45 protein-coding genes and 2 other annotated features are annotated in these 45,010 nt (G+C 34.2%); of the genes, 36 read left to right on the plus strand and 9 right to left on the minus strand.

What is annotated here, in order from left to right; genetic code table 11:
• The first annotated feature begins 166 nt into the window (after positions 1-166).
• From Q3907_RS03295 to ileS, 3 genes are all read left to right on the plus strand, one after another.
• Entirely contained in the window at positions 167-598 is a 432-nt protein-coding gene (locus Q3907_RS03295) for a cell division protein SepF (protein WP_295562473.1), read from the plus strand.
• A gap of 54 nt (positions 599-652) precedes the next feature.
• On the plus strand, positions 653-1,351 hold the full coding sequence (locus Q3907_RS03300) for a YlmH/Sll1252 family protein (protein ID WP_301897228.1): 699 nt from the start codon (positions 653-655) through the stop codon (positions 1,349-1,351).
• Positions 1,345-1,557 (plus strand) — a binding site (T-box leader). Its footprint overlaps the gene before it by 7 nt.
• 37 nt (positions 1,558-1,594) lie before the next feature.
• Complete coding sequence (gene ileS, locus Q3907_RS03305; RefSeq protein ID WP_301897229.1) at positions 1,595-4,321, plus strand: isoleucine--tRNA ligase; 2,727 nt, start codon at positions 1,595-1,597, stop codon at positions 4,319-4,321.
• A gap of 22 nt (positions 4,322-4,343) precedes the next feature.
• On the opposite strand, the gene Q3907_RS03310 is transcribed toward ileS, so the two are convergent.
• On the minus strand, positions 4,344-5,429 hold the full coding sequence (locus tag Q3907_RS03310; protein WP_295644165.1) for an FAD:protein FMN transferase: 1,086 nt from the start codon (positions 5,427-5,429) through the stop codon (positions 4,344-4,346).
• A 136-nt stretch (positions 5,430-5,565) separates the two neighbouring features.
• Here Q3907_RS03310 and Q3907_RS03315 point away from each other — a divergent pair, with 136 nt between their 5' ends.
• Genes Q3907_RS03315 through Q3907_RS03345 form a run of 7 tightly spaced genes read left to right on the plus strand, consistent with a single transcriptional unit; the run spans position 5,566 to position 10,261 of the window.
• Positions 5,566-6,858, plus strand: a complete 1,293-nt coding sequence (locus tag Q3907_RS03315; RefSeq protein ID WP_295560954.1) for an RnfABCDGE type electron transport complex subunit C — start codon at positions 5,566-5,568, stop codon at positions 6,856-6,858.
• 11 nt (positions 6,859-6,869) lie between these two features.
• A complete protein-coding gene (locus tag Q3907_RS03320) occupies positions 6,870-8,012 on the plus strand; it encodes an RnfABCDGE type electron transport complex subunit D (RefSeq protein WP_301897232.1) in 1,143 nt (380 codons plus the stop codon).
• Positions 8,009-8,518 (plus strand): FMN-binding protein, encoded by a 510-nt coding sequence (locus Q3907_RS03325; RefSeq protein ID WP_270741931.1) that lies wholly within the window; start codon positions 8,009-8,011, stop codon positions 8,516-8,518. Before Q3907_RS03320 ends, Q3907_RS03325 begins: the two co-directional genes overlap by 4 nt.
• A gap of 13 nt (positions 8,519-8,531) precedes the next feature.
• Complete coding sequence (gene rsxE / locus Q3907_RS03330) at positions 8,532-9,191, plus strand: electron transport complex subunit RsxE (RefSeq protein WP_295644174.1); 660 nt, start codon at positions 8,532-8,534, stop codon at positions 9,189-9,191.
• A gap of 1 nt (position 9,192) precedes the next feature.
• A complete protein-coding gene (locus Q3907_RS03335; protein WP_295560961.1) occupies positions 9,193-9,768 on the plus strand; it encodes an electron transport complex protein RnfA in 576 nt (191 codons plus the stop codon).
• Positions 9,768-9,950 carry a hypothetical protein gene (locus tag Q3907_RS03340; protein ID WP_295560963.1) on the plus strand — a complete coding sequence of 61 codons (183 nt, stop codon included), beginning with the start codon at positions 9,768-9,770 and terminating at the stop codon, positions 9,948-9,950. Before Q3907_RS03335 ends, Q3907_RS03340 begins: the two co-directional genes overlap by 1 nt.
• A gap of 2 nt (positions 9,951-9,952) precedes the next feature.
• On the plus strand, positions 9,953-10,261 hold the full coding sequence (locus tag Q3907_RS03345; protein WP_117571600.1) for a (Fe-S)-binding protein: 309 nt from the start codon (positions 9,953-9,955) through the stop codon (positions 10,259-10,261).
• Positions 10,262-10,288: 27 nt separating this feature from the next.
• Here the strand turns inward: Q3907_RS03345 and Q3907_RS03350 are convergent, their stop codons facing one another.
• Positions 10,289-11,923, minus strand: coding sequence for an NFACT family protein (locus Q3907_RS03350; protein WP_295647012.1), 1,635 nt, complete (start codon positions 11,921-11,923; stop codon positions 10,289-10,291).
• Between the two features lie 105 nt (positions 11,924-12,028).
• On the opposite strand from Q3907_RS03350, the gene gmk reads away from it, so the two are divergent.
• From gmk to rbfA, 7 genes are all read left to right on the plus strand, one after another.
• Complete coding sequence (gmk, locus tag Q3907_RS03355) at positions 12,029-12,607, plus strand: guanylate kinase (RefSeq protein WP_295562219.1); 579 nt, start codon at positions 12,029-12,031, stop codon at positions 12,605-12,607.
• Between the two features lie 96 nt (positions 12,608-12,703).
• The gene (rimP, locus tag Q3907_RS03360) at positions 12,704-13,162 is read left to right on the plus strand and encodes a ribosome maturation factor RimP (RefSeq protein WP_301897235.1); all 459 of its coding nucleotides are present in this window, start codon (positions 12,704-12,706) and stop codon (positions 13,160-13,162) included.
• Positions 13,163-13,172: 10 nt separating this feature from the next.
• Positions 13,173-14,798, plus strand: coding sequence for a transcription termination factor NusA (gene nusA / locus Q3907_RS03365; protein WP_301897236.1), 1,626 nt, complete (start codon positions 13,173-13,175; stop codon positions 14,796-14,798).
• An 11-nt stretch (positions 14,799-14,809) separates the two neighbouring features.
• Positions 14,810-15,070 carry a YlxR family protein gene (locus tag Q3907_RS03370; protein ID WP_295562225.1) on the plus strand — a complete coding sequence of 87 codons (261 nt, stop codon included), beginning with the start codon at positions 14,810-14,812 and terminating at the stop codon, positions 15,068-15,070.
• Positions 15,063-15,353 carry a ribosomal L7Ae/L30e/S12e/Gadd45 family protein gene (locus tag Q3907_RS03375; RefSeq protein WP_118325714.1) on the plus strand — a complete coding sequence of 97 codons (291 nt, stop codon included), beginning with the start codon at positions 15,063-15,065 and terminating at the stop codon, positions 15,351-15,353. The genes Q3907_RS03370 and Q3907_RS03375 overlap by 8 nt, the downstream gene beginning before the upstream one ends.
• Positions 15,354-15,361: 8 nt before the next feature.
• The gene (gene infB, locus Q3907_RS03380) at positions 15,362-17,215 is read left to right on the plus strand and encodes a translation initiation factor IF-2 (protein WP_295647003.1); all 1,854 of its coding nucleotides are present in this window, start codon (positions 15,362-15,364) and stop codon (positions 17,213-17,215) included.
• A gap of 1 nt (position 17,216) precedes the next feature.
• Positions 17,217-17,555 carry a 30S ribosome-binding factor RbfA gene (gene rbfA, locus Q3907_RS03385; protein WP_256269253.1) on the plus strand — a complete coding sequence of 113 codons (339 nt, stop codon included), beginning with the start codon at positions 17,217-17,219 and terminating at the stop codon, positions 17,553-17,555.
• A gap of 285 nt (positions 17,556-17,840) precedes the next feature.
• On the opposite strand, the gene Q3907_RS03390 is transcribed toward rbfA, so the two are convergent.
• Positions 17,841-19,025 carry an acetyl-CoA C-acetyltransferase gene (locus Q3907_RS03390; protein ID WP_301897240.1) on the minus strand — a complete coding sequence of 395 codons (1,185 nt, stop codon included), beginning with the start codon at positions 19,023-19,025 and terminating at the stop codon, positions 17,841-17,843.
• A gap of 136 nt (positions 19,026-19,161) precedes the next feature.
• Positions 19,162-20,367 (minus strand): acetyl-CoA C-acetyltransferase, encoded by a 1,206-nt coding sequence (locus tag Q3907_RS03395; protein ID WP_003865001.1) that lies wholly within the window; start codon positions 20,365-20,367, stop codon positions 19,162-19,164.
• Positions 20,368-20,656: 289 nt separating this feature from the next.
• Between Q3907_RS03395 and Q3907_RS03400 the strand changes: the two genes are divergently transcribed.
• From Q3907_RS03400 to Q3907_RS03430, 7 genes are all read left to right on the plus strand, one after another.
• Complete coding sequence (locus Q3907_RS03400) at positions 20,657-21,796, plus strand: acyl-CoA dehydrogenase (RefSeq protein WP_295562232.1); 1,140 nt, start codon at positions 20,657-20,659, stop codon at positions 21,794-21,796.
• Between the two features lie 20 nt (positions 21,797-21,816).
• The gene (locus Q3907_RS03405; protein WP_003865003.1) at positions 21,817-22,611 is read left to right on the plus strand and encodes an electron transfer flavoprotein subunit beta/FixA family protein; all 795 of its coding nucleotides are present in this window, start codon (positions 21,817-21,819) and stop codon (positions 22,609-22,611) included.
• Positions 22,612-22,626: 15 nt separating this feature from the next.
• Positions 22,627-23,658 carry an electron transfer flavoprotein subunit alpha/FixB family protein gene (locus tag Q3907_RS03410; protein WP_301897242.1) on the plus strand — a complete coding sequence of 344 codons (1,032 nt, stop codon included), beginning with the start codon at positions 22,627-22,629 and terminating at the stop codon, positions 23,656-23,658.
• A gap of 20 nt (positions 23,659-23,678) precedes the next feature.
• Positions 23,679-24,515, plus strand: a complete 837-nt coding sequence (locus tag Q3907_RS03415; RefSeq protein ID WP_295561662.1) for a 3-hydroxyacyl-CoA dehydrogenase family protein — start codon at positions 23,679-23,681, stop codon at positions 24,513-24,515.
• A 64-nt stretch (positions 24,516-24,579) separates the two neighbouring features.
• Positions 24,580-25,359 carry an enoyl-CoA hydratase-related protein gene (locus tag Q3907_RS03420; protein ID WP_301897243.1) on the plus strand — a complete coding sequence of 260 codons (780 nt, stop codon included), beginning with the start codon at positions 24,580-24,582 and terminating at the stop codon, positions 25,357-25,359.
• 22 nt (positions 25,360-25,381) lie between these two features.
• Positions 25,382-26,932, plus strand: a complete 1,551-nt coding sequence (locus Q3907_RS03425) for an acyl CoA:acetate/3-ketoacid CoA transferase (RefSeq protein WP_295644956.1) — start codon at positions 25,382-25,384, stop codon at positions 26,930-26,932.
• A gap of 61 nt (positions 26,933-26,993) precedes the next feature.
• A complete protein-coding gene (locus tag Q3907_RS03430; RefSeq protein ID WP_301897244.1) occupies positions 26,994-28,043 on the plus strand; it encodes a low specificity L-threonine aldolase in 1,050 nt (349 codons plus the stop codon).
• Here the strand turns inward: Q3907_RS03430 and Q3907_RS03435 are convergent.
• The 5 genes from Q3907_RS03435 to Q3907_RS03455 are packed head-to-tail and all read right to left on the minus strand — an operon-like array spanning position 28,030 to position 32,322.
• Entirely contained in the window at positions 28,030-29,103 is a 1,074-nt protein-coding gene (locus tag Q3907_RS03435; protein ID WP_301897245.1) for a metallophosphoesterase, read from the minus strand. The genes Q3907_RS03430 and Q3907_RS03435 overlap by 14 nt on opposite strands.
• On the minus strand, positions 29,100-29,855 hold the full coding sequence (locus tag Q3907_RS03440; RefSeq protein WP_301897248.1) for an alpha/beta hydrolase: 756 nt from the start codon (positions 29,853-29,855) through the stop codon (positions 29,100-29,102). The genes Q3907_RS03435 and Q3907_RS03440 overlap by 4 nt, the downstream gene beginning before the upstream one ends.
• Positions 29,852-31,048, minus strand: a complete 1,197-nt coding sequence (locus Q3907_RS03445; protein ID WP_301897249.1) for an acetyl-CoA carboxylase biotin carboxylase subunit family protein — start codon at positions 31,046-31,048, stop codon at positions 29,852-29,854. The genes Q3907_RS03440 and Q3907_RS03445 overlap by 4 nt, the downstream gene beginning before the upstream one ends.
• A gap of 4 nt (positions 31,049-31,052) precedes the next feature.
• On the minus strand, positions 31,053-31,565 hold the full coding sequence (locus Q3907_RS03450; protein WP_295644969.1) for an NUDIX hydrolase: 513 nt from the start codon (positions 31,563-31,565) through the stop codon (positions 31,053-31,055).
• Positions 31,566-31,617: 52 nt separating this feature from the next.
• On the minus strand, positions 31,618-32,322 hold the full coding sequence (locus Q3907_RS03455; RefSeq protein WP_295644972.1) for an N-acetylmuramoyl-L-alanine amidase: 705 nt from the start codon (positions 32,320-32,322) through the stop codon (positions 31,618-31,620).
• 90 nt (positions 32,323-32,412) lie between these two features.
• Between Q3907_RS03455 and Q3907_RS03460 the strand changes: the two genes are divergently transcribed.
• The 12 genes from Q3907_RS03460 (at position 32,413) to Q3907_RS03515 (ending at position 44,909) form a co-directional block, all read left to right on the plus strand.
• Entirely contained in the window at positions 32,413-33,144 is a 732-nt protein-coding gene (locus tag Q3907_RS03460; protein WP_295644975.1) for a ScpA family protein, read from the plus strand.
• A gap of 2 nt (positions 33,145-33,146) precedes the next feature.
• Positions 33,147-33,689, plus strand: coding sequence for an SMC-Scp complex subunit ScpB (gene scpB, locus Q3907_RS03465; RefSeq protein WP_295644978.1), 543 nt, complete (start codon positions 33,147-33,149; stop codon positions 33,687-33,689).
• Between the two features lie 11 nt (positions 33,690-33,700).
• Positions 33,701-34,429: a pseudouridine synthase gene (locus Q3907_RS03470; RefSeq protein ID WP_295562814.1), complete on the plus strand. Its 729-nt coding sequence runs from the start codon at positions 33,701-33,703 to the stop codon at positions 34,427-34,429.
• Positions 34,429-35,148 carry a 16S rRNA (uracil(1498)-N(3))-methyltransferase gene (locus Q3907_RS03475; RefSeq protein ID WP_301897251.1) on the plus strand — a complete coding sequence of 240 codons (720 nt, stop codon included), beginning with the start codon at positions 34,429-34,431 and terminating at the stop codon, positions 35,146-35,148. Before Q3907_RS03470 ends, Q3907_RS03475 begins: the two co-directional genes overlap by 1 nt.
• 5 nt (positions 35,149-35,153) lie before the next feature.
• Entirely contained in the window at positions 35,154-36,431 is a 1,278-nt protein-coding gene (gene mtaB / locus Q3907_RS03480) for a tRNA (N(6)-L-threonylcarbamoyladenosine(37)-C(2))-methylthiotransferase MtaB (protein ID WP_301897252.1), read from the plus strand.
• A 2-nt stretch (positions 36,432-36,433) separates the two neighbouring features.
• The gene (locus Q3907_RS03485) at positions 36,434-37,876 is read left to right on the plus strand and encodes a UDP-N-acetylmuramoyl-L-alanyl-D-glutamate--2,6-diaminopimelate ligase (protein WP_301897253.1); all 1,443 of its coding nucleotides are present in this window, start codon (positions 36,434-36,436) and stop codon (positions 37,874-37,876) included.
• Positions 37,877-37,955: 79 nt separating this feature from the next.
• Positions 37,956-38,135 (plus strand): 30S ribosomal protein S21, encoded by a 180-nt coding sequence (gene rpsU, locus Q3907_RS03490; protein WP_003865021.1) that lies wholly within the window; start codon positions 37,956-37,958, stop codon positions 38,133-38,135.
• A 12-nt stretch (positions 38,136-38,147) separates the two neighbouring features.
• On the plus strand, positions 38,148-39,134 hold the full coding sequence (locus tag Q3907_RS03495) for a PhoH family protein (RefSeq protein ID WP_301897254.1): 987 nt from the start codon (positions 38,148-38,150) through the stop codon (positions 39,132-39,134).
• Positions 39,135-39,192: 58 nt separating this feature from the next.
• Entirely contained in the window at positions 39,193-39,927 is a 735-nt protein-coding gene (locus Q3907_RS03500) for a YebC/PmpR family DNA-binding transcriptional regulator (RefSeq protein WP_295647047.1), read from the plus strand.
• Positions 39,928-40,117: a binding site (T-box leader), on the plus strand.
• 38 nt (positions 40,118-40,155) lie between these two features.
• Complete coding sequence (hisS, locus tag Q3907_RS03505) at positions 40,156-41,466, plus strand: histidine--tRNA ligase (protein WP_295647050.1); 1,311 nt, start codon at positions 40,156-40,158, stop codon at positions 41,464-41,466.
• Positions 41,467-41,468: 2 nt separating this feature from the next.
• Complete coding sequence (gene aspS, locus Q3907_RS03510; RefSeq protein ID WP_301897256.1) at positions 41,469-43,205, plus strand: aspartate--tRNA ligase; 1,737 nt, start codon at positions 41,469-41,471, stop codon at positions 43,203-43,205.
• A gap of 60 nt (positions 43,206-43,265) precedes the next feature.
• A complete protein-coding gene (locus tag Q3907_RS03515; RefSeq protein WP_301897257.1) occupies positions 43,266-44,909 on the plus strand; it encodes an AAA family ATPase in 1,644 nt (547 codons plus the stop codon).
• Positions 44,910-45,010 lie beyond the last annotated feature (101 nt).

A 45,010-nucleotide genomic window follows, 5' to 3' on the forward strand; every position in this document is an offset into this window, starting at 1 on the left:
AAATCCCTATGACTTTTAAAGGTTGATTTATCCCTATCTAGTTTTATATATTCGTAAAAAGGCATGTCAAATTGGCATGTCTTTTAATTGGAAATAAAAAAAAGAATATAAGTTTGAATAAGTCATTCTTTGTGCTATAATTATGTTCGTTAAGGAGGTTTTTCCCATGGGATTTATGGATAAAGTAAAAGACTTCGTTGCTCCAATCGAAGAAGAAGACGATTATCAAGAAGCACCACAAGCTGAAAAGGTAGAAGAAGTAGAACCTCAAAGTCGTTATGAGAGACCAAAAGCTCGTACGAACACAACTTCTTTGAATTCAAATACAAAAATGGTATTGTTTGAACCAAGAAGCTTTGGAGAAGCTGAGGAAGTAGGACAACGTTTAAAAGAAGGTCGTGCTGTTGTAGTTAATTTACACAAGCTAGATCGTGACTATGCACAACGTACTATTGATTTTTTAACAGGTGTTGTATATGCACTTGATGGTAAAATTCAGAAAATTGGTCAGAACGTAATTTTATGTTCTCCAGCTGAAATAGGTGTACAAGGAACTATTTCATTAGGAAGTCCTGATGACTTCGAAGATGAAGACTAATATTTACTTTTAATGAGCTCATTTATGGTAGGTCATGAGGTGTTTATTTCGCAGATGAAAGATCAGATTCGTATCTTTCAAAAACAAAATAGGCTGATCATGACCTATTTTTTATCGATTTCTGAACAAGCTATTCTTCAGAATATGGTACCTAAAAATATTCATCTTGTATTTGATGGGGGCTATGATGAGGCAGAAAGAAAAATCGCATGCTTTATACCCGAAGGATATGAGGGTTTTAGTGATTGTGTTTGTCTTCATGCCACATACAATTCAAAATTCAAAACATTAACACACTCTGATTTACTAGGATGTTTAATGCATTCGGGTATTGAAAGAAGTGTCATTGGCGATTTAATTGTACAAGAAGATGACTTATATATTTTTTGCAAAGAAAAAATTTCAAAATATATTATCGATAATTGTACGCAGATTGGTAAGTGTAATGTATGTTTTGAAGAGTGTTTGGATTATGAAATCACAAAAAGTAATAAAAAAGAAATACGTATCATGTGCAGCAGTCTACGTTTAGATAGTATTATTGCTCAATTGTCACATTGTTCAAGAAGTGAAGCATTAAAAAAGATTCATGCTGGATTTGTGAAAGTTAATGATGTGGTACTTGAACAAAATTTACAATTGTGCAATAATGATTTCGTGTCAATCAGAAAGACAGGTCGATTCCAGTTTAAAGAGGTTATTTCAACCACAAAAAAGGGAAGACTTGTTTTGAACTTTGATCAATATATTTAGCTAAGATAAAGACACGCCTTTATTCGTTAGGATTTAAGAGAGCAATGAAATTTGGTGAAACATTGTATGAATAAGAATTTAGGTATCCCTTTTGAGCTGATCTTACGAAATTATAGTAGTTTGATCCGGATGATCCGTTATCTCATCAAAGTGCATAGTGTAAACTATGAATTAAGGTGGTACCGCGTGTTTATTACGTCCTTTTATTAGGACGTTTTTTTTATTTTGAAAAGGAGATAAAGTATGGACTACAAAGAAACTCTTCATATGCCTAAAACGGCATTTGAAATGCGTGGAAATTTGACTAAAAAAGAGCCTGGTTTCCAGAAACGCTGGCAAGATGAAAAATTGTATGAAAAGATGTTAGAAAGAAGAGAAGGAGCAGAATCATTTGTGTTACATGATGGTCCTCCTTATGCCAATGGGGATATCCACTTAGGGCATGCCTTAAATAAAGTGTTAAAAGATGTCATTATAAAATCTCACTTTATGGAAGGATATAACACACCATATATTCCTGGATGGGATACTCATGGTTTACCAATTGAAACTGCGGTTACTAAATTGGGTTATGACCGTAAAAAAATGGGGATTGCTGAATTTAGAAAAATCTGTTATGACTATGCTCTAAAACAAGTAGCTAATCAAAAAGCTGGATTCTTAAGTTTAGGATCTATTGGAGATTATGATCATCCTTATATCACTCTTCAAAAGGGTTTTGAAAAACACCAAATTGAAATCTTTGGAAAGATGGCTATGAAAGGTTTGATCTACAAAGGATTAAAACCAGTTTATTGGTCACCAAGTAGTGAATCAGCTTTAGCTGAGGCGGAAGTTGAATATAAAGATGTTAAGAGTCCAACAATTTATGTTAAATTTGCCGTTAAAGACGGAAAAGGCGTATTAGATACAGATTGCAACTTCGTCATTTGGACAACAACACCTTGGACAATTCCTGCAAACTTAGGAATCAGTGTGAACCCTGATTTTGATTATTCATTAGTGGATACAGAAAAGGGTAAATTGATTATGCTTTCAAGCATGGTTGAAGAATTGTGTGATAAGTTTGAAGTTGAAAAACGTGATGTTTTAAAAACTTTCAAAGGTAAAGAATTTGAATATATTACTTGTACTCACCCATTATATCCAGAAAGAGAAAGTTTATTGATGTGTGGAGATCACGTAACAGCCGATGCTGGTACTGGATGTGTTCATACAGCACCTGGATTTGGTGTGGATGACTTTAATATTGGTATGAAATATGGTTTGCCAGTATATTGTAACGTAGATGCACAAGGATGCATGATGGATGATGTTGGAGAATGGCTTGCAGGTCAATATGTAGAAGATGCCAACAAGACTGTCACTCAAAAATTAGATGAATTGGGTGTATTATTAAAACTTCAATTCATCACGCACTCATACCCACATGACTGGCGTACTAAAAAACCAATTATTTTCCGTGCTACAACACAATGGTTTGCGTCAATTGATCAAATTCGTGATGAATTATTAGAACAAATTCACTCTGTATCTTGGGTACCTGCCTGGGGTGAACAACGTATGCACAATATGATTGCCGATCGTAATGACTGGTGTATTTCTCGTCAACGTGCTTGGGGTGTTCCAATTCCAATTGTTTATGGTGAAGATGATACTCCAATCATGGATCAAGCAATCTTTGATCACGTAGCTGAATTAGTTGGTGAATATGGATCAAACGTTTGGTTTGAAAGAGATGTTAAAGATTTATTACCAGAAGGATATACGAATGAACATTCTCCAAATGGAATCTTCCGTAAAGAAACAGATACTATGGATGTTTGGTTTGACTCAGGATCAAGTCATACAGGAGCTATGATGGATCGTGGCTTAGGTTATCCTGCTGACTTATATTTTGAAGGTAGTGACCAATATCGTGGATGGTTCAACTCAAGTTTAATCGTAGGTACTGCTGTTCATGGTAAAGCTCCATACAAACAAGTATTATCACATGGTTTCGTTATGGATGAAAAAGGCGTTAAGATGTCTAAATCTCAATGGAATGCCGTTGCACCTAGTGAAATCACTAAGAAATATGGTGCAGATATCTTACGCTTATGGGCATGTAGTGTAGACTATCAAGCTGATGTTTCAATGGGTCAAAAGATCTTGAAACAAGTTAGTGAAAACTATCGTAAAGTACGTAATACATTACGTTTCTTAATGGCAAACTTAGATAATCAACAATTTACTGCAAAAGATTGTGTAAACTTCAATGAATTGAGTGAATTGGATCAATATATTTTAACTGAATTAAAAGATGCCGTAGATTACTGTAGAAAAGCTTATAATGAATATCGTTTCTCAGATGTTGTTACATATTTGACAAACTTAATGACAAACGAATTATCAGCTTACTACTTAGATTACACGAAGGATATTCTTTATATTGAAAAAGAAGATGCACCAGTTCGTCGTCAAGTTCAAACTGTACTTTATAATGCCGTTGAAGTGATGACTAAATTATGGGCTCCAATCTTGGCTCATACTTGTGAAGAAGTCAATGACTATATGCACTTTGATGAAGAAAGTATCCATTTAACTACATTCAAAGACTTAGAATTAGATTTTGATGTTGATAAAATCAAAGTGGATATGGAAGAATTATTCAAAGTTCGTAAGGATGTCTTCAAAGCACTTGAAAATGCTCGTGCTCAAGGTTTAATCGGTAAATCACTAGAAGCACATGTTGTATTACATGTAAGTGATGCACAAAAAGAAATCATGGATCGTGTATTGAGTAATGCAGCGCAATGGTTCATTGTATCTAAAGTATCATTCACAAATGATGAATTAGAACAATTCGAAGTTTGTCAGGTTAAAGTAGAAAAGGCTACAGGTCATGTATGTCCTCGTTGCTGGAACTATACAGAATCTGAAAATGAAGATGGATTGTGTGATCGTTGTAATCACGTATTACATGACTAATATGTAAATGAAAAGAGTAACTCTAATCGACAAGAGTTACTCTATTTTTAATTTTGTCTGTTGTGATTATTTTATAATCTTTCGTTTCAAGATCTGCTTTAATATCTGTATCTTTATCCACAATCCATATAGCTTGTACATCATAATCAAGGGTAGATAGATATTTCATTCCATCTTTGACACTCATACAAAATAAGGTTGTGCTTAAGGCATCGGCCTTGCCTGAGTCTTTTGTGATGACGGTAACACTACGAACATAGTTTGCAGGATAACCGGTTTGTGGATCAATAATATGGGAATACTTTTTATTTTTGTAGGTAAAATATCTTTGGTAATCTCCACTTGTGACTAAACATGTGGCTTTTTTTGTTTCATATTGAACAAGAGCATCATTTGAATCAGGAGATTGAATACCAATCTTCCAATTGGATCCATCTTCTTTTTCACCAAGTAAGACAACATTACCTCCGGCATTGATATAGCCGTTTTTTAATCCGGCTTTATTTAATGCTTCTTTGGCAAGCTGGGCTGTATAGCCTTTGGCAATCGCACCTAGATCAATGGATAATTCAGAATCCAAATAGGATACTTCATTTTTATTAATTTGAATATTATTTAGATCAATATGTTTTAAGGCTTCTTGAATTTTGTCATCACTTGGTGGAACTTGTGTGTTTTCTCTAGCATCATGCCATAAATTTAATAGGCTTCCTTGACTGATGTCAAATTGTGGGTTTTCACACTGCATCTTTATAGCTAGTTTTAAACAATCAATAAAGGTAGAATCCATTTGAACGGGATGTTCATATGCTTCATGATTTAAAGTATATAGGTTATTCATATTTTTATAGGCATGGTATTGGTCGAATCGTTTGTTGTTTTCTTTAAATGTCTTTCGTAAGATTTTTGTATATTTCGCAAAATCTGCTTGTGAACATGAGCAATTTAGAGTGATGGGCGTGTCAAAGCCAACATCTGTTAGTGTAACATTTAGGGCTTCTGTTGTTTTATTGTCTTTGTTTTGAACGAAGAATATGACAGAACTTATAAAGATTAGAAAACAAATCGATAGGATGAGCCACGATAATATAGACTTATTTTTTTGCATAGAAGTATTATATGATGAATTGACTTTAATGTAAATGTAAGTACTTACCTAAATTATGGGAAATTGTCAAAAAAATCTTGAACTTGTGAAAAAAAAGGCCTATGATTAACTAGTATAAATGGGAGGTAGGATTTATATGTCACTATTTTTAGGACCAATGAGACAGCATATCCCTGGTAAAAAAGAATTGACAGAAAAGTCTGAATTGTTACATCTTATGCCTAAAAAGGAAGTTTATATTCCTTTAGTTGCAGGACGTACTTTAGACTTTGATATTCTTGTTGAAGAGGGAGATACTGTATCAGTTGGAACAAAACTGGCTGAAACAAAGTCAGGTTTTTATGTGCCAATTTATTCAAGTGTTTCTGGAACTTACAAAGGAATTGTTAAGCGTATGCACAATTCTTTGCGTCCACAAAATCACATGGTGATTGAATGCGATTTTAAACAAACCAAAGTTCAATCTTTTGCGCCATTAGACTGGCAAAGTGCAACTCGCCAAGAGTGTGTTGATTTTGTAAAGAATGCAGGTATTGTTGGTTTAGGTGGAGCTGGTTTTCCAACCTATGTAAAATATATGAAACCAGATGGAGTTGATTATGTATTGATCAATGCCGTTGAATGTGAGCCTTATATCACAGCCGATTACCGCTCTGTCATGGATGATGCACAAGATTTAGTTACAGGTGCTAAAATCATGAAGAAGATGGCTGAAGCCAAAACAGTTTACATTTGTATCAAAGAATCTCACCCTGATTTAATTGAAAAAGTTAAATCTGCATTGACAGATGCAGCTGGTGTTGAGGTTTATCCAGTCCCTGATGTTTACCCAATGGGTTGGGAACGTGTTCTAGTTCGTGAAGTATTGCATAAAGAATATGGTGGATTACCAGCTGAAGCCGGCGCCATCATTGGTAATGCTTCAAGTGCCATCGCTATTGCGAAAGCCTTTGAAAAAGGGGAAGCCATCACACAAAAGAATTTAACAGTGAGTGGTGAATGCGTAAAAGATCCACACAATGTATGTGTACCTGTAGGTATGCCAGTAAGCGAAATCATTGAAGCTTGTGGAGGATATACACAAGATACAGTTCGCTTGATTTCAGGTGGACCTATGATGGGTAAAACAATTGTCAATGATATGTTTGTCGTTGATCGTGCTATGAATGCATTAACTGTACTTCCAGCTGCCAATGATGATGCGATCGCATGTTTACGTTGTGGTAAATGTAGTGATCATTGCCCAAGTGGTTTACAGCCAGTAAGAATTACAGCTGCATTGAAGGCAAATGACGTTGATGAAATGTCAAAACGTGGCGTTATGAGTTGTATCGAATGTGGAATGTGTACTTATATTTGTCCATCTCATATTGATGTAACTGAAAATGTTCGTAAGGCAAAACGTATTGTTATGCTTAAGAAAAAGTAGGGAGGATTCAAATGAAATTTACTTTTCATGTAAGTCCAAGCATTAAGAATAACTTGTCAACACAACGTATCATGAAAGAATTATCTTTAAGTTTACTTGTTGTGTTTGTAGCAGCTGTTATTTATTATGCATCTGCATGGGGTGCTAGCGCTGCTTTGCATTGTGTTCTTTTATTAGCTTGTTCTTTAATTACAACATTCGTTTGCGAATCCATCTTCGCAAAGATTATGAAGAAAGATATTAAAACTTTCTTAAAGAGCTCATTTGGATGGGTTACAGCTATCATTTTAACTTTGATGGTACCTGTTAATATGTCTTGTTATGCGGTTATTATTGCGACTATTTTCGCAATTGTATTAGCTAAATTATTATTTGGTGGTTTTGGACAAAATATCTTCAACCCAGCAGCTGTAGGTCGTGCTGTAATTTTACAAGCATTTACTGGTGTTAGTGTTGGATTGATTACACAAGCTACACCAACTACAGTAATTGCGAGTGCTTACCATTGGTTACCAGCAAATGCTTCTGTATTAGATTCATTCTTATCTCAGTATGGTGGATTTGCAGGTTTAGCTCTAGGAACTTATCCTGGATCTATTGGTGAAACATTCTCAATCTTGATTTTGATTATTGGTGTAGTATTAGCTGTTCGCCAAATCATCGACTGGAGAGTTCCAGCTGTATATTTAGGAACTATCTTTGTATTAACTGCTGTTGTAGCTTTAATTACTGGAATTGATTCATACAATGGTATTCCAGCGTTTATTTGGTATCCATTATTACACCTATTAACTGGTGGTGTTATTTTTGGTGCTGTATTTATGTTGACAGACCCAGTAACAAGTCCAACAAGTGCAAGTGGTCGTGTTGTATTCGCAATGGGTGCAGCTATTTTAACTACATTGATTCGTTTAAAAGCCAATCTTCCAGAAGGATGTTTATATTCAATTTTATTGATGAATATGTTTACTCCATGGATTGAATCTTGTTTTGATGGAAAACAATTGGAATTGGTTAAAAAATCAAGAATCGTATGTGCTTGTTTAGCATTGATTGGTTTAGCAATCAGTTTCTATGCAGCAAGCTCTATTCAAAAGGTAGATACTGTTCCTGAAACAGCTGCAGTTGTTGAAACTATGGAGGTAACTCTATGAACAAGATTGTACATTTAGGATTATTCTTGGCTATCGTTTCAGCTGTTGCGGGAGGTGCTTTAGCATTTGCGAACCAAATGACAGCTCCTGTTATTGCTGAAAATAACGAAAGACAAGAAAAAGAATCATTAATAGCTATGTATCCAGATGCAAATTCGGATGATTTTAAATTGGTTGATAAAACTTTGGATTCAAAAACTGTACAAAGGGTTTATGAATATAAAAATGTTTATATCTTTAATATGAGTGTTAGTGGATATAAAGAAGGAACTGTATTCTTGGTATCTATTGATAAAGATACAAAGAAGATTGATAAATACAATGCCATCAGCAATGGAGATACAAAAGGCTTAGGTTCAAAAGTAACTGAAGCTCCATTTAAGAAATCCCTAGAAGGCAAAGATGCGACAGGAGAATTGGATACGATTTCTGGTGCGACTGTTTCTTCTGGTCCTGTTGTTAGTGGTATTCATGAAGCGGCAAAACTTGTCGATAAATTAAAGTAAGGAGGTTATCTAGATGAATCGTTTTGAAAACTTTAAAGCGGGTTTAATTAAAGATAACCCAGTATTCTCATTATTCTTAGGAATTTGTTCAACACTAGCCATCACTACAACTGTAAATAATGCGATTGGTATGGGTGTCAGTGTTATTATCGTATTGATTATGTCAAACGTAATTATTTCATGTGTTCGTAAAATTACACCAGATGAAATTCGTATTCCAGTTTATATTGTAATTATTGCAACATTAGTTAAGATTATTCAAATGTTGATCCAAGCTTATGCGCCAAGCTTAAATACAAGTTTAGGTGTATTCATTCCGTTGATCGTAGTTAACTGTATTATCTTGGGTCGTGCAGAAGCTTTCGCTAGTAAAAATGGGGTTTTAGATTCAGCTTTAGATGGTTTAGGAATGGGTCTAGGATATACTCTAGCAGTACTTGCGATGTCATTTATTCGTGAATTGATTTCGACAGGTGGCATTAAAGTGGTAAACCCATTTAATGAAGCTCAAGTTTGGCTAAATCTACACATCATTCCAGAAAACTTCACTGTAAGTATTTTTGGATCTAGTGTTGGAGCCTTCATTACATTTGCGGTTTTAGCAGCCGCTGTTGGTGCTTATAAACAACATGTAACGGCTAAGGAAGAAGCTGCAACAAAGGAGGAAAAGTAAGATGGGTGAATTAATGGCACTTTTAGTAACGAGTGTATTAGTAAATAACGTTATCTTAACTCAATTCTTAGGTATGTGTCCATTCATGGGTGTTTCTAAAAAGAAAAGCTCAGCTATTGGTATGGGTGTTGCCGTTGTCTTCGTTATCGTTGTTGCTGCATTAGTTACATATGCACTTTATTATTTAGTACTTGTACCTTTACAACTTGAATTTATGGATTTGATTACATTTATCTTAGTAATCGCATCTTTAGTTCAGTTGACAGAAATGTTCATTAAAAAGACAAGTCCTGCTCTTTATAAATCTTTAGGTGTTTACTTACCTTTGATCACTACAAACTGTGTAGTATTAAATGTATGTTTAGTAAATATTTCTAATAGTTATAATTTTGCACAAATGTTAGTATACTCAATTGGTACTCCATTAGGATTTGCCCTTGTATTATTCATTTTCTCTACAATTCGTGAAAGATTAGAACAAAGTGAAGTTCCAAAAGCCTTCGTTGGTAATCCAATCGCCTTGATTGTTGCTGCCATCATGGCTATGGCATTCTCTTGCTTTACAGGAATTGTATAATGAGATATTTATTCGCAATATTGTTTTTTGGCGCACTAGTCGCTATCTATATTGTTTTGTATTTAATGAATAAAAAAACACCCAAACCAAAAGGGTGTGAAGATTTAAAAGCGGATTGTGATGGATGTAAAGATTTTGCGTGTACAAACAATCCGGCTCACAATCAAGTGAAGGGAGAATAAATATGGTAATCGTAGCCGTAATTATGATGCTTGTACTTGGTGCAGTACTTGGCTTAGGTCTAGGTGTTGCCGACAAATATTTAAAAGTAGAAGCGGATGTACGTGTTGAAAAAGTAACATCATTACTACCTGGTTATAACTGTGGTGGTTGTGGATTCCCTGGATGTAGTGGTATGGCTGAAGCTTTGGTTTCAAAAGATATGGATCATATCGCATGTAAACCTTGTAAAGCTGACAAGCGTCAAGAAATCATTGATTACTTGAAAAATACACCAGGACCTGATGGTTCAACTATTGAAGTAAAAGGATAAAAGAAAGAGATGGATATTCCATCTCTTTTACTTTACCTGATGATTTTTAATGACATCTAATAGATAAGTTTCATCTGGATCAATATAAATTGTTTTATTGGATTTCATGGTCACAAAGCCAATCTTCGATCCAGGTACCTTTTTGATTTGGGAAATCAAACAATAGTCAACAGGTACTGAACTTGAATCTTTACCTTTTGAGTAATAGGCAGCTAGTTGAGCACATAACCGGATTTGTTGTTCTGTAAAGTCATCACTTTTTAAAAGGACATGAGATCCGTGATAGTCTTTAACGTGAAACCATAAGTCATTTTTGCGTGAGATTTGATGTGTCACATAGTTATTTTGAATGTTGTTTTTACCAACATATATTTCACAATCATCGAATACAAGATGAAGAACATTTGGCTTATTGTTCTTCTTTTTTCTTTTGTTTTCTTTTTTAGGCATTAAAACATGCTGCTTGATCAATTCCTCACGAATTTCTCCGGCATCATATACGCTGCAATGTTGAAGCTGTTCTTCAAGTTGTGTATAGTATTCAATATCTTCTTTGCATTGTTTAATTTGTTCTTCTAAAATGACTAAACTTCGTTTCATTTTGTGATATTTCTGGTAGTACTTATTGGCATTTGTTTTTAGATCATAACGCATATCAATGGGGATTTTTACATCTTCATTTGTTTCAAAAGAAGGTAAGACGATGGTCTTTTCTTTTTTGATTTGATACATGTACGCAAAGATCAAGTCTCCATATTCTTGATATTTATGATAGTCTTTTCCATCTTCTAAGGCTTGTTCTAGCTTTGGAAGTTTTTTTATTTGTTTCGTCTTTTCTTTATCGACTGTACGAATGATGTCGCCATATTGTTCTTTGATACGTTTCTTTTGTTCATCTTCTTCATATAAATGATTTAAGCCTTCCATAATCGAATAGGTTTTTGATTGTTCGTTTAAATGTTTTAATTCAATACAATGAAAATCTTTTTTATAGATATATAAAGTGTTTGAATGGATAATTTCATTTAATATATCGATATATTTTTCGTTATTTTTTATACGATAAATAAATTCATTTGAAAGTAATGGAGAAAAGCCATAGATTTGTTTGACTAGACTTTGATCTAGATCAACATCCTGAATCTCAAATGGATTTTTCTTTTCCGGTTGAGCAGGTGCTACATATTTTGCGCCGGGATGAATGAATCGTTTGGCATTTTCATATACGGGAATGCGTTTTAGTGCATCTACAATAATGCCTTCTTTTACTAAAATAAGATTGGCATATTTTCCCATAAGTTCAATGTTAAGGTCGTATTTAACGAGGTCTTGAAATTCGTTGCGACAAGATAGGTGTAAACATAAAATGCGGTCGAAGCCTACTTGTTCAAAGGACTCGACAATAGCTTGTGAGCATAGTTTTCTTAAGACCATCACAAAGTTAGATGGTTCGGGTTGAATGCCGGGAATAAAGTTTGCGATATATACACGGTTTGTGTTGGAGTGTACATTTATCACCAGCTTTTGATTTCCTTCATTACGTGTATGTAGATGAATCAATATTTCTTCATCGCTAATATTTTGTATTTTACCAATTTTACATGGGGTATATGCGTTTAATTTTTGTTGAATATTATATAAAAATAATCCGTCAATTGCCATAATAATCCTCCTTAGTCTGTTAAGAATTATATCATAGTTAAATTAAATTTGACACACATGGTTTGGACTTGTAAAATGGATGAAAAGAGGGAGTGCAAGATTGACATGCAAAGAGGTTTATTAATTATTTTGAGTGGTCCTAGTGGTGTTGGAAAAGGAACAATTCGAAAATATTTTGAAACAGATGAACGTTTAAATTTGGCTTACTCTACGTCTATGACAACACGTAAACCACGTGCTGGGGAAGTTGACGGAAGAGATTATTTTTTCTCAAGTCGCGAAGATTTTGAGAAAGCCATTCAAGAAGGTGGTCTTTTGGAGTGGGCCGAATTTGTTGGAAACTATTATGGAACACCTTTAAAAGAAGTAAATCGTTTACGTGATGAAGGAAAAAATGTCTTATTGGAAATTGAAGTACAGGGAGCTATTCAGGTACAAGAAAAGTGTCCGGATGCGATTTCAATCTTTATTATTCCACCTTCAATGGAGGAATTGGAAAGGCGTATTCGTGGTCGCAGTACAGAGCCTGAAGAAATCATTCAACAAAGACTTGCTAAGGCGAGTAATGAGATGAAGATGGTATCTCAATACAAGTATATTGTATGTAATGATGATCCAAAGCTTGCTGCTGAATTAATCAAAACAATTATTCTTCGACATGTTGAGCTTGAAGAAAACAAATAGTTGCAAATAATGTTATTTTGTGCTATAAATTATGTGTATAGAAATTCAAGGAGTGGTTCGTACCACTCCTTCTGTTTTGCTACTAAGGAGAAATGTATGAACAATCTTAAAGAATGGATTGAAGAAGTTCTTAATGAAAACGGATGTCATTTGTACGATCTTGAATGGATCACAAATCAGGGCACACCATTATTAAGAGTTTCGGTTGAAAAAGAAGACGGTACAATGGATTTGGATACTTGTGCATCTTGCTCAGATGTAATTGGACAAATGCTTGATGAAAAAGACTGGTATGCTCATGAATACATGCTTGAAGTTTGTTCGCCAGGAGCTGAAAGAGAACTTAGAACAGATGAAGAAATTCAAAGAGCTGTTGGCAAATATGTATTTGTTAAGATGAAAGATCCAAAACAAGGTTTAGATCAAGTGGTTGGTGATCTTATTGAAGCTACAGAAAATGATGTGACAATTTCTTATCGTGATAAAACAAGAACAAAAAAGATCACAATCAAAAAGAGTAACATTCAGCTGATAATGACAGCTGTAAAAGTATAGGAGAATAAAAATGAAACCAAAAATTAAAGTTGAAGATTTAGCTAAAGCTCTACAGGGTATTGAAACAGATCGTCAATTAACTAAGGAAATCGTTGAAGATGCATTGAAAGAAGCTTTGACAAAAGCATACCGTAAACATATCGAAATTCCAGATGCTTATGTTCGTGTTGACATTGTTGATGGCGCAATCCACATTTACCACGAGCGTATGGTTGTGGAAGAAGTTGAAGATGACGAATTAGAAATCGAATTAGAGGAAGCTCAAAAAGAAAATCCAAACATCCAATTAGGTGATATGGTAGGAGAAGAAGTTGACTTCAAAGACTTTGATCGTGCTGCTGTTGTACTTGCTAAAAATGTTATGAAACAAAAGATTCGTGAGGCTGAAAAAGCATTGGTTTACGAAGAATATTGTGACAAAGTGGATGAAATGGTATTAGGTACTGTTGAAACTGTAGAAGAAAAATTTGTTATTGTAAATATTGGTAAAACATTTGCCGTAATGAAAAAATCAGCACAAATTCCAACTGAACATTATAAAGAAGGCGACAACATTTTAGTTGTGATTACAGAAGTAAATAAAGAAACTAAGGGTGCGCAAGTCTTAGTATCTCGTGCTACTCCAGTATTTGTTCGTCGTTTGTTCGAACGTGAAGTTCCTGAAATCTATAATGGAATCATTGAAATCAAAGCGATTGCTCGTGATGCTGGAGAAAGATGTAAAATTGCAGTTTGTTCACACAATGAAAACATTGATCCAATTGGAGCTTGTATTGGTCCTCGTGGAAGTCGTGTACAAACAATCATCAATGAATTAAATGGTGAAAAAATCGATATTTTTGAATGGTCTGATAATATTAGTGAATTAATTGCGAATGCATTAAGTCCTAGTACTGGTGTTGCGGTCATTCCAAATGAAGCAGTCAAAGATGGTTTGATCGTTGTTGTTCCTGATAATCAATTGTCATTGGCAATTGGTAAGCGTGGAAAAAATGCACGTTTAGCTGTTAAATTAACAAACCACAAAATCGATATCAAATCTGAAAGTGAAATGCAGGAATTAGGTATCGACTACATGGCTATCAGCGCTAAAATGCAAGAAGAGTATGAAGAAAAGAAAGCGAAAGAACGTGCTTATAAACAACAACAAAAGATTGATGAATTAAAATCAAATGAAGCAGAAATTGAAAATATTGATGTTGCTGATTTCACTTATGAAGATGAAGAAGTAGATGCAGTTGAAGAACATGCTGAAGATACTTTATTTGAAAAAGAAAATTCAGTTGAAGAAAACTCTGTTGTAGAAAAACAAGTTGATGAAATGGAAGAATTGGCTCGTATTGCAAAACAAAATCGCAAAGAAAAAACGGCTGCCGATGTAAAAGAATATACTTCTAAGTTCGAATCTATGGCAGATGCTTCAAATAAACAGGAAGAGGTTGCTTCTAAGCCTAAAAAAGAAAAGGTTGAAGAAGAAAAGAAACCGGTTGAAGTTAAGAAATTTAACTATGAAGATATGAAACCTATTTATTCAGATGAAGAGTTAGCAGAAATCGAAGAACAGGAATATGAAGATGAAAATAACTGGGATGATGATGTTGACTATGAAGAATATGATGAATATTATGATGACTAGGAGTTGGCTTCATGCGTAAGATTCCAATGCGAAAATGTGTCGTAACACAAGAACGTTTCCCTAAAAAGGATTTGATTCGAGTTGTACGTACACCTGAGAAAACAGTTGAGATCGATTTGACAGGTAAAAAGAATGGACATGGAGCTTATATTTCTAAAAGCTTAGAAACATTGGCTCTTGCCAAAAAGAATAAAGCTTTACAAAGAGCTTTAGAAATTGAAATTCCGGATGAGGTTTATCAGGAATTAGAAACTATTATTACCAATGAATAAAGTTACGAATTTGATACAATTAGCTTATCGAGCTGGAAAAGTGGCAAAGGGTGATTCTTTACTTGTTAGTATTCAAAAATCTCAAGCAAAACTTGTACTTGTATCTTCTTTATGCGGGCAAAACCGTATGAAGAAGATTCAGGATAAATGCACATATTATAATGTGCCATATAGAGTAGTAGAACCATCTATATTAGATGATGTTTCTTATAAAAAGATGAGTGCTATTGCGATTGTAGATAGTGGCTTTGCCAAAGCGATTATCGAAAAGATGAAAGGTTAGGTGATTCGATGGCTTATAACAACAACAATAAAAACAAAAAGAAACCAAATCGAAAAGGGCATAAGAGTTCGCATCAGTCTAATGCACCTAAGAAAGAAGAAGCAGTAAAGGAAATCACATATAGTGATGCGATTACTGTTGGTCAGTTAGCACAGTTGCTTCACAAAAATAGTTCTGAAATCATTAAATTCTTATTTATGATGGGGAATATGTCAACAATTAATACAGTGTTATCCGATGAGGATATTGAATTGATCTGTATGAATTTCAATGTAGAAGTACATAAGGAAATTGTTGTTGACGAAGATGATATTGAAGAACAACTTCAAAATGTAGAAGAAGATGAATCTAAATTAGTACCTCGTCCTCCTGTTGTCACAATCATGGGTCACGTTGACCATGGTAAAACAACATTATTGGATACAATTCGTAAAGCGAATGTAACTGAAAATGAATTTGGTGGTATCACACAGCACATTGGTGCATATCAGGTATCATTAAAAGGTAGAAAAGTTACATTCTTAGATACACCAGGTCACGAAGCATTTACTGCTATGCGTGCTCGTGGAGCTGAAGTTACAGATATCGTTATTATCGTAGTGGCTGCTGATGATGGTGTGATGCCTCAGACAAAAGAAGCAGTTGACCATGCTAAAGCTGCAGGTGTTCCAATTGTAGTTGCGGTAAATAAAATTGATAAGCCAGGTGCAAATCCAGATCGTATCATGTCTGAAATGAGCGAACTAGGAATTATGCCTGAAGAATGGGGTGGAGATACAATCTTTACTCAAGTATCTGCTAAAAAGGGAACGGGTGTTCCAGAATTATTGGAAACAATGTTGTTAGTGGCAGATATGCAAGAATTAAAAGCTAATCCAGATACAAATGCTTCTGGTACAGTAATTGAAGCCAAGTTGGATAAAGGTCGTGGACCTGTTGCCACATTGTTAGTTCAACGTGGTACATTACATACTGGAGATAGTGTTGTAGTTGGTACTTCTTATGGTCGTGTTCGTAAGATGACAAACGATCGTGGTATGGAAATCAAACATGCTGAACCAAGTTGTCCAGTAGAAATCATTGGTTTAAATGAAGTTCCTAGAGCTGGTGATGTATTCATGTCTTATGATAGCTATAAGAAGGCTGCTGAAATTGCGGGTCATCGTTTAGATAAACAAATTGAAAAAGAACGTAATTCAACAAGCGCTATGTCTTTGGAAGATTTGGCAAAGAAAATTGATGAAGGTGATGTTCAAGAAATCAATGTCTTGATCAAAGCCGATGTTCAAGGTTCTGCCGAAGCTTTAAAGGCAAGTATGGAAAAGCTAGAAGTTGATGGAAATGTTCGTATCAATGTCATCCGTTCAACTGTAGGTACTATTACAGAATCAGATATATTATTGGCAAGTGCTTCAAATGCGATTATTTATGGATTCAATATTCGTCCAAGTGCTGCTATTCGTAAAAAAGCGGAAGAAGAAGGTGTTGAAATTCGTTTGCACAACATCATTTATAAAGCTTTAGAAGAATTACAAGCGGCTATGAAGGGTATGCTTGCACCAGTATATGAAGAAGTTGTCATTGGTCAGGCGGATGTTCGTCAGATTTATAAAGTTAGCAAGGTTGGTACGATTGCCGGATGTATGGTTACAGATGGTAAGATGAAGCGTGATTGTAAAGTACGTTTGATTCGTGAAGGTATTGTTGTTTATACTGGAAAACTAGGATCATTACGTCGTTTTGAAAATGATGTTAAGGAAGTTATAAATGGTTACGAATGTGGTATGACAATTGAAAACTTTAACGATATTAAAGTAGGAGATATTATAGAAGGCTTCGAAGATCAGGAAGTGGAAGAATAGTATGTCATTAAAAACAGAACGTATGGAGATGACAATTCAAAGAGAGATTTCACACATTCTTCAATTTGAATTGAAAAATCCGAACTTAGGTTTTTGCACGGTAACGGATGTACAATGTACAAATGATTTATCACAAGCTAAAGTTTATGTTACATTCCTTGGAAAACAAGGTCGTAATGATGCAGGTATGCGTGTTTTAAACCAATCAAAAGGATTTATTCGTTCCGGTGTTGCAAAGAAAATCAAGATTCGTAAGATGCCTGAATTGATCTTTATTCAAGATACAAGTCTTGAACAGGGAAATAAGATTGAAAACATTTTAAAGGAAATCGAAAAATAGAGAAGACTTAGTGGTCTTCTCTTTTTTTGTTTGTCGATAGTATTAAGCAACAGAGTCCTAATGGTAGATAAGTAAAATTCTTTGTTGAGAAATATACGAATATAAAACATATCCCTGCGAAAATAAATAATATTCGATTTAAATTTGTGTTCATAGTTATAGTAACTCCTTTAAATTGATTATAACAAAAAAATTGTTGAATTGTAAAAAGTAAGAAAAAAAGAAGAGATTCAGTTTTGTCTGAATCTCTTTTTAGAAGTAGTATAGTTAGTTATTATATATAAATTAATCACGTTCTACGATAGTAGCACAACCCATACCACCACCGATGCAAAGTGTAGCTAAACCTTTCTTAGCATCACGTTTTTGCATTTCGTGAAGTAATGTAACTAAAATACGGCATCCACTAGCTCCAACAGGGTGTCCTAATGCAACGGCTCCACCGTTAACGTTAACTTTACTCATATCGAATCCTAATTCTTTAGCAACAGCTACAGATTGTGCAGCGAATGCTTCGTTAGCTTCGATCAAGTCCATATCATCAACTGTTAATCCAGTTTTTTCCATAACTTTACGAGTAGCAGCCACAGGTCCAATACCCATAATTTCTGGTTCAACACCAGCTAATGCACCTTGTACCCAAGTAGCCATTGGTGTAACACCTAATTCTTTTGCTTTTTCTTCGCTCATAACGACGATTGCAGCAGCACCATCATTGATACCTGAAGCATTACCAGCAGTTACCATTCCGCCTTCTTTACCAGAGCAGCAACGTAATTTTGCCAATGTTTCAACAGTTGTTCCTGGACGAGGTCCTTCATCCACTTTGAATTCAACGATTTGTTTTTTAACTTTAACTGGAACTGGTACGATTTCATCATCGAATTTGTGTTCAGCCATAGCTTTTTCTGCTTTTTGTTGAGAGTTAGCTGAGAATTCATCTAATTCTTCACGAGTTAAGTTCCAACGATCACAGATGTTTTCAGCAGTAATCATCATGTGGTAGTGGTTGAATGCATCAGTTAATGCATCGTTTACCATTGTATCGACGATAGTAGCGTTGTTCATACGGTAACCAAAACGTGCTTTAGTCATAGCATATGGTGCCATTGACATATTTTCCATACCACCAGCAACAACGATATCAGCTTGTCCAGCTTTGATCATTGCAGCAGCTTGGTTAACACAGTTTAAACCAGATCCACAAACAACGTTTAATGTTACGGCAGGAACTTCAATTGGTAGACCAGCTTTGATACTAGCTTGACGAGCTACGTTTTGTCCTTGTGCAGCTTGGATAACGCATCCCATTAATACTTCGTCAACTTGTTCAGGTTTTACACCTGCACGATTCAATGCTTCTTTAATAACGATAGCACCTAAATCAGCAGCTGGAGTGTTACTTAAAGCTCCACCCATTTTACCAATAGCAGTACGACATGCACCTGCTAAAACTACTTTTTTTGTCATATTAATATTCCTCCATGTAAGACTAATAAGTTACTTACCTTTTAAACTTTATCATAGTGATTGATTAAAATCAATCACAAATTAAAAAATTCACAAGTGAATCTTAAGAAATAAGGAGAACGCGTCTCCTTATTGATTAATCGCACATTTTTACGATAACAGCGGCACCTTGTCCTCCACCAATACATAGGGAAGCAAGACCGATTTTTGATTTACGTTTTTGCATTTCATATAATAATGAAACTAAGATACGGTTTCCACTAGCACCAACTGGGTGACCTAATGCAATTGCACCACCATTTACGTTTGTCTTAGCTAAGAATGCTTCGCGATCCATACCTGTAGCTTCTTCTAATTCGTGGATAACACCTAATGATTGAGCAGCAAATGCTTCATTCAATTCAACTAAGTCAAGATCTTCAATTTTAAGATCTGCATATTTCAATGCATTTAAGATAGCTGGTGTTGGACCAAGTCCCATAACTCGTGGGTCAACTCCACCTTGTCCAAATCCGATAACTTCAGCAATTGGAGTTAAGTTATATTTCTTAACAGCATCTTCACTAGCAACGATAGTAAATGATGCACCATCATTAATACCAGATGCATTACCTGCAGTTACTGTTCCGTCAGCATTGAAGGCTGGACGTAATTTAGCTAATTTTTCTAAGCTTGTTTTACGAGGGTGTTCATCTGTATCGAATACAACTTCACCTTTACGAGTCTTATAAGTAATAGGAACGATTTCATCTTTGAATTTACCTGCAGCAATAGCAGCCAAAGCTTTTTCTTGAGAAGCAAATGCGAATTCATCTTGTGCTTCACGAGAAATGTTATATTTTTTAGCGATGTTGTCAGCTGTACATCCCATGTGAATTCCATACATTGCATCTGTTAAACCATCGTGTAACATAGCGTCTACTAATTTTTGATCTCCCATCTTAGTTCCTGTACGGTTTTTGTAGCTCAACATAAATGGAGCACGAGTCATTGATTCAACACCACCTGCAACATATAAGTCACCAAAGTTTGCTTGAATACGAAGTGTAGCTTCCATAACGGCTTTTAAACCAGAACCACATAACATATTGATTGATTGCGCACATACTTCAACAGGGATTCCTGCATCAAAAGCAACGTGACGAGCAATATTTTGTCCTAAACCTGCAGCAATTACGTTACCAATAATAACTTCATCTAAGTTTGCTGGATCAATATTTGCCTGTTTAATAGTTTCTTTTAAAACAGTTGCTCCGACAGTAGCTAAATCTACATCTGTTAAACTTCCTAAAAAAGTACCAATTGCACTACGTTTAGCAGCAACAATATAAGCTTTTCTCATTTGTATACCTACTTTCTACTCCTAATCGAGATTAACTTTTACATGCTTAGTCTAGCCCTTTAAATAGGTGATGTCAACCACTTGTTTAAAATTTCACATGTTAAAAATACTTAATATATACTAATAAGATAGGACATTAGAAACAATTTGTTAAAATATTAACAAAATCATTGACGAGGTGAAAGAAAGTATGTAAAATATGACTGTGTGAAAAGTTTAACATACTTTCTCATGCTATCGATGTCCTAATTCGAATAGTTCAAAAAAACTGGAAAGGAGAACTTCATTTATGGATTTCAATTTAACAGAACAACAATTAATGATGCAAAAGTTGTTCAGAGAAGTTGCGCAAAACGAAGTAAAAGAAAACGCAGCGGATGTTGACGAAAACGAAAGATTCCCTAAGGAGTCTGTAGAAGTGATGCGTCAAGCTAAGATGCTTGGTATTCCTTATTCTCGCGAATATGGAGGAGCTGGCGCAGATTATTTATGCTACATTTTAGCAATTGAAGAATTGTCTAAAACATGTGCTACAAGTGGTGTAGTTTTATCAGCTCACACTTCATTAGGTACTTGGCCAATTGCTCAATTTGGTACTGAAGAACAAAAACAAAGATTCTTAACAGATTTATGTACAGGTAAGAAATTGGCTGCATTTGGTTTAACTGAACCAAACGCTGGTACAGATGCTGCTGGACAACAAACTACAGCTGTATTAGATGGTGATGAATATGTTATCAATGGTACAAAAATTTTCATTACAAACGCTGGAGAAGCAGATGTATATGTAATTTTTGCCATGACAGACAAAACAAAAGGTACTCGTGGAATTTCTGCTTTCATTCTTGAAAAAGGAACTCCAGGATTTACATTTGGTCTTCACGAAAAGAAATTAGGTATTCGTGGATCTGCTACATGTGAATTAATTTTCAACAATGTACGTGTTCCAAAAGAAAACTTATTAGGAAAAGAAGGTATGGGATTCAAAATTGCCATGCAGACACTTGATGGTGGACGTATTGGTATCGCTGCTCAAGCACTAGGAATTGCTCAAGGTGCAATCGACGAAGCTGTTGCTTATGTAAAACAACGTAAACAATTTGGTCGTCCAATCGCTAAATTCCAAAATACTCAATTCCAATTAGCTGATATGCAAACAAAAACAGATGCAGCTCGTTGGTTAGTATACTCTGCAGCTACTGCTAAACAAGAAGGTCGTCCTTATACTCAATTAGCTGCTGAAGCAAAATTATTTGCTGCTGAAACAGCTATGGAAATTACAACTAAGGCTATCCAATTATTAGGTGGATACGGATATACTCGTGATTTACCAGTAGAAAGAATGTTTAGAGATGCTAAGATCACTGAAATCTACGAAGGTACTTCAGAAGTACAACGTATGGTCATCTCTGGCGCAATGTTGAAGTAAGAAAGGAATTGGTGTTGAAAATGAAAATCGTTGTTTTAGAAAAACAAGTTCCGGATTCAACTGAAATCACAGTTGATAAAAAAACTGGTGCGTTAATTCGTGACGGTGTTCCTGCAATCACAAACCCTGATGATTTAGCTGGTTTGGAAGCTGCATTGGAATTAAAAGACAAAAACCCTGACACTGAAGTTGTTGTAATGACAATGGGATTACCTAAAGCTGCTGAAATGTTAAAAGAAGGCGTTGCTATGGGTGCTGACAAAGGTGTTTTATTAACAGACCGTGTATTAGGTGGATCTGATACATGTGCTACAAGTATTGCTTTAGCTGCTGCTTTGAAAAAAGTAGGATTCGACTTAGTTATTGCTGGTCGTCAAGCTATCGATGGTGATACTGCTCAGGTAGGACCTCAAACTGCAGAACGTTTGGATATTCCTCAAGTTACTTATGTAGATGAAATCTTAGAAGTAAAAGAAGATTCAATTACTGTTAAACGTTCATTAGAAGATGTTGAACAAATCGTAACTGCTAAGTTGCCATGTGTTATCACAACATTATCTGGAATGAACAAACCTCGTTACATGCAATGTGACAACATCGTTGACTTATGTAAAGAAGACAAGATTGAAGTTTTAACAAATGCTGAATTAGGAATCGATCCTGAAACAGTTGGTTTCAAAGGTTCTCCTACATCCGTTAAAACTACTTTCACAAAAGATGTTACTGACAAAACAGAAGTATTCACATTGTCTGAGCAGGAAACTGCAGATATGATTGCTAAGACTTTGAAAGAAAAGCAAATCATTACAAAGTAGGGAGGATGAAGTAGAATGGCTCGATTTGAAGAATATAAAGATATCTTCGTTTTCGTTGAACAAGAAAACGGAAACATTGCAGAAGTAAGTTATGAACTTATTTCAGAAGCAAGAAAACTAGTTGCTTCTATTCCTGAATTTGGATACAAAGTAGTTGGTGTATTGCTTGGAGAAAATGTAAAAGAAAAAGCTCAAGAAGTTATTAGTCATGGAGCTGATAAAGTAATCGTTGTTGATGATGCTTTATTAAAAGATTATTCAACTCAATTCTATGCAGATGCTTTAACACAAGTTGTTTTAGCTCACAAACCAGATTCAATGTTAACTGGTGCAACTCCTTTAGGACGTGACTTAGCACCACGTGTAGCTGCTCGTTTAAATGTTGGTTTAACTGCAGATGCTACTAAAATTGAAGTTGACTTAGAATATGCTAAAGAAACTGGTGAATCATTATTAGACGTAACTCGTCCAACATTCGGTGGTAACTTATTCGGTACAATCGTATGTAAAGACACTCGTCCACAAATGGCTACAATCAGACCAAAAGTATTCGAATTGGCTCCAGTAGATACAACTCGTACTGGAGAAGTTGAAGAATTTACTCCATCATGGACAACTACAGATCCTCAAGTATTTGTAGAAAAAGTAATTGAAAAAGTAAAAGCAGATGTAGATATTACTAAAGCTAATATCTTAGTAGGTGCTGGTCGTGGTGCTGAAAACTGCTTAGATGTAGTTCAAAAAGTTGCTGACGAATTAGGTGGTGTAGTTTGCTGTACACGTGCCGTTGTTGAAGATGGATTCTTAGACAAAGATCGTCAGGTAGGTCAAACAGGTAAGACTGTACGTCCTTCATTATATATCGCTTGCGGTATTTCTGGAGCTGTACAACACTGTGCTGGTATGGATAAATCAGACTTGATCATCTCTATCAACCGTGATCCTCAAGCAGAAATCTTCAATATTTCTAACATGGGATTCGTTGGAGATTGTGCAACTGTATTACCTTTATTAGTAGAATCAATTAAAGCTGCAAAAGCTGAATAATAAAAAGGAGCATATTTAAAATGAAAAATGTAGGTGTTATTGGTGCTGGAACAATGGGGCAAGGTATTGCCAATGCATTTGCTACAGCTGGATACAATGTAACTGTATGTGATATTAAAATCGAATGGGCACAAAATGGAATCAACAAAATTGGTGCTAAATTAGATAAACTAGTATCTCGTGAAAAAATTACTGCTGAAAAAGCAGAAGGTATCAAAGCTAACTTAACTGCTGGTGAATACAAAGATTTAGCTGATTGCGATTTGATCGTAGAAGCTGTTCTTGAAAAAATGGAAATTAAAAAAGACTTATTTAAGACTTTAGATGAAATCTGTAAAGAAGACTGCATTTTTGGAACAAACACTTCAAGTTTAAGTGTTACTGAAATTGCTAACGGAATCAAACACAACGTTATCGGTATGCACTTCTTTAACCCAGCTGATCGTATGAAATTAGTTGAAGTTATCTCTGGCGAAAATACTCCAGTTGAAACTAAAGAAGCTATCATTGAATGCTCTAAATCATTAGGAAAAACTCCAGTAGAAGTTGCTGAAGGACCTGGATTTGTTGTTAACCGTATCTTGATTCCAATGATCAATGAAGCTTGCTTCATTTACCAGGAAGGATTGGCTAGTGTTGAAGATATCGATACAGCTATGAAACTTGGAGCTAACCACCCAATGGGACCATTGGCTTTGGGTGACTTAATTGGATTGGACATCGTTTTAGATGTAATGGAAGTATTATATTCTGAAACTGGAGATTCAAAATATCGTCCATGTACATTATTAAAGAAAATGGTTCGTGCTGGAAAATTAGGTCAAAAAACTAAACAAGGATTCTACAGCTACAACTAGTGAAATAACTAAAGTGAAACACTCGTTGTTTCACTTTTTATTTAAATATTAGAGGAGAAAAATCATGGAAAACGTATTATTAGAAAAACAAGGTCACGTTTCAATTATCACAATCAATCGTGAAAAAGCGTTAAATGCATTATCAACAGCTGTATTAAACGATTTAGAAGAAGCAGTAAACACTGTTGAAGCTGATAAAGACACTTATTGTGTAGTTATCACAGGTGCTGGAAGCAAATCTTTCGTTGCTGGTGCAGATATTGCTGAAATGAAAGACAAAACTGTAGAAGAAGCTGCTGAATATGGAGCTTATGGAAACAAGATCTTCCGTCAAATCGAAACTTTACACTGTCCAGTAATTGCTGCAGTTAATGGTTTTGCTTTAGGTGGAGGATGCGAATTAAGCATGGCTTGTGATATTCGTATCGCAGCTGAAAATGCTGTATTTGGACAACCAGAAGTAGGATTAGGAATTACTCCAGGTTTTGGTGGAACTCAACGTTTAGCTCGTTTAGTACCTGCTGGAATTGCTAAAGAAATGATCTTTACAGCTCGTAACATCAAAGCAGATAAAGCATTGGCTATTGGATTAGTAAATGCCGTTGTTCCTCAAGAAGACTTAATGGCAACTGCATTAAAGATGGCTAACGGAATCTGCAAGAACGCTCCAATTGCTGTTGCTCAAGCTAAAAAGGCAATCAATGCTGGACTTCAAACAGATATGGATTCAGCTATCGCTATCGAAGTTGAAGATTTCTCTGATTGCTTCGCAACAGAAGATCAAACTTATGGTATGGAATGCTTCGTAAACAAAGTAAAAGAAAAAGAATTTAAAAATAAATAATGAATTTGAAAGGATGATTTAAATGTCAAAAGTAATGTCAGCCCAAGAAGCCATCAGCATGATCAAAGATGGTGATAAAATTGGTGTTGGTGGATTTATTGGAATGGGTCACCCTCAAGAACTAAGTGTTGCCATCGAAAAGAGTTTCTTAGAAACAGGACATCCTAGAGATTTAACAGTTATGTTCTCTGCCGGTGTAGGTGATGGAACACCAGATCTTGGCTTGAATCATATGGGTCATGAAGGATTGTTAAAAAGAATCATTGGTGGTCACTGGGGATTGATTCCTACTTTCCAAAAATTAGTTTTTGAAAACAAAGTAGAAGGCTATAACTTACCACTTGGAACCATCAGTTTGATGTTCCGTGAAATCGCAGGACACCGTCCAGGCGTTATCACTAAAATTGGTTTGAAAACATTTATTGACCCACGTCTAGAAGGTGCGAAAATGAATGAGCGCACTAAAGAAGACTTAGTTGAATTAATCAATATGGATGGAGAAGAATGGTTACGTTATAAATCATTCCCATTGGATATTGCTTTAATTCGTGGTACATATGCGGATGAAGATGGAAACTGCTCAATGTGTAAAGAAGCAGCGACTCTAGATTCAATCAGTATTGCCCAAGCTGTTAAAAACAGTGGTGGTAAAGTAATTCTTCAGGTTGAAAAAATTGTAGAACGTGGATCATTAAAACCTATGGATGTTAAGATTCCAGGTATTTATGTAGATGCTATCGTAGTTGCACAACCTGAAAACCATTGGCAAACTTATTCAGATCCATATAACCCATCATTCTGTGGTGAAATTCGTGTACCTGTGGATTCAATAGAACCAATGCCATTAAATGCTCGTAAAGTTGTATGTCGTCGTGCTGCCATGGAATTGGATCCATCGGCTGTTATCAACTTAGGAATTGGTATGCCAGAAGGTATCGCAAATGTTGCCAACGAAGAAGGTCTTCCAGGACTTAAGATGACTGTAGAAGCTGGAGGAATCGGTGGAGTTCCAATGAACGGAACTGCCTTTGGTGCATGTACAAACCCAGATGCAATCATTGACCAGACATATCAGTTTGATTTCTATGATGGTGGTGGATTAGATCAAGCTTTCTTAGGACTTGCAGAATGTGATGCAAAAGGTGACATCAATGTTTCTCGTTTTGGACCAAAAATTGCAGGATGTGGTGGATTTATCAATATTACACAAACTTCACCAGTCGTTGTTTATTGTGGAACATTTACAGCTAAAGGTTTAAAAGAAACTGTTGGTAATGGTAAATTGACGATTGTTCAAGAAGGGCAAATCAAGAAATTTAAAAATCACATTGAACAAGTTACATTCTCAGCGGATTATGCGAATGAAACTGGTCAAAAAGTCTTGTATATCACTGAACGTGCTGTATTTAAGTTAATTGATGGTAAATTAACATTGATTGAAATTGCTCCAGGTGTAGATTTACAAAAAGATGTATTAGACCAAATGGAATTCAAACCATATATCGCTGAAGATTTAAAACTTATGGATGCTCGTCTATTCACAGATGAAGTCATGGGATTAAAAGAAGAATAAAAAACTAAAACAGGTCATATGACCTGTTTTTATGTTACAATGGTTCTAGGAGTTGATTAAAATGTTATTTTTTAGAAATGATTATGGTCAAGGATGTATTCCTGAAATCATGGAATATATGAACACTACAAATGGCCATTCTTTTACAGGATATGGTATGGATGAAATTTGTCAAAGCGCAAAAGAAGCCATAAAGAAACATATTCCAGATTATGATGTAGATGTTCACTTTATTGTGGGTGGTACCATTACAAATCAAACCATCATCAAAGCTTGTTTAAAACCTTTTGAAGCTGTCATCAGTTGTGATACAGGACATATCGCAACTCATGAAACTGGAGCGATTGAAGCTGTAGGACATAAAGTGATTCCGGTAAACAATTATGCAGGAAAGATCAATCCTAATGATATTCGCAAAGTCTTTGATGCACATATGCTTTCGTATGAACACATGGTATATCCAAAGATGGTATATATTTCAAATGCCACTGAATATGGAACTGTCTATACATTGGCTGAATTAAAAGAAATTCGTGCTGTGTGTGATGAATTAGGTTTATATTTAATGATGGATGGTGCAAGACTAGGTGTAGCTTTATCGACAGTGGATTATACCTTAAATGATCTAGCCAATATTTGCGATGTGTTCTATATTGGAGGTACCAAAAATGGAGCTTTAATAGGAGAAGCTGTTGTAATCTCGAATCCCGAGTTGAAACCATACTTCCGTTTTGTGATGAAACAAAATGGCGCAATGCTTGCGAAAGGTTGGTTACTTGGTATTCAATTTTTAGGTTTATTTGAGCATGATGCTTTCTTTAAATACGCAAAACATTCAGTTGTTTTAGCACAAAAAATCCAATCAAGACTTCAAGAATTAGGGTATGCTTTATTTATGAAGAGTGATACAAATCAAATCTTTGTGAATGTCACAAAAGAACAATACCAATTCTTAAGTGAAAACATTGATTTTGAGATTTGGGAAAAATGCGATGATCATTATGTTATTCGTTTTGTAACGAGTTGGCACACAAGTGAAGATGAAGTAAACGAACTATTTACTTACTTAGAACAAGCCATCGAAAAAAAGAATAGTACTATTCTAGGTTAGAACGATAGGTCCAGCCAAGTATACCATTCTTTTTAATTTGAACTTTATCTTGATAGGCGAATACCTCTTTTACGGTATCGCCTTTTTTTAATGGAATTTCATAATTTGTATAATCATACGCCTTTAAATCTTTTGTCACAAATTCATTTTCAACCCAAAAGGTTCTATGATTGTATGGGCAATATACCTTTGATTGAAGATAATTTTTTTCCAGAACTTTAATTTCTCCATGATTAAATGTAATAAAAAAGGGAATTTGTGTATGATAATTTACATCATGAATCACTTTTCTTTCGGAAAGTAAATCACAACGATCCATTTCTACTTTATTTTCTTCAAATATCAATGCATTTAATTGACCGCCATATTTAACCATATTACCACCATCAATACTATAAATATTATGCTTTGCATCATAGATTGGATCAAAAGATGCGATGTGAGTACAATACTCTGTTACAGGCATATGGCCAACGACTACATTCTTTTTAAATATAGAATTTGTTTCTAAAAAGAAGGCATGTGTCATGACTTGTTTAAAGTCTGTTCCATAATTCTCATTACTCTCAATGCCAGCATGTACATAGATATGTTTTTCATCTTCTAATACATGGGGTAGATCATTTAAGAAGCATAGTTCATCCAGGTAATGTTTTCTCAAAATCTGACAAACATCAGACATATTACTATTTTGAGTGATTTCGATATTTAAACTTTTTGCCATTTCATGAATTAAACTTTCTTTACGAAAACTAAGAACATGTTTTAAAAAATCCAAACGATATGAATAAAGAACATTTTTCGCAATAAAGTCACAATTTCCCATAATACAATGCACATCTTCTGTTTTTGTTTGAAGCATTATGTAATGAAGTGTTTCTAGATTTTTAGGACCTTTTTCAATCAAGTCACCTAAAAGGATTAAACAATCTTTATTTGGATGATACTTGATCTTATTCAATAGTTTAATATAAAGATCTAAATTTCCATGAATGTCACTGATTACAATCTTGCGTTTGGAATTAGAATTCAACTTTTGAATGACTACATTTCGATTCATTGAAATAAAAAGGGAAGGAATGTATCACATTCTTTTTCCCAGTCTTCTTCACAATGTCTTCCATCGGGAATGACATTATAAAAGACTTTAACTCCTTTTTTTGATAAAGCGTTACCAACACTTGTACAAGCTTTTGTTTGCCAAACAAATTCATGCATCAAACTTGTTTCGTTTGAACCCCAAGATAGGTAGATAGATGTGTTTTTTTGGATATTTTGATGGTTTATATCATTCAATATCGCATCCATACTTTCTAAGATATAAGGAGATACAACGATTGCCTTAGAATAAATACTTGAATATGCATAGGAAGCATATAAAGACATTAAACCACCACAACTGCTTCCACCAATGAATGTATTCTTTCTTGTTCTTTTAGTTCTATAGTTTTCATCGATAAAAGGTTTTAATTCATGTATGAAAAAGTGCATTGTAAGATCACCTTGGCCTTCAAAAGATCCGTATTCTGGATCATAAAATGAGTAGGGTGCATATTCCTTTAGGCGATTGTTTCCAGTATGCGAACATTCTTGTCCAACCACGATTAGATCTAGTCCTAGTTTTTCAATATGTTCTTGAATATGGATAGCTTTACCATATGTTGCATATTCATCTAAAAAGAGATTGTGCCCATCAAAAGTATATAAAACAGGATATTGTTTATTCGTTAAATCATAGTCTTTTGGTAAATAGATAAATATTTTTCTTTTTTCATTGAGCTTTGTCATAAAAAGCTCTTTTTCAACTATCATAATCGATCCCTTCTTAATAATGCAGTTTTAAAGAATTCTTCACGTCTTGAAGGACTTGTAAATTTAGCAACGATTGCCACATCACCCATGGCGGCCGCAATAGCTTCAGGAAGATACAAGACTTCAATCAATTCTTCTTTAAACATCTCTTGGATTTCTTTGACTGTAAAACGATATTTAATGGAATTTCTTCTTCCCACAAAACCAGCTGAATATCTTCTAAGTTTTGAGTAGGAAGCTCTTTGTTTCAAAATAATTTCAGCCCATAAACGATACACATCAAGTTCACCTGCATAATTCATTAAATCTGGACAGAATCCTCCTGGAGGTCTGAAATTTACTTCTAAGCCAAAGACACGACCTTTTTCTCCAAGGCCTTTAATATCATGATTCAATCGGAAGAATTCACAATGGAAGAAACGATTCTTGATTTTAAAAGCATAAATCGTTCTTTGTACAATGTCACGATATTCATCGCTGATTTCAAGTGTTGTATAACAGCCAATACTTTGTTGATAAAGCACAGAATCCATGCAGTTACCGACATATTCTAAACTATTTAAATAACGAATATCTCCATTTTCATCACAAATACCATCTAAAGTAAAGACATTTCCATCGATATATTGTTCAAGAATCATAACATGATCTTTTGTCTGCATATAAACAGATTCTAATTGTTCTGCATTCATGATTTTGTAAGTCATACTTGCACCTACACCATGATCAGGTTTCATAACTAACGGATAACCAACTTTTTTGGCAAACTCCAAGCCATCTTTTAAAGTATGTAACAAGGTGTAATCGGCAACAGGTACATTGGCTTCTTTATAATATTTTTTCATTTGTGACTTCGATTGAAGTTCTTCAATTCTTTCTAATGAAAAACCTGTTTTTACATTAAAATCATCACGAAGATGCGCATCTAAATCTAGCCAAGCTTCATTGTTCGATTCAATCCAATCAATTTTTCCATATTTAAAAGTAAAATAACCACATGCCTTTATCATTTCTTCATAATCATGAAAGCTTTTTACTACATATATCTCATCACAATATGTTTTTAATTCTTCCTTTAACTGATTATAGGGCGTATCTACAATAGCCAATACTGTAGCTCCATTTTCTTTTAATCCCCTACAAAACATCCAGTAACTTTCTGGATAGTTGGGTGAAATCACCACAAAATTCATAATCTTAATTCCTTTCTGCCATCATTTGACTAATCGCAATAACAGTCTTTCCATCATCGATTTTTCCATTTCTCGTATACTCATAAGCCGTTTCTAAATCAAGCCATAAAGTATCAATTTCTTCATCTTCATCTAAACTAAGCTTCACATCTGCAATTCTTGGATTGATGGCTTTATAGATCCAAATTCTTTCATCACAAAAGCCAGGTGTTGAAACAAAACTTAGCAATAGTTCTAATTTATCACAAGCCATACCTGTTTCTTCATTCAATTCACGAAGTCCACATTCCATTGGATTTTCACCATATTCTAATTTACCAGCCGGAATTTCAAGTGTTTCTTTTCCAATTGCGGGACGCTCTTGTCTTACTAATAAGATTTTATCGTCAATGATACAAATGACACCTACACCACCTGGATGACGAATGATATCTCGTTTAAATATTTTATCTTTGATTTTTACGTCTTTTTGAACTAAATCAAAAATAATTCCCTTATAAATCAACTTCTCTTTCATGTAATACCTCTTTTTTTCTTGATTATAACACAAAAAAACACTCCTAAGAGTGTTAATTGATTTTGTCTAAAAAGCTTTGTGTAATCGCATCCGCAATTTTTTGTTGGTAAGTTTCATCAGTTAATTGTGTATAGTCATCACTATTGCTTAAATAACCAAGTTCTAAAAGAATGGATGGAATTTGGCTATCATACAGAATCGGGAAATTTTCATAATGATCTGAATCGATACCTTCAAATTGAGATAGGTTGATGGAATTCATAGTATTTGAAAGATCCTTGGCTAGTTGAATCATCTTATCATTTGGTTGTGTAAAAATCGAATATCCTTTCGATAGGGAATCGGAACTAGAATTCATTTGAATCGAAATTAAATAATTTGCTTTTTGAGAATTCAAAGAAGTTATTCTCTCTTCTGTAGAAAGTGTAGAATCATCACTACGTGTGTATACAACATTGTATCCAACATGAGCAAGACTATCTCCAATTTTTTTGGCTATTGTTAAATTAAGCTCTTTTTCACTGATATGTCCATCACTTGTATATCCACTATCACTACCACCATGACTAGCATCAATACATATAATGGCTTTTGATTTACAACGGGAATTTGATACATTATCATTTGTGATAATTGTGGAATCGGTTTGTTCAGGAACATCTATTTCTGATTTTTCTTTGATTTGTTTATTTAGATTTGGCTGAATGACCATGGCCAAAAATAATGCGAAAATTAAAAAGAGAATGGCTCTACGCATGACATACCTCCTGCTTAGATATTCTAACATTTGTCTTAACAGATGAAAAGACTTTTAAAATTTGTTATAATGAATACTATGGGTGATAATATGGATTTTTTAATAACATTAGATCAGTTTGAAGGTCCTTTGGATTTAATGCTGCATTTAATCAAAGAAAATAAATTGGATCTTTTTGACTTGGATATGAATGTTTTAGCAACACAATATATTGATTATATTCATGCTATGCAAAATATGCATTTAGAAGTTGCCAGTGAATATTTGTCAGAACTTGCAAGTCTTATCGCATATAAGTCAAAAAAGCTTTTACCAAGAGAAACCGTTGAAGTAGAAGAAGAATATGAAGAAGATCAACGTGATCAATTGGTAGCTCGTTTATTAGAGTATCAACGATATAAGGAAGTAAGTCTTGCACTTAAAGAAGATTATGATCAAAGACAACTGCATTTTTCACGTCCAGTATCCAGTCTAGTTGAAGAATGGAAAATTCCCATTGAAAGTGATACTTTAGAAACTCAATCGCCTTATGATTTAATGAAGGCCATGCGCCATTGCATTGTTCGTATGGAACTTTTACAGCCATATGAAACAAAGGTAACAATTAAAGAATTATCAATTGAAGAAAGAGCAGTTCAAATTAAAGATAGAATGAAACATCTTATGGGTTCGATTTCATTTAAAGATTTATGTGCTGACTGTACAAATCTTCATATGGTAATCGTAACTTTTCTATCAATACTCGATTTAATACATGATAAATGGATGACTTATTCCATTGATGAAACTCAGATGATCTGGGTTGCAAGAGAGGATATATAAATATGGATAATGCGAAAGCAATATTAGAAGGCCTTCTGTTTTTAAGCGGAGAAGAAGGTTTGACCATGGAACAAATGATGCATGGTTTACAAAATTTAGATATGGATGATATACGTGTTTTACTTGGCACACTAAAAGAAGAATATGCAAGTAATTCAAAAGGAATCGAGCTTGTTGAATATGCGAATCGCTTCAAGTTTGTCACAAAAGAATTTGTATATCCTTATGGAAAACAATTGTTTGAAGAATATAAACAACCCACGCTTTCCCAAGCTGCCATGGAAACTTTGGCTATCATTGCTTATAAGCAACCAATTACACGTGTTGAAATCGAAGAGATTCGTGGCGTGAACTGTGAAATGATGTTGAAAAAATTGGTGGCTCGTGGCTTAATAGAAGCAAAAGATCGCTTAGATGCGATAGGGAAACCTTTATTATATCGTGTAACCGATGAATTCTTGGATGCCTTTCAATTAGAAGACCTTAAAGAATTGCCGGAATTACCTCAAACCAAAAACAACAATGAAGAATTATTTGAAGAATAGGAGAATAAACAATGGAAAGATTACAAAAAGTAATTGCGCAAGCAGGTATTTGTTCAAGAAGAAAAGCTGAGGAATTGATTTTAGATGGTAAAGTAAAAGTTAATGGTGAAGTATGTGATGTATTAGGTACAAAAGTATCAAATCAAGATATAATCGAAGTCAATGGAAATATGATTTCAAAAGAAGAAAAAGTGTACTACATTATGAATAAACCGAAAGGATGCTTATGTACAAGCAGTGATGACAAGGGAAGAAAAACAGTATTAGACTATATGCCAAAAAATGAAAGAATCTTCTCTGTAGGACGATTGGATTATGATACTTCGGGAGTTTTATTACTTACGAATGATGGTGAATTCTGTAATCATATGATTCATCCTCGATATCATTTAGAAAAAACATATGTTGTAAATCTTCAAGGCATTTTAACTGAAGAAGATATTAAACAATTAAGAAAAGGTTTAAAGACAAAAAGCGAAAAGTATCAACCAGCCAAAGTATTTGTACTTCAAAAAGATTTAACGCGTAATCGTACACAGTTTGAACTTACAATTTCTGAAGGTAAAAATCACCAGGTAAAGAACATGATGTTAGCATTAGGTCATGAAGTTCGTCGTTTGCACAGAGTTAAATTCGCGTTTTTAGATGTAAAGGATTTAAGAGCTGGAGAATATCGTCGCTTAAAACCATATGAAATCAAACAATTGAATCGTTTGGCTATGGAAGGCGAAAATAAATAATGAAACAAGTTTATTTAGATCAAAGTATTTCGGTGAATGATGTGATTTGTTTAGACACAAAACAAGCTCACCATATATTTGATGTGCTTCGCACGACACAAAAAGAAAAAATTCGAATCATTACAAAAAATTCTGGGGTGTTCTTTGGGCATGTTGAAAATAAGCCAAATCTAGTGATTGATTCAAAAGTAGATGTTTTTAAAGAAAATCAATCTATTACATTATGTTGCGCTTTGATCAAACAGGATAAATTTGAATGGATGCTTCAAAAGGCATGTGAACTTGGTGTAAGTAAAATCGTTCCTTTTGTATCGAAGAATACAATAGTAAAGTTAGATGAAAAAAAGGCAGAAAAGAAGCTTGTTCGCTGGAATGAAATTTTACTTGCGGCAACAAAACAATGTAACCGCAATACATTGGTTGAATTAGAGCCAGTCACATCATTAAAGGATCTTTCAAATTTTAAGAGTGAATGTAATCTAGTGGCTTATGAAAAGGAAAGTGATGCTTCAAAACATATGGCTCACTATTTAAAAGACGATCCCCAATCCATTACTGTATGTATTGGACCTGAGGGTGGATTTGAAGAAAGTGAAATTCAAATATTAAATGACTTTGGGTATGACAATTGTTCTTTAGGAAAAAATATTTTGCGAGCAGAAACGGCTGCTTGTTATGTATTGAGTGCAATTGAATATCAGAATCATGTGGAAGGATAAGATAAATGAAATTTTCAATTATAACACTTGGATGTAAAGTAAATGCATATGAATCGCAATATTATGCAGGTCAATTAGAAGAATTAGGATATGAACAAGTATCGCCAGATGAAGCTTGTGATATTTGTATCATCAATACATGTACCGTAACAAATACAGCGGCAAGTAAGTCTCGTCAAAAGATTCATTATGCCAAAAGAATGAATCCGAACGCGTTATGTGTTGTCGTAGGCTGCTTTGTACAGTTTGCAAATGAAGATGAAAGAAAAGCATTGGATGCAGATCTTGTGATTGGGGCCAAACAAAAAAATGAATTAGTTAATCTAATTCAAAAAGCATTGAAAGAACACAAAAAGATTGATGTGGTAAATGAAGTTACACAATTCAAAGACTTTGAAGCTATGCCTGTACATTGTTTTGAATCAATGCATCGAGCTTTCTTAAAAGTACAAGATGGATGTAATCAATTCTGTTCTTATTGTGCCATTCCTTTTGCGCGTGGAAGAGAGCGTAGTTTAAACCATGTTGAGGTTATTCAAATCGCAAAAGATCTATGCGACAAAGGACATACTGAAATTGTTTTAACAGGTATTCATACAGGTCGTTATTTTGATGGAGAATATGATTTGGCTAAATTAATGAAAGCTTTGTTAGAAAATACACCTGAATATGTGTATTATCGTATTTCAAGTATTGAAATTACGGAAGTCAGCGATGAATTGATTGCGTTAATGAAAGAAAATCCTCGTATGTGTCATCATTTACATATTCCTGTACAATCTGCTTGTAATGAAACACTCGAACGTATGAATCGACCATATACGATTGAGCAGTTTAAAGAAAAAATTAATTATATTCGATCTTGTATTCCTGATATTTCGATTTCTACGGATGTAATTGCAGGGTTTGTACAAGAAAGTGACGAGGAATTTGAAACAACATATAAAAATCTAAAAGATTTAGAATTAAGTTTCTTCCATGTATTCCCGTATAGTAAGAGAAATGGTACAAAGGCTAGTACTTTAAAAGGTGAAATTAATGGAAAAATTGCGAAAGCACGTGTATCAAGATTACTTGAGCTTTCCAATCAATGTAGAGAAAAAGATATGAAGCGTTTTAATCCTGTACAAGTTTTGATTGAAAGAAAACAAGATGGTTATTACACAGGTTATACAAATCAATATCATCCTTGTAAAATATTGAGTGAAAAAGAGATTAGTGGTAGAATCACATTCGAATGGGATCGTATTGAAGATGGTACGTACTACGGAAAGAAGGATTGAGTATGCGTTTAAGCAAACTATTTAAAAATGCACCGACTGTAAATATTACTGGATTAAGTTTTGATTCTAGAACTGTTCGACCTGGAAACATTTATTTTTGCTTGCCAGGATTAACTAATGATGGGCATGACTTTATTTATTCTGCAATTAAAAATGGAGCCGTATGTATTGTTCATTCTAAAGAATTATTGAATATGGCACCTGGTGCAATCTATATTCGTGTAGAAGATGTTAATGATGCAATGAATAAAGTTGCTCGTATTTTCTATGCAAAACCAAGTGATAAAATGACAATGTATGGTGTAACAGGTACAAATGGAAAATCAACAATCACAAATATTATTCGTGATATTATCAATGATAAAACACCTTGTGGTTATATTGGCACGATTGCGATTAAATATGGAGATATTGAATTACAACCAAATTTAACAACTCCAGACGCTTTATTTCTGCAATCAAAGCTTGCCGATATGGTTCGTGTTGGAATGAAAGCTTGTGCATTAGAGGTTTCAAGCCATGGATTAGCTCAACATCGAGTAGATGGTATTTCATTTGATTGTGCAATCTTTACAAATTTAACATATGATCATTTGGATTTTCATGGAACCATGGAAAACTATTTTGAAGCGAAGAGTTTATTGTTTAAAAATCTTGTAAAAGAAAATGGTGTTTCTGTATTGAATAAAGATGATGATAAATATGAAGCATTAAAGGAATGTTCAAAAGCTCGTGTTATATCTTATGGTGTAAATAAAGAGGCAGATTATCGTGCAATTAACATTAAGATGAGTTCTAGTGGTACACAATTTGATTTGGTTTATTCAGGTCACATGTATCCAGTAAAGACAAATTTAGTTGGTAATTTCAATGTTTATAATTTACTTGCTGCAGTAGCTGCATTAAATGAAACGGGTTATGAACTAGAAAAAATTATTGAAAAATGTTCTCATATTGCCCAGGTAGAAGGTCGCATGGAACGAGTTGATTGTGGTCAATCATATAATGTAATTGTTGATTTTGCACATACTCCAGATGGAATGGAAAAGATGATGCAATTTGGAAGAAGCATCACAATGCCAGGTCATCGTTTGATTGCGGTATTTGGTTCTGCAGGAAAGCGTGATGTACATAAGCGTAAAGTATTTGGCGAATTAGCTGATAAATATTGTGACTACATTATTGTTACTGAGGATGATCCTCGTGATGAAGATCCAAAAGAAATTGCAGAACAAATTAAGTCTGGAATCAAGGACACTCCACATGTATTTGTACAAGATCGTTATGAAGCTATTCATCAGGCAATTAGCTCTGCTCAAGAAGGAGATACGGTTTTACTTCTTGGTAAAGGAGATGAAAGCTTTATCTATCGCGAAAATGGAAGAGCTCCTTGGATTGGTGATAATGTAGCGGCTAAAGAGTGTATTCAGGCAAGTTTAGCCTAAAAATTTATAAATTTGCTTGCATTATATGAAATTTTTGATATAATGTTTTTGCTAATCTTGGGAAGGGAGGTTTGTGAATATGCCAAAAGTAGTTCTTAAAGAAAACGAAGGACTTGATGACGCTTTAAGAAGATTTAAACGTCAGGTTTCTCGTAATGGCACCCTTGCTGAGGCGCGCAAAAGAGAATTTTACGTAAAACCAGGTGTACGCAGAAAGTTAAAATCTGAAGCTGCACGTAAAGCACGTAGAGGTAAATAATCTGCATTTTTAATGCAGATTTTTTTCTTGAGGAGGAAATTTGTGTCTTTTTTAGAATTTGATTGTTCCGACAGAACATTTGAGGAAATCCAGATTTTTGCAGGATTTCAAGATTCAAATTTGGAAATGTTGAATAAATGCTTTAAGTCTATTTTTATGATTCGTGATCAAAAAATCAAGGTTGAAGTCAATGATTCTTTAGATACTAAAAAAGTAGAAGAAGTCATTGATGCTTGCTTTTCAATTATTGATACGCAACATCGTTTAAACTATCAAGATGTTAATTATATTTGTTCACTAGCTTTTAAGAATCGTTTAAAAGACTTTAAAGCACATCAGCTACAAGCTGTATGTAAAACAAAGACAGGTAAGATGATTTATCCAAAAACAATTGGACAAGCCATTTTATGTGATGCGATGCGTCATAATGAAGTTGTATTTGCTACAGGAGTGGCGGGTACAGGAAAAACATATTTAGCTGTTGCTTATGCTGTAAATATGCTAAAAAGTGAGCGTGTTGAAAAAATCATTCTTACGCGTCCTGCGGTTGAAGCAGGAGAGTCACTTGGTTTTTTACCAGGTGATATGAAGGAAAAGGTAGACCCTTATTTGAGACCTTTATATGATGCGCTAAATGAAATGCTTGGATTAGAAACGGTTGAAAAATACGTTGAAAAACAAGTGATTGAAATTGCGCCTTTAGCATTTATGCGTGGAAGAACATTGAATGATGCTGTTGTGATTTTAGATGAAGCTCAAAATGCGACATGTGCTCAAATGAAGATGTTTTTAACGCGAATGGGTAAAAATTGTAAGATGGTTGTAACAGGAGATGTTACACAAATTGATTTGATCAAGAAAAAGGATTCGGGCTTGATGCAGGCTTGTACAATCTTGGATCATATTGATGGTATTTCAATTATTCATTTAGAAAATAGTGATGTAGTCCGAAATCCATTGGTTCAAAAGATCATTGAACGTTATGCCAAGGTTGAATAATTTGGTTTAGACTGTTATAATAATAAACTGTAAAAATATATTGAAAGGTGATAAATCTATGGGAAGACATTTTGAGGTACGTGCTGCTGCAATGCAGAAAACTGCCAATGCGAAGGCAAAAATTTATTCTAGATATTCTAAAGAGATTTTAGTTGCTGCAAAAAACGGTGACCCAAATCCAGATATGAACCAAACTTTAAAGAAAGCAATTGATCGTGCAAAGGCAAACAACGTGCCTGCTGACGTAATCAAACGTGCTATCGAAAAGGCAAAAAGTAGTGCAGATGAAAGTTATTCAAGTGCACGTTATGAAGGATTTGGACAGGGTGCAGGATCTACAATCATCATTGATTGTTTAACTGATAATGCTAACCGTACTATTGCTAACTTAAGAGCTTGTTTTAATAAATCACACTCTAAATTAGGTGTTGGTGGATCTGTATCATTTGGATATGAACACTTAGGTGTAATCGTTATTCAATATGATAATGAAGAAGCTATGATGGATGCATTATTAGATGCAGAAATCGAATTAAATGACATTGAAATCGAAGAAGGATATATGACAATCACTGTAGATCCAACTCAATTGGATGACGCAAAAGTTGTTATTGAAAAATTGATTCCTGATGTTAAATTTGAAGTTTTAGAAGATAAGATGATTCCAAACGAAGAAGTTGAACTTCACGGTGAAGATTTAACTTTATTCAAACGTTTAGTAACTTTACTAGATGAAGTAGACGATGTACAAAATGTATATCATAACGTTTCAAATTTAGATGAAGCTGAATAGTTTATTCCTAAGAAAAAGAAGAAGATAAGGATATACTGTAGAGAGAAAATGGTTGGTGAAAATTTTCGTAGAATACTTATTGGGACACTTTGGAGGAGTTGGACAAAAACCAACCGTTGGTCGCGTTAAGACTTGAGATGTATACTTTACGTATAAAATAAGGTGGTACCGCGTTTAAAACGTCCTTATATCAGGGCGTTTTTTTGTTTATTTAAAGGAGGAAAACGCATGGCATATCAAATTCCTAGAGGTTGTCAGGATGTATTTGGAATAGAATCTTACAAATGGCAAGCTCTTGAACAAACATTAAGAAGCTTTTGTTACATGTACAATTATGATGAGATTCGTACACCAATTTTTGAACATACAGAAGTCTTCAAAAGAGAAAACGATTCAAGTGATATGGTAAACAAAGAAATGTATACTTTTAAACTTGAAAACTCAAAAACATCATTAACATTACGTCCAGAAGGTACAGCTGGTGTAGTTCGTAGCTTTGTTGAAAACAAGATGTTCGCAAATCCAGATCTTCCTGCAAAATTTTATTATATGGGACCTATGTCAAGACATGAACGTCCTCAAAAAGGAAGAATGCGTATCTTTAATCAATTTGGTGTTGAGGCATTAGGCGTTAAAAGTCCATATGTCGATGTTGAAACTATTGTACTTGCTTTCTCAATTCTTAAAACATTAGGATTAAATGATATTAAAGTATGTTTAAATACATTAGGTGACGATGAGTCTCGTGCAAATTATCGAAGTGCATTGAAAGAATATTTTGCACCATATGTAGATGAATTGTGTGGCGATTGTAAACGTCGTTACGAACAAAACCCACTACGTATTTTAGATTGTAAAGTCGATCATGATCATGAATGCATGAAAAATGCACCTAAGATGTCAGATTATTTAAATGAAGCAAGTCAAGAATATTTCAATACAGTATGTGAATTGTTAGATAAACTAGAAATTCCTTATGAAGTAGATGATAAATTAGTGCGTGGATTAGACTACTATACACACACAGTATTTGAAATTGTATCTATGAATAAAGAAATGGGAGCACAATCTACGGTTTTAGCTGGTGGACGTTATGATGGATTGATTTCATACTTTGGTGGTCCAGAAGGCATGAGTGGTATTGGATGGGCCTTAGGTATGGAGCGTTTATTGATTGCATTAGAAGCTGAAGGGGTTGAATTAGAACAAAAACCTGCATTAGATGCTTATGTAATGTGTCTTGATAAAGAAGCTAGAACATATGCATTTGAAGTGTTGACTGAACTTAGAGCTTATGGATATCGTTGCGATATGGATATGATGGACAGAAGCTTTAAAGCACAATTCAAAGCGGTTGATCGTGCTAAGGCTAAACTTGCAATTTTGATTGGAAAATCCGAATTGGAAGAAAAGAAAGTTACGATAAAAAATATTGCGCATAAAGAACAAGAAGCAATTGATGTCAATGATTTGATACCTTATGTTGACTCTTTATTAGAAGAAGAAAGTCATCATCATCACGAACATGAAGGAGAATAAGAATGTATAGAACACACAACAATGGTGAATTGCGTTTAACAAATGTAAATCAGGAAGTCACATTATGTGGATGGGTAAGTAAACGTAGAAATTTTGGAGCTTTAGTCTTTATCGATTTAAGAGATCGCTATGGAATTACTCAGTTAGTATTCAATGAAGATGTTGCAGAACAAATTAGTGAGGTACGTAATGAATATGTACTTCAAGTAAAGGGTACTGTTGTAGAAAGAAAAGACAAAAATCCTAAACTTGAAACTGGTGAAATTGAAGTTGTAGTTAGTGAAGTAAAAATTGTGAATACTGCCATTACGACACCTATGATCATTGCAGATGAAACAGATGCATTAGAGGATACGCGTTTAAAATATCGTTATTTGGATTTAAGAAGACCAGTTCTTCAAAAGAATTTGATTTTAAGAAACCGTATTACCTTATTAGTTCGTAACTATTTAGCTAAATATGGATTTACTGAAGTTGAAACACCAATTTTATGTCGTTCTACACCAGAAGGAGCACGTGACTATTTAGTGCCTAGTCGTATTAGTAAAGGTGAATTCTATGCACTTCCACAATCTCCTCAATTATATAAACAGCTATTGATGGTTGGTGGAATGGATCGTTATTTCCAGATTGCACGTTGTTTTAGAGATGAAGATTTACGTGCGGATCGTCAACCTGAATTCTCACAGATCGATATTGAAATGAGTTTTGTGGATGAAGAAGACATTTGGTCAATGACAGAAGGATTAATGAAAGAAATCTTCAAAGATATCAAAGGTATTGATTTACCAAAATTTAAACGTATTCCTTACGATACTTGTATGGAAAAATATGGTTCAGATAAACCAGATTTACGCTTTGACATGCCTTTATGCAATGTTAGTGAAGTCTTCGCAAATACTGAATTCAAGGTGTTTGAAAACTGTTTAAATGAAGGTGGCATCATTCAAGCTATGAATGTTAAAAATGGAGCTGACAAGTTCTCAAGAAAACAATTAGATAAACTACAAGATTATGTAAAGGTGTATGGTGCAAAAGCCCTTGCCAACTTAAAATTAACTTCTGAAGGTTTTGCGGGTAGTGTCACAAAAGTATTATCTGATGCAGAAAAAGAAGCATTGCGTACGATGTTAAATATTGAAGAAAACGATATTGTATTCTTTGTAGCGGATAAAAAGAAAGTGGCTCAAACATCTTTAGGTGCATTGCGTGTGAAATTAGGTCACGATTTAGATTTAATCAACAAAGATGCATATGAATTCTTATGGGTTACAGATTTCCCAATGTTTGAATATGATGAAAATGAAAATCGTTATGTAGCGGCTCACCACCCATTTACTTCACCTAACTTAGAAGATGTGGATAAATTGATGTCCGATCCAGCACATTGTTATTCTAGAGCTTATGACTTGGTATTAAATGGTTATGAGTTATTATCTGGATCAATTCGTATTCATGATCAAAAACTTCAAGAAAAAGTATTTGAAGCCATCGGTATGACTTTAGAAGAAGCGCATGAAAAATTCAGCTGGTTTATGGATGCATTCCAATATGGTACTCCACCTCATGGAGGTGTAGGTATCGGTCTAGAACGTTTGACTATGATTCTAGCCGGTACAGATAACATTCGTGATGTAGTGGCATTCCCTAAAACAGCAAGTGCATCGGATTTAATGGCACAGGCACCAAGCCCAGTAGACGCAGCACAATTAAAAGAATTAGGTATTGAAACAAAGTAAGACAGGAATTTTTTCCTGTCTTTTCGTATTTCTGATATAATTATATAGGTGGTGATATAGATGAAGGCAATTCCAATTGGCATTTCAAATTTTGAAGAACTCAGAAATAATAACTATTATTTTGTTGATAAGACCAATATGATTCAGGAATTTTTAGAAAGAAAAAGCAAAGTCACATTGATTACGCGTCCTAGGCGTTTTGGAAAGACTCTAAACATGTCTATGATGGCTTCTTTTTTTGATGTGACAAAAGATTCTAAATATATATTTGAAAATACAGTGATCATGAATTCTGACTATATAAACGAAATGAATCGATATCCTACTATTTTTATTTCATTTGCGAATGCGAAAAGAGATAGAGAATCTATTATCACAACTATAAAAAAACAAATTCTAAGCGAATGGGCAAAATATGAATATGTTTTTAAAAATTTAAATAAATACGATCAAAAAGAACATGATTATATTGAATCTAATTTAATGGATTTTCACAGTAATAATTTAAGTGGAATCAATGATGCATTATCATTCTTGATGGAAAGACTCTATGCTTACTATAATAAACAAGTCATGGTTTTCATAGATGAATACGATACACCTTTTATTGAAGCTCACGTGAATGACTGCTATGAAGAATTACGAGGTGGATTATCAGGTTTACTTCATAATTCTTTAAAAACATCGGATTGTTTAAAATATGCACTACTTACTGGAATTCAAAGAGTTGCGAAAGAAAATATTTTTAGTGATCTGAATAATTTAGATGTGAATTCAGTACTCGATACTGCTTATAGTGAGTATTTTGGGTTTAATACAGATGAAGTTAATCAATTGTTAAATACGTATGGTTTAACTTTAAATGATGATGTTAAATCTATGTATGACGGATACAAAATCGGAAGTATTGATATATATAATCCTTGGTCTATATTAAATTACGCTCAAAAGAAAGAATTAATTCCATATTGGATCAATACAAGTGCAAATACAATGATTAAAGAGAATATCAAGAATGCAGATTTAGATTACAAAGATCAATATGAAGATTTAATCAAAAATGGATATTTAGATACACAAGTCAATACGCAAACAAGCTTCTATGAAGTGAAAAGCACTCCAAATTTATGGGGATTATTTGTGAATGCGGGATATTTAACAATAGATAAAGCCATTGATATTACGGATAGCTTCTATCGCATTCGAATTCCAAATCAGGAAGTGAATAGAGAGTTTAGAAATTTAACTGAATATTATCTTTCCTTAAATGAAGGACAATTAAATCGACTATTACGTTTCTTGATTCAAGAACAACCGGATGAATTTATCAAAGAATATAAAAACATCTTAATGTTACCTAGTTATCATGATTTAAAGAATGAAAATAGCTATCATATGATGATGCTTGGGATGTGTTTATGTTTATCTAGAGATTATGAAATTATAAGCAATAGGGAAGCTGGAAAAGGACGTTTTGACCTTGTATTAAAGGCAAAATATAGTAAATCTACTTCTTTTGTATTGGAATTTAAATATTTAAAAGATACTTCTAAAAATTTAGAATCCGATCTTGATAATCTAACAAATGAAGCAATTGAACAGATTCAATCTAAAAATTACTCGTTTGATTTAAAAGAAAAAGTGATTTATATAGGATTAGCTCATCATGGAAAAGATGTTAAGATGAAATGGGTTGAAAAATAGGCTTATATGCGGTACTTAGGTACTGCATTTTTTATCGCAAAAGACGCATTTAATAAAACAGGATATAGACATCATTAATGTCAAATAGACTTGTACAATTT

The organism is uncultured Holdemanella sp. (assembly GCF_958348295.1).
Taxonomy (GTDB): Bacteria; Bacillota_I; Bacilli_A; order Erysipelotrichales; family Erysipelotrichaceae; genus Holdemanella.

Excerpts from the sequence above, each read along its gene's own strand:
- Q3907_RS03295 (WP_295562473.1), top strand. The coding sequence starts at position 167 with ATGGGATTTATGGATAAAGTAAAAGACTTCGTTGCTCCAATCGAAGAA.
- Q3907_RS03300 (WP_301897228.1), top strand. The coding sequence starts at position 653 with ATGAAAGATCAGATTCGTATCTTTCAAAAACAAAATAGGCTGATCATG.
- ileS (WP_301897229.1), top strand. The coding sequence starts at position 1,595 with ATGGACTACAAAGAAACTCTTCATATGCCTAAAACGGCATTTGAAATG.
- Q3907_RS03310 (WP_295644165.1), bottom strand. The coding sequence starts at position 5,429 with ATGCAAAAAAATAAGTCTATATTATCGTGGCTCATCCTATCGATTTGT.
- Q3907_RS03315 (WP_295560954.1), top strand. The coding sequence starts at position 5,566 with ATGTCACTATTTTTAGGACCAATGAGACAGCATATCCCTGGTAAAAAA.
- Q3907_RS03320 (WP_301897232.1), top strand. The coding sequence starts at position 6,870 with ATGAAATTTACTTTTCATGTAAGTCCAAGCATTAAGAATAACTTGTCA.
- Q3907_RS03325 (WP_270741931.1), top strand. The coding sequence starts at position 8,009 with ATGAACAAGATTGTACATTTAGGATTATTCTTGGCTATCGTTTCAGCT.
- rsxE (WP_295644174.1), top strand. The coding sequence starts at position 8,532 with ATGAATCGTTTTGAAAACTTTAAAGCGGGTTTAATTAAAGATAACCCA.
- Q3907_RS03335 (WP_295560961.1), top strand. The coding sequence starts at position 9,193 with ATGGGTGAATTAATGGCACTTTTAGTAACGAGTGTATTAGTAAATAAC.
- Q3907_RS03340 (WP_295560963.1), top strand. The coding sequence starts at position 9,768 with ATGAGATATTTATTCGCAATATTGTTTTTTGGCGCACTAGTCGCTATC.
- Q3907_RS03345 (WP_117571600.1), top strand. The coding sequence starts at position 9,953 with ATGGTAATCGTAGCCGTAATTATGATGCTTGTACTTGGTGCAGTACTT.
- Q3907_RS03350 (WP_295647012.1), bottom strand. The coding sequence starts at position 11,923 with ATGGCAATTGACGGATTATTTTTATATAATATTCAACAAAAATTAAAC.
- gmk (WP_295562219.1), top strand. The coding sequence starts at position 12,029 with ATGCAAAGAGGTTTATTAATTATTTTGAGTGGTCCTAGTGGTGTTGGA.
- rimP (WP_301897235.1), top strand. The coding sequence starts at position 12,704 with ATGAACAATCTTAAAGAATGGATTGAAGAAGTTCTTAATGAAAACGGA.
- nusA (WP_301897236.1), top strand. The coding sequence starts at position 13,173 with ATGAAACCAAAAATTAAAGTTGAAGATTTAGCTAAAGCTCTACAGGGT.
- Q3907_RS03370 (WP_295562225.1), top strand. The coding sequence starts at position 14,810 with ATGCGTAAGATTCCAATGCGAAAATGTGTCGTAACACAAGAACGTTTC.
- Q3907_RS03375 (WP_118325714.1), top strand. The coding sequence starts at position 15,063 with ATGAATAAAGTTACGAATTTGATACAATTAGCTTATCGAGCTGGAAAA.
- infB (WP_295647003.1), top strand. The coding sequence starts at position 15,362 with ATGGCTTATAACAACAACAATAAAAACAAAAAGAAACCAAATCGAAAA.
- rbfA (WP_256269253.1), top strand. The coding sequence starts at position 17,217 with ATGTCATTAAAAACAGAACGTATGGAGATGACAATTCAAAGAGAGATT.
- Q3907_RS03390 (WP_301897240.1), bottom strand. The coding sequence starts at position 19,025 with ATGACAAAAAAAGTAGTTTTAGCAGGTGCATGTCGTACTGCTATTGGT.
- Q3907_RS03395 (WP_003865001.1), bottom strand. The coding sequence starts at position 20,367 with ATGAGAAAAGCTTATATTGTTGCTGCTAAACGTAGTGCAATTGGTACT.
- Q3907_RS03400 (WP_295562232.1), top strand. The coding sequence starts at position 20,657 with ATGGATTTCAATTTAACAGAACAACAATTAATGATGCAAAAGTTGTTC.
- Q3907_RS03405 (WP_003865003.1), top strand. The coding sequence starts at position 21,817 with ATGAAAATCGTTGTTTTAGAAAAACAAGTTCCGGATTCAACTGAAATC.
- Q3907_RS03410 (WP_301897242.1), top strand. The coding sequence starts at position 22,627 with ATGGCTCGATTTGAAGAATATAAAGATATCTTCGTTTTCGTTGAACAA.
- Q3907_RS03415 (WP_295561662.1), top strand. The coding sequence starts at position 23,679 with ATGAAAAATGTAGGTGTTATTGGTGCTGGAACAATGGGGCAAGGTATT.
- Q3907_RS03420 (WP_301897243.1), top strand. The coding sequence starts at position 24,580 with ATGGAAAACGTATTATTAGAAAAACAAGGTCACGTTTCAATTATCACA.
- Q3907_RS03425 (WP_295644956.1), top strand. The coding sequence starts at position 25,382 with ATGTCAAAAGTAATGTCAGCCCAAGAAGCCATCAGCATGATCAAAGAT.
- Q3907_RS03430 (WP_301897244.1), top strand. The coding sequence starts at position 26,994 with ATGTTATTTTTTAGAAATGATTATGGTCAAGGATGTATTCCTGAAATC.
- Q3907_RS03435 (WP_301897245.1), bottom strand. The coding sequence starts at position 29,103 with ATGAATCGAAATGTAGTCATTCAAAAGTTGAATTCTAATTCCAAACGC.
- Q3907_RS03440 (WP_301897248.1), bottom strand. The coding sequence starts at position 29,855 with ATGATAGTTGAAAAAGAGCTTTTTATGACAAAGCTCAATGAAAAAAGA.
- Q3907_RS03445 (WP_301897249.1), bottom strand. The coding sequence starts at position 31,048 with ATGAATTTTGTGGTGATTTCACCCAACTATCCAGAAAGTTACTGGATG.
- Q3907_RS03450 (WP_295644969.1), bottom strand. The coding sequence starts at position 31,565 with ATGAAAGAGAAGTTGATTTATAAGGGAATTATTTTTGATTTAGTTCAA.
- Q3907_RS03455 (WP_295644972.1), bottom strand. The coding sequence starts at position 32,322 with ATGCGTAGAGCCATTCTCTTTTTAATTTTCGCATTATTTTTGGCCATG.
- Q3907_RS03460 (WP_295644975.1), top strand. The coding sequence starts at position 32,413 with ATGGATTTTTTAATAACATTAGATCAGTTTGAAGGTCCTTTGGATTTA.
- scpB (WP_295644978.1), top strand. The coding sequence starts at position 33,147 with ATGGATAATGCGAAAGCAATATTAGAAGGCCTTCTGTTTTTAAGCGGA.
- Q3907_RS03470 (WP_295562814.1), top strand. The coding sequence starts at position 33,701 with ATGGAAAGATTACAAAAAGTAATTGCGCAAGCAGGTATTTGTTCAAGA.
- Q3907_RS03475 (WP_301897251.1), top strand. The coding sequence starts at position 34,429 with ATGAAACAAGTTTATTTAGATCAAAGTATTTCGGTGAATGATGTGATT.
- mtaB (WP_301897252.1), top strand. The coding sequence starts at position 35,154 with ATGAAATTTTCAATTATAACACTTGGATGTAAAGTAAATGCATATGAA.
- Q3907_RS03485 (WP_301897253.1), top strand. The coding sequence starts at position 36,434 with ATGCGTTTAAGCAAACTATTTAAAAATGCACCGACTGTAAATATTACT.
- rpsU (WP_003865021.1), top strand. The coding sequence starts at position 37,956 with ATGCCAAAAGTAGTTCTTAAAGAAAACGAAGGACTTGATGACGCTTTA.
- Q3907_RS03495 (WP_301897254.1), top strand. The coding sequence starts at position 38,148 with ATGCAGATTTTTTTCTTGAGGAGGAAATTTGTGTCTTTTTTAGAATTT.
- Q3907_RS03500 (WP_295647047.1), top strand. The coding sequence starts at position 39,193 with ATGGGAAGACATTTTGAGGTACGTGCTGCTGCAATGCAGAAAACTGCC.
- hisS (WP_295647050.1), top strand. The coding sequence starts at position 40,156 with ATGGCATATCAAATTCCTAGAGGTTGTCAGGATGTATTTGGAATAGAA.
- aspS (WP_301897256.1), top strand. The coding sequence starts at position 41,469 with ATGTATAGAACACACAACAATGGTGAATTGCGTTTAACAAATGTAAAT.
- Q3907_RS03515 (WP_301897257.1), top strand. The coding sequence starts at position 43,266 with ATGAAGGCAATTCCAATTGGCATTTCAAATTTTGAAGAACTCAGAAAT.